Annotated in this window: 46 protein-coding genes; 24 read left to right on the top strand and 22 right to left on the bottom strand. The window is 65.3% G+C overall.

Annotated features, from left to right (window positions below; translation table 11 throughout):
* The 9 genes from QSV36_RS08505 to QSV36_RS08465 all read left to right on the top strand — a co-directional run.
* The coding region (locus tag QSV36_RS08505) for a thiamine pyrophosphate-dependent enzyme (protein WP_289131176.1) at positions 1-655 on the top strand (655 nt) is incomplete at its 5' end.
* A 143-nt stretch (positions 656-798) separates the two neighbouring features.
* Positions 799-2,745 carry a flavin monoamine oxidase family protein gene (locus QSV36_RS08500; RefSeq protein ID WP_289131175.1) on the top strand — a complete coding sequence of 649 codons (1,947 nt, stop codon included), beginning with the start codon at positions 799-801 and terminating at the stop codon, positions 2,743-2,745.
* Between the two features lie 137 nt (positions 2,746-2,882).
* Positions 2,883-3,779: a nitrilase family protein gene (locus QSV36_RS08495; protein WP_289131174.1), complete on the top strand. Its 897-nt coding sequence runs from the start codon at positions 2,883-2,885 to the stop codon at positions 3,777-3,779.
* Between the two features lie 11 nt (positions 3,780-3,790).
* Positions 3,791-4,945, top strand: coding sequence for a hypothetical protein (locus QSV36_RS08490; protein WP_289131173.1), 1,155 nt, complete (start codon positions 3,791-3,793; stop codon positions 4,943-4,945).
* A complete protein-coding gene (locus QSV36_RS08485; RefSeq protein WP_289131172.1) occupies positions 4,942-5,931 on the top strand; it encodes an asparaginase in 990 nt (329 codons plus the stop codon). Before QSV36_RS08490 ends, QSV36_RS08485 begins: the two co-directional genes overlap by 4 nt.
* 90 nt (positions 5,932-6,021) lie before the next feature.
* Positions 6,022-6,570 carry a UPF0149 family protein gene (locus tag QSV36_RS08480; RefSeq protein WP_289131171.1) on the top strand — a complete coding sequence of 183 codons (549 nt, stop codon included), beginning with the start codon at positions 6,022-6,024 and terminating at the stop codon, positions 6,568-6,570.
* Positions 6,571-6,743: 173 nt separating this feature from the next.
* Entirely contained in the window at positions 6,744-7,373 is a 630-nt protein-coding gene (locus tag QSV36_RS08475; RefSeq protein WP_289131170.1) for a glutathione S-transferase family protein, read from the top strand.
* Between the two features lie 27 nt (positions 7,374-7,400).
* Positions 7,401-9,437: a pyridoxamine 5'-phosphate oxidase family protein gene (locus QSV36_RS08470; protein WP_289131169.1), complete on the top strand. Its 2,037-nt coding sequence runs from the start codon at positions 7,401-7,403 to the stop codon at positions 9,435-9,437.
* A gap of 112 nt (positions 9,438-9,549) precedes the next feature.
* Entirely contained in the window at positions 9,550-10,446 is an 897-nt protein-coding gene (locus tag QSV36_RS08465) for a LysR family transcriptional regulator (protein ID WP_289131168.1), read from the top strand.
* A 13-nt stretch (positions 10,447-10,459) separates the two neighbouring features.
* On the opposite strand, the gene QSV36_RS08460 is transcribed toward QSV36_RS08465, so the two are convergent.
* From QSV36_RS08460 to tssA, 22 genes are all read right to left on the bottom strand, one after another.
* On the bottom strand, positions 10,460-11,329 hold the full coding sequence (locus tag QSV36_RS08460) for an aldose 1-epimerase (RefSeq protein ID WP_289131167.1): 870 nt from the start codon (positions 11,327-11,329) through the stop codon (positions 10,460-10,462).
* Between the two features lie 25 nt (positions 11,330-11,354).
* On the bottom strand, positions 11,355-12,635 hold the full coding sequence (locus QSV36_RS08455) for a TRAP transporter large permease (protein ID WP_289131166.1): 1,281 nt from the start codon (positions 12,633-12,635) through the stop codon (positions 11,355-11,357).
* Positions 12,636-13,163, bottom strand: coding sequence for a TRAP transporter small permease (locus tag QSV36_RS08450; protein ID WP_289131165.1), 528 nt, complete (start codon positions 13,161-13,163; stop codon positions 12,636-12,638).
* 64 nt (positions 13,164-13,227) lie between these two features.
* Positions 13,228-14,199, bottom strand: coding sequence for a TRAP transporter substrate-binding protein (locus tag QSV36_RS08445; protein WP_289131164.1), 972 nt, complete (start codon positions 14,197-14,199; stop codon positions 13,228-13,230).
* A gap of 63 nt (positions 14,200-14,262) precedes the next feature.
* The gene (locus QSV36_RS08440; RefSeq protein ID WP_289131163.1) at positions 14,263-15,144 is read right to left on the bottom strand and encodes a glucurono-1,5-lactonase; all 882 of its coding nucleotides are present in this window, start codon (positions 15,142-15,144) and stop codon (positions 14,263-14,265) included.
* Positions 15,145-15,168: 24 nt separating this feature from the next.
* On the bottom strand, positions 15,169-15,975 hold the full coding sequence (locus tag QSV36_RS08435; RefSeq protein WP_289131162.1) for an NAD-dependent epimerase/dehydratase family protein: 807 nt from the start codon (positions 15,973-15,975) through the stop codon (positions 15,169-15,171).
* An 82-nt stretch (positions 15,976-16,057) separates the two neighbouring features.
* Entirely contained in the window at positions 16,058-17,296 is a 1,239-nt protein-coding gene (locus QSV36_RS08430) for an OprD family porin (RefSeq protein ID WP_289131161.1), read from the bottom strand.
* A gap of 283 nt (positions 17,297-17,579) precedes the next feature.
* Complete coding sequence (locus QSV36_RS08425) at positions 17,580-18,182, bottom strand: hypothetical protein (RefSeq protein ID WP_289131160.1); 603 nt, start codon at positions 18,180-18,182, stop codon at positions 17,580-17,582.
* 56 nt (positions 18,183-18,238) lie between these two features.
* On the bottom strand, positions 18,239-18,901 hold the full coding sequence (locus tag QSV36_RS08420; RefSeq protein ID WP_289131159.1) for a hypothetical protein: 663 nt from the start codon (positions 18,899-18,901) through the stop codon (positions 18,239-18,241).
* Positions 18,902-18,903: 2 nt separating this feature from the next.
* The gene (locus QSV36_RS08415; protein ID WP_289131158.1) at positions 18,904-23,262 is read right to left on the bottom strand and encodes an RHS repeat-associated core domain-containing protein; all 4,359 of its coding nucleotides are present in this window, start codon (positions 23,260-23,262) and stop codon (positions 18,904-18,906) included.
* Positions 23,263-23,271: 9 nt separating this feature from the next.
* Positions 23,272-23,706, bottom strand: a complete 435-nt coding sequence (locus QSV36_RS08410) for a DcrB-related protein (protein ID WP_289131157.1) — start codon at positions 23,704-23,706, stop codon at positions 23,272-23,274.
* Between the two features lie 11 nt (positions 23,707-23,717).
* Positions 23,718-25,655, bottom strand: coding sequence for a type VI secretion system Vgr family protein (locus tag QSV36_RS08405; protein WP_289131156.1), 1,938 nt, complete (start codon positions 25,653-25,655; stop codon positions 23,718-23,720).
* A gap of 11 nt (positions 25,656-25,666) precedes the next feature.
* The gene (gene tssH / locus QSV36_RS08400) at positions 25,667-28,342 is read right to left on the bottom strand and encodes a type VI secretion system ATPase TssH (RefSeq protein ID WP_289131155.1); all 2,676 of its coding nucleotides are present in this window, start codon (positions 28,340-28,342) and stop codon (positions 25,667-25,669) included.
* The gene (gene tssG, locus QSV36_RS08395; protein WP_502945649.1) at positions 28,335-29,384 is read right to left on the bottom strand and encodes a type VI secretion system baseplate subunit TssG; all 1,050 of its coding nucleotides are present in this window, start codon (positions 29,382-29,384) and stop codon (positions 28,335-28,337) included. Before tssG ends, tssH begins: the two co-directional genes overlap by 8 nt.
* On the bottom strand, positions 29,348-31,210 hold the full coding sequence (gene tssF, locus QSV36_RS08390) for a type VI secretion system baseplate subunit TssF (protein WP_289131153.1): 1,863 nt from the start codon (positions 31,208-31,210) through the stop codon (positions 29,348-29,350). The genes tssG and tssF overlap by 37 nt, the downstream gene beginning before the upstream one ends.
* Entirely contained in the window at positions 31,207-31,722 is a 516-nt protein-coding gene (gene tssE / locus QSV36_RS08385; protein WP_170031699.1) for a type VI secretion system baseplate subunit TssE, read from the bottom strand. Before tssE ends, tssF begins: the two co-directional genes overlap by 4 nt.
* On the bottom strand, positions 31,716-32,156 hold the full coding sequence (locus QSV36_RS08380) for a hypothetical protein (protein ID WP_289131152.1): 441 nt from the start codon (positions 32,154-32,156) through the stop codon (positions 31,716-31,718). The genes tssE and QSV36_RS08380 overlap by 7 nt, the downstream gene beginning before the upstream one ends.
* Positions 32,153-32,593: a type VI secretion system amidase effector protein Tae4 gene (locus QSV36_RS08375; protein WP_170031693.1), complete on the bottom strand. Its 441-nt coding sequence runs from the start codon at positions 32,591-32,593 to the stop codon at positions 32,153-32,155. The genes QSV36_RS08380 and QSV36_RS08375 overlap by 4 nt, the downstream gene beginning before the upstream one ends.
* 71 nt (positions 32,594-32,664) lie before the next feature.
* Positions 32,665-33,153: an Hcp family type VI secretion system effector gene (locus QSV36_RS08370; protein ID WP_200627376.1), complete on the bottom strand. Its 489-nt coding sequence runs from the start codon at positions 33,151-33,153 to the stop codon at positions 32,665-32,667.
* Between the two features lie 71 nt (positions 33,154-33,224).
* Positions 33,225-34,721, bottom strand: coding sequence for a type VI secretion system contractile sheath large subunit (tssC, locus tag QSV36_RS08365; protein ID WP_170031687.1), 1,497 nt, complete (start codon positions 34,719-34,721; stop codon positions 33,225-33,227).
* Between the two features lie 11 nt (positions 34,722-34,732).
* A complete protein-coding gene (gene tssB, locus QSV36_RS08360) occupies positions 34,733-35,248 on the bottom strand; it encodes a type VI secretion system contractile sheath small subunit (protein WP_289131151.1) in 516 nt (171 codons plus the stop codon).
* Between the two features lie 72 nt (positions 35,249-35,320).
* Positions 35,321-36,358: a type VI secretion system protein TssA gene (gene tssA, locus QSV36_RS08355; RefSeq protein ID WP_289131150.1), complete on the bottom strand. Its 1,038-nt coding sequence runs from the start codon at positions 36,356-36,358 to the stop codon at positions 35,321-35,323.
* 395 nt (positions 36,359-36,753) lie between these two features.
* Between tssA and tagH the strand changes: the two genes are divergently transcribed.
* The 15 genes from tagH (at position 36,754) to QSV36_RS08280 (ending at position 55,862) form a co-directional block, all read left to right on the top strand.
* On the top strand, positions 36,754-38,151 hold the full coding sequence (gene tagH, locus QSV36_RS08350; RefSeq protein ID WP_289131149.1) for a type VI secretion system-associated FHA domain protein TagH: 1,398 nt from the start codon (positions 36,754-36,756) through the stop codon (positions 38,149-38,151).
* Between the two features lie 39 nt (positions 38,152-38,190).
* Positions 38,191-38,688: a type VI secretion system lipoprotein TssJ gene (gene tssJ / locus QSV36_RS08345; RefSeq protein WP_170031675.1), complete on the top strand. Its 498-nt coding sequence runs from the start codon at positions 38,191-38,193 to the stop codon at positions 38,686-38,688.
* Between the two features lie 15 nt (positions 38,689-38,703).
* Positions 38,704-40,038: a type VI secretion system baseplate subunit TssK gene (gene tssK / locus QSV36_RS08340; protein WP_289131148.1), complete on the top strand. Its 1,335-nt coding sequence runs from the start codon at positions 38,704-38,706 to the stop codon at positions 40,036-40,038.
* Between the two features lie 6 nt (positions 40,039-40,044).
* Positions 40,045-41,352, top strand: coding sequence for a DotU family type VI secretion system protein (locus QSV36_RS08335; protein ID WP_289131147.1), 1,308 nt, complete (start codon positions 40,045-40,047; stop codon positions 41,350-41,352).
* A complete protein-coding gene (gene tssM / locus QSV36_RS08330) occupies positions 41,349-44,858 on the top strand; it encodes a type VI secretion system membrane subunit TssM (RefSeq protein ID WP_289131146.1) in 3,510 nt (1,169 codons plus the stop codon). Before QSV36_RS08335 ends, tssM begins: the two co-directional genes overlap by 4 nt.
* Positions 44,855-45,511, top strand: a complete 657-nt coding sequence (gene tagF / locus QSV36_RS08325; protein ID WP_289131145.1) for a type VI secretion system-associated protein TagF — start codon at positions 44,855-44,857, stop codon at positions 45,509-45,511. Before tssM ends, tagF begins: the two co-directional genes overlap by 4 nt.
* Positions 45,508-46,227: a PP2C family protein-serine/threonine phosphatase gene (locus tag QSV36_RS08320; protein ID WP_289131144.1), complete on the top strand. Its 720-nt coding sequence runs from the start codon at positions 45,508-45,510 to the stop codon at positions 46,225-46,227. The genes tagF and QSV36_RS08320 overlap by 4 nt, the downstream gene beginning before the upstream one ends.
* Positions 46,228-46,235: 8 nt before the next feature.
* Positions 46,236-49,241: a serine/threonine-protein kinase gene (locus QSV36_RS08315; protein WP_289131190.1), complete on the top strand. Its 3,006-nt coding sequence runs from the start codon at positions 46,236-46,238 to the stop codon at positions 49,239-49,241.
* Positions 49,241-49,945: an ATP-binding cassette domain-containing protein gene (locus tag QSV36_RS08310; protein ID WP_289131143.1), complete on the top strand. Its 705-nt coding sequence runs from the start codon at positions 49,241-49,243 to the stop codon at positions 49,943-49,945. Before QSV36_RS08315 ends, QSV36_RS08310 begins: the two co-directional genes overlap by 1 nt.
* Positions 49,945-51,147, top strand: coding sequence for an ABC transporter permease family protein (locus QSV36_RS08305; RefSeq protein ID WP_289131142.1), 1,203 nt, complete (start codon positions 49,945-49,947; stop codon positions 51,145-51,147). Before QSV36_RS08310 ends, QSV36_RS08305 begins: the two co-directional genes overlap by 1 nt.
* Positions 51,140-52,936 carry a formylglycine-generating enzyme family protein gene (locus tag QSV36_RS08300; protein WP_289131141.1) on the top strand — a complete coding sequence of 599 codons (1,797 nt, stop codon included), beginning with the start codon at positions 51,140-51,142 and terminating at the stop codon, positions 52,934-52,936. Before QSV36_RS08305 ends, QSV36_RS08300 begins: the two co-directional genes overlap by 8 nt.
* A 71-nt stretch (positions 52,937-53,007) precedes the next feature.
* Positions 53,008-53,913, top strand: coding sequence for a type VI secretion system-associated lipoprotein TagQ (gene tagQ / locus QSV36_RS08295; RefSeq protein ID WP_186688038.1), 906 nt, complete (start codon positions 53,008-53,010; stop codon positions 53,911-53,913).
* A 125-nt stretch (positions 53,914-54,038) separates the two neighbouring features.
* The gene (gene ssp4, locus QSV36_RS08290; RefSeq protein WP_289131189.1) at positions 54,039-54,932 is read left to right on the top strand and encodes an Ssp4 family T6SS effector; all 894 of its coding nucleotides are present in this window, start codon (positions 54,039-54,041) and stop codon (positions 54,930-54,932) included.
* Complete coding sequence (locus QSV36_RS08285) at positions 54,929-55,369, top strand: hypothetical protein (protein ID WP_289131140.1); 441 nt, start codon at positions 54,929-54,931, stop codon at positions 55,367-55,369. The genes ssp4 and QSV36_RS08285 overlap by 4 nt, the downstream gene beginning before the upstream one ends.
* Positions 55,370-55,400: 31 nt before the next feature.
* Positions 55,401-55,862 (top strand): hypothetical protein, encoded by a 462-nt coding sequence (locus tag QSV36_RS08280; protein WP_289131139.1) that lies wholly within the window; start codon positions 55,401-55,403, stop codon positions 55,860-55,862.
* Positions 55,863-56,102: the final 240 nt, after the last annotated feature.

The raw sequence follows: 56,102 nt of genomic DNA, 5'->3' as shown, positions 1-56,102 counted from the left end.
GGACTTCACCCGGCTGATGACCATCCGTGAAGCCAACGAAGCGCAGATCGCCGAAGGCGCCGACGACAACCGCTTCCCGGTCTACCCGCAGCGCCTGGTGGCCGACATCCGTCGTGTGCTGCCGTCCGAAGGCATCGTCGCCCTGGACAACGGCATCTACAAGATCTGGTTCGCCCGCAACTACAAGGCGCACAAGCCCAACACCGTGCTGCTGGACAACGCCCTGGCGACCATGGGCGCCGGCCTGCCATCGGCGATGGCAGCGCACCTGGTGCACCCGGACCGCCCGGTGATTTCGGTGTGCGGCGACGGCGGCTTCATGATGAACAGCCAGGAGCTGGAAACGGCAGTGCGCCTGGGCATGCACATCACCGTGGTGATCCTGCGTGACGATGGCTACGGCATGATCCGCTGGAAGCAGGCCAACATGGGCTTCACCGATTTCGGCCTGGACTACGGCAACCCGGACTTCGTCAAGTACGCCGAAGCCTACGGTGCCAACGGCCACCGCGTGGAAAGCGCCGACGGCCTGCTGCCGCTGCTCGAGCACTGCATCAACACCCCAGGCGTGCACGTGATCGACTGCCCGGTCGACTACAGCGAGAACGACCGCATCCTCAACAGCGAGCTGCGTGAGCGCGCGCTGGCGGTGTAAAGCGTAACAGTCCAGTTGATGACGCTCCGGCAGCCACAGATACCTCCGATCCTGTGGCTGCCGGCTGGTGGTAAACAATAACCCCTTCGCCCGTTGGGTCATTATTCATGCTCGGTTCTTCAACCCATGAAGAGCACGCGAACATGACCATCGGTTCAACACACAACCATCCTGCAGACCTCGCCATCGAGCCCTCCCTGCCCATGCAACCGTGGGCCGCACGTTACCCCAACCCTCCTGATCTCTGCTTTGATTACCGCCGTCTGATCGAACAGGAAGGAGGCGTTGCACGAGCCACCCAGCCAGACCACCGAATCTGCATCGTCGGTGCTGGTATTACCGGGCTGACTGCGGCTCGAGAACTATTGCGCTGCGGCTTTACCCGGATCTCCTTGATCGAGCAGTCCCAGCGTGTGGGTGGGCGTCACCTGACCTTGTTGAATAACAGCGGAAATCACAAGCAGCCGGCAACCCCTTTCGAAATGGGGGCCATGCGCATGCCGTTTTTCAACAGGACTGGTGAATCACCAAAAGACGGGCGCTCGCTTATGGCCTACTACGCCAAGCTGTTCGACCTGCGCATTTCCGATTTTCCGAATCCGGGGACGCCGTGGGTCAACGCCACGGGGATATACCTTCGTGATGGCCAGTTGGAGGGTGGTGGTGATCCTGCGCTGCTGGTCTGGCGTAACCCAGAAGGCAACACACCTCCCCCCACCCTGATACTTCAGCAGGTCTATGACAAGTGGCACCATTTTGCGACACGCTTCGCCGAGCGTATCGCTACGGTTTATGGCACTACTGGCTGGGAGTCGATGTGGTCGGCCATCGTTGAACGCTATCACCGGTTATCGTTTAGAGAACTGGTGCATCTACCCGCCCTTGCGGCTTGGGATCCAGCAAAGCCTGGAGACTTTGGTGGGTTAGGCATGAGCAGCGACGAATCGGCGATCTTCTATGCGATCGGCATTGGAGATGGCAGTTGGGGAGCGTTCTATGACGTCTGTTGCCTGTATCCGCTGCGTACAGCAATCTTTGGCTTCAGTAGCCATTTGCAGTTGGTACATGGGCGTGTTGATCAAGAGGGTGTGCCCTATGCGGCACCGCACCTCGAAGCCAGCCGTGTCCCTGACAGCAAAGGGTTGATGTTTCAGGGGCCAGCGTATATCGGGCTCGCAGCGCTGGATGAAAGTCTTATGTTTCTAGGCATCGGACTGAGCGGCACCTCGCTGTACGACCACCTGTTGCAACGAGAGGATGGCCTACTCACCGACACCTCGGTCTGCTCATTACAGAAACTGGAGAATGGTCAGTTGCGGGTCGGTTATCGTTGGCATTGCAGCGATCCGGTTGAAGAAAGCCTCCACTACGAAGACTTCGACAGTGTGATCCTGACTACCCCGTCGTGGTTGATCGAAACCAACATCCGGCTTGACGGTTTCAATCGCCAGATGCTGCCGCAGACGATCGTGGATGCCTGGAAGCATGCTCATTGGGAGACCAGTTGCAAGGTTTATGCTCCGCTGAACAAGCGCTTCCTCGACCGTAAGTCGGCTTTGCCCCAGATCCTGGTAACCGACAGTTTTGTCCACGACGTGTATGCCTATCGATACAACGATAGTTATCCAGAGGACTGCATCCTGCTGAGTTATACCTGGGAGGACGATGCAACGAAGCTGGCCGCATTTTCCGACGCGCAGTTGGGGCAGAAATGCGTGAACGAGCTTGATCGAATTCTGCTGCGGTGTAGCAACATAGGCGAGGCCATATCCCCCTACATTGACACTCGCAACATCCGCATACAACGGTGGATGACAGATAAGAACGCCCTGGGATGTGCAAAGCTGTACCGGGCAGGCACTTATTACGATGCGGTAAACCTGATGAAATACAACCGCGATTTCAGCGCTCAGTCAGGCCTGTACCTGGCTGGAGAGTCCTTCTCTGTTGACGCCGGCTGGACCGAGCCGTGTTTACGAACGGCTGTGGATGTCGTGATCAACCTTTGTGATAGAACATCAGCACAGTTTCACGGTGGTTTCACCCTGGACCATTACCCGCATTATCAAGTCAGGATCCAAGGCTGTTAGCGTGTTGATTGTAGGGCCATTCCTACAATATCTCTTTTCCTTTCCTTCGAGCTGGTGGGAGTGTCCTGACTGTCACTCCCCAGCCCAGCCCCGTTTTACTGGCGTCCTTCCAAAACAACCACAAGAAGGAAGCTGCCATGTCTGCACACTGTCCCGCCGTCAGTCCAGTTCGCATCGCCGTCATCCAGTACGACCCGCAGGTCGGGCTTGAGCATTGCGACGGCAACCTGAGCAAAGGCCTGGCATTGGCCCGTCGCGCCGCGCTAGAAGGCGCCAACCTGATCGTGCTGCCTGAGCTGGCCAACACCGGTTACACCTTCCACACCCGCGCAGAAGCCTATGCCCACGCCGAGACGCTAGAGGCAGGTATCAGCCTGAAAGCCTGGGCGGATTTTGCCAGGGAATATCAGGTCTACCTGGCCGCAGGTTTTGCCGAACGCGACGGGCTGAAGCTCTACGACAGTGCCGTACTGTTCGGCCCTGAAGGCCTGCTAGGCCATTACCGCAAGGCCCACCTATGGAATCAGGAGAAGCTCTGGTTCACCCCTGGCAACCTGGGTTTCCCGGTATTCGAGACACCGATCGGGCGTATCAGCCTGCTGATCTGCTGGGACATCTGGTTCCCTGAAGTGCCACGGCTGATGGCAGCACAAGGTGCCGACATCATCTGCAGCCTGAACAACTGGGTGTGGACCCCACCACCGTTGTTCGATGACACGGGGCGCTGCATGGCTTCCTACCTGACCATGACCGCGGCACACGTCAACAACCTCTACATTGCCGCAGCCAACCGCATAGGCCATGAGCGGGGTGGGCGCTTCCTCGGTTGTTCGTTGATTGCCGGTAGCAATGGCTGGCCCATCGGCGAGGTGGCCAGTGCCGAAGAGGAGAGCATTGTCTTCGCCGATGTCGACCTCAGCAGTGCCCGCTCGGCACCGATCTGGAACAGCCTCAACGACCTGCCTCGGGACCGCCGTACCGATCTCTATGACGCGACCCTTGGTTACCGCCTGCATGCTGCGATGCCGCGTTGAGGAGGTGGCACATGAAAACCTTGCATGCTCTGGATCGGAAGCATTTGTCCCTGGTGCTGTTCGTCAGCCTGCTGGGGGCACTGGCTGCCAGCCTCGCCCACGGCCAATGGCCGGACTACACGCAACTGGCGGCGACACTCGATCAGCCACTGAGCCGGCTGCGCTGGATCGTCGGTGATATCAGTGAGGTGGCGTTCTACAAGCACGAACTGCCCGCCCTGGGCTTGCTGCTGGGGGCTTGCCTGGCGCACCTGGCCCATGTGCACGGCTATCGCTGGCAGGGTTTTGCCATCTGCTATGGCAGCGGACTATGGCCATGGGTGTTCACCAGCTCGCTGTTGGGCCTGTTGCTCAGCCACGCGTTCTGGGGCTGGACCTTGGCCAGTGGCACCTGGCAGCCGACCTTCGTTGCCTTCGTATCGTTGCCGGCAGCCATGGTGCTGCTGTACGGCGCGGGTTGGCGGGTCACGCTCAGCGGCGCACTGCTGGGAGCGTTGCTGGTCACCCCGGCCAGTCTGTTGATGGTCAACTACCTGTGTTATCCGCTGCAGCTGCCGGTGGTAATCGGCAACGTCAGTGGCATGGCGTTGGCAAGCCTGGTGGCGTTCATGCTGTGCCGGCGCTTTCCGTCATGGGTGCGGCCCAGCCACAAACCCGCGGTACGCGAACCCGTTGCTGCGCAACCCGATTACGGCGTTGTCTGGACCTTGCGACGGGTTTTGGCCGATTTCAGCGAAGCGCCATTCTTCGGTAATGAGCTGGCCAGCCTCGGGCTGCTGCTGGGCGTGCTTCTGGCTTACCTGCTGGCCCCGGCAGCGCCGGCCTACGGTTCGCTGCTGCTGATACCAATGGTTGCCGGCCAGGCATTGGCATCATTGGTCGGGGTTCTGCTCTGGCGTGGTCAATGGCAGGCGCGTGGTTGGTATCCCACTTACATACCCATCGTCTCGATCGTCCCGGCCGCAGTGCTCACCCATGGCGGTAGCTGGCAAGTGGTGGTGGGCAGCGCAGTGCTGGGCGCGCTGGTGGCTCCGCCATTGGCAGCGGCCATTACCCAGCGTTTGCCGGCCTACATGCATGGCTACATTGGAAATGTGCTGTCGATGGCCATCAGTACGCTGGGGATCGTGCCGCTGGTTGGCTGGTTTGCGGGAGGTGCAGCATGAGCGAGCAAACGCATCTGCCCAAGCTGTCGATTGCCAGCCTGGGGGGCACGGCAAGCATGCAGGCAAGCGCCCATGGCTGCGCGGTGGTGCCCAGGCTTGGTTGCGACGCATTGCTGGCAAGCGTGCCGCAACTGCGCAAGATGGCCCAGCTTGAAATGGCCACGCTGGGCCTGCTGCCCAGCGCCTCGCTGGGCTTTGCGACGCTGCTCGAAGTGTTGGCCTGGGCGCGTGCAGAAGTGGAGCGCGGAGCGCAGGCGGTAATCCTCACCCAAGGGACCGACAGCCTTGAAGAAACGGCGTATTTCCTCGATCTGCTGTGGCCGTTCGATGCACCAATCGTGATGACCGGTGCCATGCGCGCGGCCAGCCAGCCGGGCTGCGACGGCCCGGCCAACCTGCTGGGTGCGGCGCAGGTGGCCCTGGCGCCGGGCAGCCGTGGGCGCGGCGTATTGGTGCTGATGAACGATCAAGTCCATGGCGCCGCAAGGGTGCGCAAGGGCGCCAGCCTGGCGATGGCTGCATTCGAGTCGCCCGGTGGTGGCGCGCTGGGCGATGTCGTCGAGGGCGCGGTGGTCTATCGCCAACCGGCTATACGGCGGGAGGTGCTGCCGCTACCGCAACGCACCGAACATCGCGTTGCACTGCTGGAAGCCTGCCTGGACGCGGATACGGCGTTGTTACAGGCCGTTGCCACACTCGGTTACGAGGGGCTGGTCATTGCCGGATTTGGCGCGGGGCATGTTTCCGCGTGTTGGGCCCAGGTGCTGGATACGCTGGTGCCCGCCTTGCCGGTGATCGTCGCCACCCGCACGGGCAGTGGCCCTACAGCCCGCGCCACCTATGGCTTTGCCGGAGGCGAGATCGACCTGCAAGGCAAAGGTGTACACATGGCCGGGCAGCTTTGCCCGCGCAAGTGTCGCATTCTGTTGTGGTTGCTGATCGGTAGCGGCAGGCAGCACCTGCTGCAAAGCCTGTTGCCAGGCTGACCAAACTGCCCGCGGGTCGACAACCGCGGGCAGCCCTTGGGCGGTTCTGTGCTAGGGTGCACACACTTTTGCTTCTCAGGATGTCCACCCATGCTACCCGCCCTCAGCGAAAAAGAACTCGACCGCCTCGAAGACCTGCTGATCACCTACGGCAACGATTACTCGGTGCTGAACCTGGCCGAGCTCAATGGTTTTTTCACGGCCCTGGCCAGCTCGTCGGTCACCGTCACCCCGGAGCAATGGCTGCCCGTGGTAGCGGGTGGCAAGGTGCCGAAATTCAAGAAGCCGGCGCATGAAGAGGCCTATACGGCGTTGATGCTGCGCTACGCCAACCAGGTGGCGGAAGAACTGGGTGACGACATCGACCAGTTTGAGCCGCTGTTCGAGGAAAGCGAAGGCGAGCAGGGCACGGTGATCGTGATGGAGGAGTGGTGCTTTGGCTACATGCGCGCCACTCAGGTCGCTGGCTGGGAGCCGCTGCCTGCGGAGCAGGATCAGTTGCTCAAGGCCATTTCGCTGCATGGGCTGGAGGATAACTTCGAGCTGCTGGACCAGATGAGCGAAGAGGATATCCAGGCCTGCGTACCACAGGTGGTCGAGGCGGCACGTGGTCTATTCCGGTACTTCAAACTGCACTGAATCCAGCGTGTGCCTTTGAGGCGGGTGCTTGCGGGGGGTTAGTTGGTGCCTGCGTCAGCATTATTGCGCCGAGCGAAATTATGGTTTCCCCGGCGCACTGATTCTGTTGCCAGGCGAACCCGTGCAGCATGTGCTCCATCAGCCCACCCCGGAGCTGACCAGGAGCCAAGCCCATGTCGAACCCGATCAAGCTTTACAACTTCCCCAAGTCCGGCCACGCCCACCGCATCGAGCTGATGCTTTCGCTGCTGAACCTGCCTACCGAGCTGGTCTTCGTCGACCTGGCCAAAGGTGCGCACAAACAGCCCGACTTCCTGGCGCTGAACCCGTTCGGCCAGGTGCCGGTGATTGATGACAACGGCACGGTGATTGCCGATTCCAATGCCATCCTCGTCTACCTGGCAAAGAAGTATGACAACGGCACCTGGCTGCCCGAAGAACCAGCCGCTGCCGCCCGCGTGCAACGCTGGTTGTCGGTCGCTGCCGGCCCGCTGGCATTCGGCCCTGCCGCCGCCCGCCTGGTGACCGTATTCGGTGCATCGTTCAACACCGACGAAGTGATTGCCCGTGCCCACACCTTGCTCAAGGTGATCGACGCCGAACTGGCCAAGGCACCCTTCCTGGCGGCTGATACCCCGACCATTGCCGACATCGCCAACTACTCGTACATCGCCCACGCACCAGAAGGCAACGTGTCGCTGGAGCCCTATGCCAACGTACGCAACTGGTTGGTCAGGATCGAGGCGCTGCCGGGCTTCGTGCCGATGCCGCGCACCGTGATCGGCTTGCAGACCAGCGCCTGACACTTCGCCAGCACGAGGAACGCCGCCATGCAACAGAACCCGGAGCACCGCCCCTCGCCCTGGCATGCGGGCGAGAAAACCCTGCAGGAAAAGGTCGGTGTCGCGGAGCGCATGGAGGCGTTCGGGCAGAAGGTGATTCGCGACTACATGCCCGAGCAGCATCGTACCTTCTATCATCAGCTGCCGTTCATGATCGCCGCCAGCGTGGATGCCCAGGGGCGGCCCTGGGCGACCGTACTGGAAGGGCCGGAAGGCTTCGTCAGCTCGCCGGACCCTCGCCAGCTGACGATCGACACCCAACTGCCAGCAGACGACCCCGCTACCGTCGGGCTGAGCGCCGGGCAGGCGGTCGGCCTGCTGGGTATCGAACTGCACACGCGTCGGCGCAACCGCCTCAACGGGCAGATCCGCCACGGCGCCAACGGCCAACTGCAGGTCACGGTCGAGCAATCGTTCGGCAACTGCCCGCAGTACATCCAGCTGCGCGAGTACACGCGCGTCGCCGAACCCGCCCAGGGGCGTGTCGATGCGGCGACGCTGGGTGCAACGGCTGTCGACATGATCCGCGCAGCCGACACTTTTTTTGTCGCCAGCTATATCGAGCATGGCGATGGCCAGCGCTCGGTGGATGTCTCCCACCGTGGCGGCCGGCCCGGCTTCATCAAGGTCGAAGGCAACCGCCTGACCGTCCCCGACTATGCCGGCAACCTGCATTTCAACACCTTGGGCAACCTATTGGTGAACCCACGCGCAGGGTTGCTGTTCATCGACTTCGCCACGGGCAATGTGCTGCAGCTCTACGGGCGTACCGAAGTTCTGCTGGATAACCCGGCCAGCCAGGCCTTCGAGGGCGCCGAGCGCTTGTGGACGCTGGACGTCGAGCAGGTGGTGTGGCGCCCGGCGGCCGTGTCCCTGCGCTGGGCGTTCAAGGAATATGCGCCAACCAGCCTGGCGACCGGCACCTGGGAAGAAGCCGAAGCGCGCCTGCAGCGACGTCAGCAGCAGCGCCAATGGCAGCCGTGGCGTGTGCTGCGGGTAGAACAGGAAAGCCGCGATATCCGCTCGTTCTACCTTGAACCGCCTGCCGGCAGCAAGGTGACCTTTGCCGCGGGGCAGCATGTGCCGGTGCAAGTGCAGCTCGCTGGTGAGGCGGCGCTGATCCGCACCTACAGTTTGTCCAGCGCGCCTTCCGACCGCTACCTGCGCATCAGCGTCAAAGCCCAGGGCCCGGCGTCGCGGCACTTGCATGAGCGCATTGTGGCTGGCGATGTGCTGAATGTACGCGCGCCGATGGGCAGCTTCGTGCTGGACCCGCACAGCACCCGGCCGCTGGTGCTGATTGGCGCGGGGGTGGGAATCACGCCATTACTGGCCATGCTGCGCGAGCAGCTGAGCAAGGGGCAGGCACGGCCTGTTCACTTGTTCCATGGCGCGCGCAGCCTGGCTGACCTGCCGTTTGCTGAGGAACTGGCACGCTTGCGACAGCAAGCCGGCGGCCTGCTGCAGGTGCACCGCGCCCTTAGCCAGCCGGAAGAGCACGCGCTGATCGGCCGTGATTACCAGTTCGCTGGTCGGTTGGGGATCGAGCAGGTCAAGGCAACGCTGGCGCTGGGCGACTACGATTTCTACCTGTGCGGCCCGGGCAGTTTTACCCAGCAGTTGTATGAGGGGCTGCGCGGAGTGCATGTACCGGATGCGCGGATCCACGCCGAAGCCTTCGGCCCTTCGACGCTTCGGCGGCACACCGACGCGGGCCAGCCCAGCCTGCAGCAGCCGCCTGCGGCCAGCGAGCCGGTGCCAGTGTACTTTGCCGCTTCGGCCAAAGAGGCGCGCTGGGCGCCCGGTAGCGGCACGTTGCTGGAGCTGGCCGAGGCACGCGGATTGGCCCCGGAATTCAGTTGCCGAGGCGGATCGTGCGGTACCTGCAAGACCCGCCTGGTGAGTGGCCAGGTGCATTACCCGAACCCGCCGGCCGAATTGCCGGAAGCCGGTTCGGTGCTGATCTGTTGTGCCGTGCCGGCGAAGGTGGAAGAAGGCGGGCAAGCGTTGGTATTGGATGCCTGATTCGCCTGCCTCTTCCACGGGCTGTTGCAGGCGCGGCCCGTGGACGCAACAGGCAGCAGAAAACGCCCAGATGAAAGATAATCCCGGCACCTCATGCCCACCAGGAGCCCGCATGGACCAGATCCACCTGATGAAGGTGTTCGTCGCTACCGGCGAACTGGAAAGCTTCGCCGCCGCTGCTCGGCGCCTGGACATTTCTCCTGCGGCGGTTACCCGTGCCGTCAGCGCCCTGGAAGAACAGCTCGGGGTCAAGTTGCTGCTGCGCACCACCCGCAGCGTCCGCCTGACCGAAGCCGGTAACCGCTACCTGGAAGATACCCGGCATATCCTCGCCAGCATCCACGAAGCCAACGAAGCCGCCGCCGGCATCAACTCGACGCCCAAGGGCGACCTGGCCGTCACTGCGCCCATCCTGTTCGGCAAGAAGTTCGTCATGCCGTGCATCGTCCGCTACCTGCAACAGTACCCTGAAGTTGACGTTTCTGCCTACTTCCTCGACCGCATCGTCAACATGGTCGAAGAGGGCATGGACGTGGCCGTTCGCATCGGCCCCTTGCCCGACTCCGGTCTGAAAGCACTGCGCGTGGGCAGGGTCCGGCGCATGCTCTGTGCCTCCCCCGAATACCTGGCGCGCCATGGCGTGCCGAAGCACCCGTCCGACCTGGCCGGGCATGCGGTGATCGGCACCACCAACCTGTCGCCACGCGCCGGCTGGCGCTTCGGGGTGGCCGAGGAACCGACCCTGGTGCGCGTCAAACCCCGCTTGACCGTCACCAGCAATGACGGGGCAATCGCCGCCGCCAGTGGCGGGTTGGGCATTGCCCGCCTGCTGTCGTACCAGGTCGCGGATGAACTGGCCAGTGGGCAGTTGCAGGTGCTCCTGGCCGAGTACGAGGAGGCGCCCTGGCCGATCCATGTGCTGCACCGGGAGAGCAAGTACGGTTCGGCCAAGGTCCGGGCGTTCATTGACATGCTGGCGCAGGCGCTGAGGGCGCAGCAGCTGGATTGATACCCCAATACCCTTATAGCGCCTGGTACTGCATTGTGAACGACAGGCTCAGCGCGTCCCCCTGCTGTAACAAGCGCAACCCCGGGCGCCCCGGCAGGTGGTGCGCATTGACCGGGTGGCTGACCGGCTCGAAGCAGAAAAAGCCTTGCCCTTGCGGGCAGAACAACAAGAAGTGCTCCGCGCCGCTGGCACGGCATGCCAGTCGGTAGCCGGCGCCGGGCTGTTCGATCACGCATTCGCCCGGCCAGTCACTGAAGGCGTGGTCAACCAGTGTCTCCGGCAACACCCCCATCGTATTGAAACACCATTGATGAGGCACCGGCGCCTGATACGAAGGCAACCGCCCCATTTCCGCCAGCCACACCTTGTGCGCTGGCGCATACAGCCTGGTGTCGGGGTATCGGGGGAAGTAGGGGTGCAGCCCCAATCCATACCAGGTCGCCCGCGCATCGCGGTGGGTAACCTGCAGGCCCAGTACCAGTGCACCTTCATTCAGGTGAATATCCAGCGTTGCCTGGTAGGCGAAGGGGACTTCGCTGACCAGCGTCAGCCGTGCATGCCCTTCGCTGTGCCGGACGACCTGCCAGACCTGCTGCCAGGCACTGCCATGGATCGGGTAGGGATCATGCGTGGTGTTCGGCAACAGTGCCTGCCAGCCACCCGGGCGGGCAAAGCCCCCCTCGGCAATGCGGTTGGACCAAGGCACCAGTGGGTAGCAGGCCAGGCGGCGTGGCGAACCGCTGGCCAGCGCGTCGGCGCCGGAATGGCGCAGCAACGCCTGCCCGGTCGCCTTCACCTGCCAGTTGACCAGGCTGGCGCCCAGCTCCGGGGCCAGGCTCAGGCGGGTCAGACGGTCGTGCAGATGCAGTTCGGTCACGACCATGCCAGGCCCCTTGAGCGCTTCCCGGTCACAGCACCACGCCCGGCAGCCACAGCGAAATGGCCGGAATATAGGTCACGGCCATCAGCACCAGGAACAGCGCCAGGTAGAACGGCAGCAACGCTTTCACCGTCGACTCGATGCTCACCTTGCCGATGGCCGAGCCGACGAACAGCACCGCCCCTACCGGCGGCGTGATCAAGCCGATGCCCAGGTTGACCAGCATGATCATGCCGAAGTGCACCGGGTCCACGCCGATACCGGTGATCACTGGCAGCAAAATCGGCGTGAGGATCAGGATCAGCGGTGCCATGTCCATTACCGTGCCCAGCAGCAACAGCATGAAGTTGATGCACATGAGGATCACGTAACGGTTGTCCGACAGGGTCAGGAATGCCGTGGTGATCTTCGACGGGATCTGCATCAGCGTCATCACGTAGCCGAAGCTGGCGGCGAAGCCGATCAGGATCATCACGATGGAAATGGTCCGCACCGTGCGGTGCATCAGCTTGGGCAGGTCGCGCCACTTGTAGTCGCGGTAGATGAACATGGTCACGAAGAACGACCACACCACCGCCACGGCCGCCGACTCGGTCGCGGTGAACACCCCCGACAGGATACCGCCGAGGATGATCACCATGGCCATCAGCCCCCACAGTGCCTCACCGGCAATCTTCACTGCCTGGCGCAGCGGTATGACTTCACCCTTGGGGTAATTGCGTTTTTTCGCGAACAACAGGCACAGGCCCATCATCACCGCGCTCAGCAGCAGCCCCGGCATCACCCCGGCCATGAACAGCGAGGCGATCGACACCGAGCCGCCGGCAGCCAGCGAGTACAGCACCGAGTTGTGGCTGGGCGGTGTCAGCAGCGCCTGCACCGAGCCACTGACGGTGACCGCCGTGGAGAATTCGCGTGGGTAGCCCTTGCGCTCCATTTCTGGAATCAGCACCGAGCCCACCGACGCCGTGTCCGCTACCGACGAGCCGGAAATCGCCCCGAAGAAGGTCGAGGCCATGATGTTGACCAATGACAGCCCACCGCGCACGAAGCCCACCAGCACCCCGGCGAAGGCCACCAGTCGCCGGGACATGCCGCCTTCGGCCATGATCGCACCGGCCAGCACGAAGAACGGAATGGCCAGTAGCGAGAATTTGTTAACCCCGCTGGCCACCTGGATCATCATCGCCTGCAGCGGGATGTCGATCCACCAGGCGCCGATCAGTGCCGACAGGCCCAGGGCGTAGGCCACCGGCATGCCCAACAGAATGAGTGCAACGAAACTGCCCAACAGAATGAACGCATCCATCTATGCCGCTCCTTCGTTTTCTTCAAGCTGGTCGAAGCGCACCACCTTGCGATGGCTCTGGTCGCCCAGCAGCAGTTTTTCCACAACGAACACCAGGGTCAGCACCCCACCAATCGGGATCGGCGCGTAGGTCATGCCCACCCGCACACCCGGCAAGGACGCCAGAAACTGGTTCCAGGTGGTGATGCACAGCTTGGTGCCGTAGTACGCCATGAACACGCACACCAGGATCATCAGCACCTGCACCAGCAGCGCGACCAGGTGACGCGGCACTGGCGGCAGGCGCTCGGTGATCATGCCGACTGCCATGTGCGCCCCGGCCCGGTAGCTGGCGGCAGCCCCGACGAAGGTGAATACCACCATCAGCAGTATGGCCACCGGCTCCGGCCAACTCGAGCCGGTGCCCAGCACGTAACGGGCGAAGATGCCCCAGGGGATGATCAGCGACATGGCCAGGATCGACAGCCCGGCCACCCAGATGCAGCTGCGGTACAGCGTGTCGTTCACACGCAAGACAAGGTTTTTCATGGGCATCACCAAAGCGGCAGGGCGGGGGGCCCGCACTGCCGAAGTCGTTCGGGAAGGGCCGTGGTTACTGGACGGCGTCGATACGCTTCATCAGGTCGGCGTACTGCGCGCCGTATTTTTCGCGTACTGACGCGGTGGCGTCGTAGAACGGCTTCTTGTCCACGCTGATGAACTCGACACCGGCGGCCTTGAGCTTCTCTTCGCTGGCTGCGGACTTGGCGTCCCATAACACGCGCTCTTCCATCTGCGCCTCGCGCGCCACCTTCTTCACCAATGCCTGCTGCTCCGGGGTGAGCTTGTTCCAGGTGGTCTTCGACATCACCACCGGCTCCGGCAGGATCAGGTGGCCGGTCAGGGTGTAGTACTTGGCGTTCTGGTAATGGTTGTGTTCGAGCAGGGTCGGCGGGTTGTTCTCGGCGCCGTCGATCACCCCGGTCTGCAGCGCGCTGAAGATTTCGCCGGTGTCCATGGCGATGCCGTTGCCACCCATGGCGTTCATCATGTCGATGAACAGCGGGTTGCCCTGCACGCGAATCTTCATGCCCTTGAGGTCTTCCAGGCTGCGCACCGGTTTTTTCGTGTAGATGCTGCGCGATCCGCCGTCCATCCAGGCCAGGGCCACCAGGTTGAAGTCGGAGTTGGTGATCTTGTCGAGGATTTCCTGGCCGATCTCACCGTCGATGACCTTGCGCATGTGCTCATGGTCACGGAACACGAACGGCATGTTGAACACGTTCACGTCCGGTACCACCGGGCCGACGATCCCCAGGCTGACGCGGGTCATCTGCACGGCGCCGATCTGCGCCTGTTCGATGACCTCTTTTTCCGAACCCAGCACACCACCGGCGAACATCTTGAAGGTGATTTCGCCATTGCTGGCCTGCTCGAGCTTCTTGCCCATGTTCTGCTCGGCGACCACGGTCGGGTACCCGGCCGGGTGGATCTCGGCGAACTTGATGTCCAGTGCCAAGGCCGACAGGGGCAGGCTGAAGGCGAGGGGGAGTAGCGCGACAAGCAGTTTGCGTTTGAACGTCATGATGAAACTCCGTGGTTTTTATTATCCGGTTTCGAGCGTGCAAGTGAGGGGGCGGCGTAGGGCTCAGCCGCGGTAGGCAGGTTCCTCCAGGCCCTTCGTGCCAGGGCTGAGGGCAAACACCCCACCAGCCAGGGGCTGGTCGCTGAGGTCGATGCCGGTGGGGCGGATCGAGGTGACATACAGGGTGTCCAGGTTGGCGCCGCCAAAGGCGCACATCGAAGGCTTTTTCACCGGTACGCTGAGTGAGCGGTCGAGGCGGCCGTCGGGGGTGAAACGGTGGATCTGGCCGGCGTCATTGCCGCAGATCCAGTAGCACCCGTCCTGGTCGATCGCGGCGCCATCAGGGCGGCCGGGGTAGCCGCGCATGTCGACGAACAGCCGTTTGCCATGTGGCGTGCCGCTGTCGATGTCGTAGTCGAACACCCAGATCTTCTGCACGTTGGGGTGCGAGTCGGACAGGTACATGCGCCGGCCATCAGGGCTGAACGCCAGGCCATTGGGCACGATCATGCCGTCCTGCTGCAGGTGTAGCCGACCTTCGCCGTCAAGCCGGTACAAGGCGCCGACATGCGCGCCTTGCTGCATGTCCAGCAGCATGCTGCCGGCCCAGAAGCGGCCCTGGCGGTCACAGCGGCCGTCGTTGAAGCGCATCCCGGCCTGGGCGTGCTGCACGCCGCCGAGCAGGCGCTTGTCCAGGCTGCCGTCAGCCTTCGCCCGCAGCGCAAAGATGCCGCTTTCCATGCCGGCCACCCAGCCTTGGCCGCTGCGGGCGATGCAGGCAAGCATCTCATCGGCGTGCCAGACCTGATGCACGCCATCGGCAGCCTGCCAGCGGTGCAACTGGCGTGCAGGGATATCGACCCAGTACAGGGCCTGTTCGTCGGGGTGCCACACGGGGCTTTCGCCGGTGCCATTGCGGGCGTCGACGATCAGTTCGCAGTTCATGGCCTTGCCTCCAGGCATGGTAGGTCAGTCGAACGGGCCTGCCGCGGTGAAGGCACCGCCCTGATAGACCATGCTCGGGTCATCGGCGGCTGGTGCCGGCTGGGCTTCCACGACGCTGCGGAAGGTTTCGGAACTGTCCTTGGGCCGGTAGCCCAGGTGCGCGGCATGGCGGTTGTCCCACCACACGGTGCGGTTGGCGGACGCGCCGTAGACGATGGTGTGGCCGACATCGGGCGTGAACAGCCCGCGCTCGATCAGTTGCACCAGGTCGTCGTAGCTCAGCCAGGTGCAGAGCATGCGCGGGTTCTGTGGCTGCGGAAACGAAGAGCCGATGCGGATGCTCACCGTCTCGATGCCATAGCGGTCGAAATAGAAGCTGGCCAGGTCTTCGCCGTAGCACTTGGACAGCCCGTAGTAGCTGTCGGGACGGCGCGGCGAATGAGCGTCGATGCGCTGGTCCTGGCGGTAGAAGCCAATGGTGTGGTTGGAGCTGGCGAAGATGATGCGCCTGACGCCGTGCTTGCGTGCTGCCTCGTATACGTGGAACACACCGCAGATGTTCGGGCCGAGGATGTCTTCGAATGCATGCTCGGTGGAAACGCCGCCAAAGTGCAGGATGGCATCCACGCCCTCGACCAGGTCATGCACTGCCGCTTTGTCGGCCAGGTCACAGACGATGACTTCTTCATGCGGGCCCGCAGCAGGTGCCATGGGCTTGATATCGGAAAGGCGCAGGACCTCGGCGTAGCCTTGCAGGCGTTCGCGAAGGACCTTGCCCAGGCCGCCTGCCGCTCCAGTGAGCAGCAGGCGATTGAGGGGAGTGGTGGTCATGGCCGGCTCTTTTTGTGATTGTTGTAAGTTGTCGTATGACTGCGTTGATTATTGTGGTTGCTTCTGGTGGTTGTCAATCACATCACAGCAGCGACAACGGGTAGTTGAAGATCAACCGGTTCTCATCGAATTCGTTGTTGCTGTAATCCCGCCGAATCGACGAGTTTCGCCACTTCACGCTCAGATCCTTGAACGCCCCGCTCTGGATCACATACGCCAGCTCGGTTTCGCGTACCCACTCCTTGCCGTCGGTCACGCCACCGCTGTGCACATCGCGCCCGCTGATATAGCGGTTCATCAAGGTCAGCCCCGGTACCCCCACGGTGACGAAGTTGAAGTCATGGCGTACCTGCCATGAACGCTCGTTGGCATTGTCGAAGCTGGAGTTGTAGCTGTCGTTGGCCAGGGTCCCGCCACTGGTGCCGTTGACCCGCATCCAGGTATCGCCGTCGACTTTCTGCAGGCCGACCCAGAAGGTGTTGCCGGCGTACTTCGCCGAAAACATGCCTGAGTAAGTCTTGTTGTCCAGTTCGCCGGCCCGTTCGGACCCGTCCTCGTTGCCATGGAAGTAGCCCAGGTTGGCGCCCAGGGTCCAGGCACCAAGCGGCTGGCTGTGGCTCAGTTGCAGGTACTGCTGCTGGTAGACGTCCTTGAGTACCGCGTTCCACACCCCCACCAGGGTACGGTCCTGGTTGAACTTGTATTCGCCGCCGGCAAAGTTGAAGCGGTCCGACACGCCACCGCCGTAGCTCATGTCGTCCATGCTGGCGTCGTTGCGTGGGCTGTTGCCGCGAAATTGCCCGCCGTACAGGGTCAGCCCGGCGATCTCGTTGGAGGTGACCTGCCCGCCACGGAAGGTCTGCGGCAACGAGCGCCCGTCATCGGAGCGCAGGATCGGCAGCACCGGCATCCATTCACCGACCTTCAGTTCGGTCTTCGAGACCCGCAGCTTGCCCGCCACCGCCAGGCGGCCGTAGTCATCCGCCGGCTTGCCATCGTCATGGCGCGGCAGCAGCGCCGTACCGTAGGTACCACCACCGCCGTCGAGCTTGACCGACCACAGCCCCAGCACATCCACACCGAACCCGACCGGCCCTTCGGTAAACCCCGAGCGGGCATCGAGGATGAAGCTCTGCGTCCATTCCTCGGCCTTGCCCTGGGGGTTGCCAGGGTTGGTGAAGTTGCGGTTGATATAGAAGTTGCGCAGCCCCAGCGTGGCCTTGGCATCGTCGACAAAACCGGCAGCGAAGCTGGTGCCCGGCAGGCTGGCGATGGCCCCGGCACCCAGCAGGGCGAAGGGCAGGGTTTGGCAGATTTTCATTATTGTTGTGCTCCCTAAGGGTGTGGCAACCCGGCCACCGGGCACGCGCAGGCGGCCTGCAGCGGGGCGGGTAGGTAAAGGGCCGGTCAGGGCCAGGGTGGAAGTGCAGTAACCGGGCGCTAGCTGCTCAGCGGCGTAAGCCCGCTGGCCGGGGAAAGAGGAGGGTGTAACAGGCGGGGATGCAGCGGGGTAAGTGCCGACATGGGTTCGTCCACGGATTGTTATTTTTGTTATGTGTTGTCGTACAACTGTGGGCGATTATTAGCAAGCGGCAGCGGGGCTGTCAACGCTCCGCGTAGTGCAGCAGGGTGAATCTAAAGCAGCCAGGGCATTGCTGTTCCAGCCACGCTTTGGCTCTTTCACTGAGGAAGTACCCGCGATAGACATCCCCTTTGAAGAAATCGGCTTTTTCGTCGGCCTTGAGCACCTGGAGATACTGGCCGAGGTCGGCAGGTTCGTGCCGTGGGTCCTTGAGCAGGTTGAGCTTGCCCACGACGAATGCCTGCCAATACGCCGGCATGCGTGCGGCAAGCGCAGGGTCATGCGGCAGGCAGTCGATGATCGAGGTCGGCCCACCTTCCAGCTCGAGGTAATCGGTGATGGGCTTGCGGGTATCCCAGTGCAGCCAGTCAAGCTGCACGATGTGGGTTTTTTCCAGGTGCTCATACCGACTGATGCCTTTCAGGCCGCTTCGTTCCAGGGCTTCCTTGACCGGCTGGGTGAGCACCAGCGAGCCCGAGCGGATATACGCAGGCGGCGTGTACGGCCCGGCGCGCCTGATGCTGTCCACATCGGTATCTTCATCCCAGGCGATCATGCCCTGAAGCAGTACCGCGCCCCAGTCTCCCCAAGGAGACGGCGAGTTGTCGAAATGGTAGATGTTCACGTGAATCTTCTCGGCCCTTGCTGCTTATGGACGGTCGTCTGGAGTCGGCAGCCCATTCAGGTGAACTGAATGAAGAAGAAACCGGCGTCGTCGCCTTCCTTGCCACGGCGCGCCTGCATGTCCACGAACAGATAACCGATGCCTTCGCCGAACAGCCCAGCATGCTGCGGGCTGGCTTCGGCCACGTCGGCGTCCACCAGTTGCATCATGAACATGTAGCGCGGTGGTTCGTAGATCGGGTCCTGCAGCCAGCAGGGGCGGCCGCTGGGTTTGCTCAGGCCGATCCCGCTGTCCTCGTCCTCATGCTCCTCGTCATGCTCCTCGTCAGTCATTTCTTCAAAGTCGATGAACGCTCGTTCCAGCAGCAAGGGGGGATTGCTGGGCTCCAGTGGCTGGCTGGCAAGCTCATGCAGGATGACCCGGGCAAAGCCGGCGTTGATGACGTTCTGCAGTTCCGACTGCTGATTGACTGTATAGCGACGCTGGAGCGGGCGGCTGAAGCCACCGTCCTGCTGTTGCTCGACGGCGAGGAAAACCGTGATAGCCATGCCTGGCGGGACGAACCGGGCCGGTTGGAACTGTTCGGTCAGGGTCAGGATGGGCGTCATCAACCCACCGGTTTGCGGGTTGGCCGGCCACAAGGAATGGTCCTTGAGCAAAGGCGCACCACCGATCTGGCCGAAGCCGCGGTCTTGTTGGGACAACACGATTTTCTTCATGGCTAGTAACACCCTTTGCTTTTGGCGAACGACTTGGCGTAGCGCCGGGCCGTTCTGAGTTGTTGGATTGTGACATCTCCCTGAGTCACCAGCGATTGGTAGATGGCCTTGGACATCAGGCGGATCTCAAGCTTGCCGCTTTTGAGCATCTGGTTAGGCTTGAGGCCCATTGCCTTGCGCAACCGGTTCTCTGCGGCATGCACCTGGTCATGATGCTTGGGCGTCAGGGCAATCGAAGGGTTGCCGCGCATCCGGCGTCCTTTCGGTGCCAGGCCGGCATCCTGCAAGAACTTGTTACGCAGAATTTCATGGGCTTCAAGGCCATCGCCACGGTGCGCCTTGGCACCATAACCTGCGGTTTCGCCTTCCTTGAGCAGCCCCCATGGGTCAATCCACGTGAATGGGTTCGGCGCATACTCGTAAAGGTTCAAACCACCGGCCAAACCGATTGGGTCTGGCTGGGTAAAGCGGCCTATCTCCGGGTCGTAGAAGCGGAACAGGTTGTAGTGCAGGCCGGTTTCGCGGTCCAGGTACTGGCCCTGGAAGCGCAGGTTCTGATCTTCCGGCAGACGGCTGGCCCGCTGTTCATCCCAGCTTGCACCCCAGCTCAGGTAGCGCGCCGACCACACGACCTCGCCGGTGTCATCGGTCAACTGTTCCGGCAGGCCATTGATGTCATTGTGGTAATGCAGCACCTGCTGATGAGCGCCCTGGCCATCCACCCGCGCCAGTGGTTCATGGCCATCGTCTTCGTACAGGTACAACGCCTGCCGGCCATTGTGCTGCTCGCCGAGCAGGCGCAGGCCACTCCAGCTGAAGCGGGTGCGGCCAACCACTTGGCCGTCGAGCGTCGATTCGATCTTCTCGGTGCGCCGGCCCATCGGGTCGTAGCGCATGTCGATGATGCGTTCCCGCCCAGGTTGCAGGTTGCGCACCTGGACCAGCCGGTGCTCGGCGTCGTAGCGAAAATGCTGGGTACCGCGTCGGCGGCTGCGTTTTTCCACCAGGCGACCGAAGCCATCGTAGCGATAGCGCTTGTCCTCGAAGGTGAGCACGCGGTTGTGCCGGACCAGCCCGGCGCCTGCCGCCAGCGGGTCGAGCAGGTTCCCGGCCGGGTCGTAGCGGAACGCTTCGCGCTGGCCGATGGGGCTGTCCTGACGGCCCAGGACATGGCCGCAGCCATCATGCTGATAAACCTGCAGATACCCGTTGCCGGGGTGCTGCACCTCGCGTACGGCCAGCTGGTCGGCGGCGTCGAACTGGTACCGCTGCTGGTCTGGCGCCGGCAGCCGGCTGGGCTGCGCTGCCGGGCGACGGAGCAGGGTGCGCAGGCGTCCGCCACGGTCGTACTGGCGTTGAATCGCCAGGTTGCCCTGCAGGCGCAGCGTCTCCCGGTGAACACGGTCACGCTCGAAATCGCACACCGCCTGGCCATCGAGGTTGATCTGGTGCAGGTGCCCGCTGCCGTAGTACAGGCGGTTGATCCAGCGGCCGTCGGGTACTCGCGTGCGGGTGAGATTGCCGAGCGGGTCATACTGGTACTGCACGCTGCCCTGCGCGCTGTGTTCCTCGAGCAACTGGCCCAGCGCATCGAAGGCGAAGCCCAGTTCCTCGACCTGGCCATCCACACGGGTACGACGGATCGCAACCACGTTGTCCAGTGGGTCGTTGCAGTAGTCGGTGCGTCCCTCATCGGTATGGCGGGTCAGCAGGCGGCCACCTGCGTCATAGGCCATGCGGTGAATGATGGGTGCCTCGTCGCTGCCCGGCGCAGGCAGGAAGGTGACCTGGACCAGATTGTCCAGCGGGTCGTACTGGTAGCGCCGCAGGCCACCGTCCAGATCGCGCTCGGCGATCAGCCGGTCGCCTGCATCCCATTCGAAACCGTAGGCCTCGCCATTTTCGTTGTACAGCGCGAGCAGGCGCCCATAGTCGTCATGGTGGTAGCGGACTTGTCGACCGAGCGCATCGATGCGCAGTTGCAACTGGCCGCGGTGGTTACGCCGGTATTGGGTCACGTGGCCTGCCGTGTCGATGTGCTGGGCCAATAGGCCGCTGGCATCGAGGGCAAATGCTTCGCTGCGGCCATCAGGCAAGGTCACGCTGCGCAAGCGACCTTTGTCGTCATGCCGGTAGTCGGTGCGCTCGCCCTGGGCGTCGGTAATCGATTGCAGATGGCCCAAGGGGTCGTAGGCGAGGCGGGTCAGGTAGCCGGAGCAGTCCCGCTGTTCGACCAGCAGGCCCCGTTCGTTCCAGCGCAGGTGGCGGCTGGAACCGTTGGCATCGATGATTTCGACAGGGTTGCCCTGGCTGTCATGGCGATAGTGGGTGTGCTGGCCCAACGGGTCGGTCTGGCGCGTGCAGTTGCCCCGTTGGTCATAGGCGAAGGTCCAGCGCTGCCCTGCCGGGTCCGTCTGGCTGCGCGGCAGCGACCAGTGTTCGAGCCATTCGGTCGACTCGCTACGCCCCAGCGGGTCGACGGTCTCGGCAAGGTTGCCCGACTCATCGTAGAAGAACTGCCAGCGTCCATCCATGGGATCGCTGGCCGCGAGCAGCTGGCGCTCGTCATTCCATTCGAAGCGCCAGGTGCGCTCAAGGGCATCGGTATAAGCGGTGATCTGGTACTGCTGGTTCCAGTGGCGCACGGCAACGCGGCCAAGGCTGTCGGTCACCCGGGTGATGCCGGCGGCGACGTCGTATTCGAAGGCGTAGCTGTCGCCGCCGTTGGTCCAGTGCCGCGCCACCCGCCAGCCGTCCTCATGCTGCGCCCACGCGTAGTAGCAACACAGGCCGCCGCCAGTACGGTGTTCGATCATGCGTCGGGCAGCGTCGTAGGCGAAGCTGCGCAGCGGCTGGCCTGCGCCATCCTGTACCTGAGCGAGGTCACCGTTGGCGTCGTAGCCATAGCTGGCCAGCCGTTGCGATTCGCCGCTCGCCGCGTGGAAGTCGATGTGGCTCACCCGCTGCGGCCATTGCTCGCTGTAGCCGAGGCTGACACGTACCTGGTCGAAGGTGTCGCGCAACTGGCAGAGGCGGCCCTGCTGGTCGTAGTCCAGGTAGATCCGGTTGTCATTGCGATCACCGATCTGGCTCAGGCGCAGTCGATCGGGCCGCCCCGGGGTTGGCTGGAACAGCCGATACTCGCCTTCGCGGCTTTCAGTCAGCAGTTCGCCGTTGTGCGCCCGGCGTACGCTCAGCCCTTCACCGACGCTGAACACCGCATCGCCCAGGGTAATGATGCCCATGTCCACCCGGCGCGCCTGCTCGTCGACCAATACCAGGCGGTCGTCTGCATCGACCTGCACCGAAACTTCATAGGGCAGGCTCCAACCCGCGCCGAACAGGCCATCGACACGCTCGTCGTGGCTGTTGTAGAAGCGTTGCCAGGCGATCGGCAGGGTGGCTTGCACGGTGAAGTCGAGGTCTTCCTCGCCACACAGGACCTTGCCGCCGGTAGCCGCGTGTACCGGGTTGGGCGAACCGGCCATGGCCTGGGTGAGGGCGCTGGTCACCTGGCCGGTAACCACGCTGCTCACGCCGCCCACCAACATGCAGCCGAACTTGCTGTAGAACTTGCCGCCACGCCCGCGCAGCAGCATCAATGCGGTCACCGCCAGGCCGATGCCGGGCGTCTTGCCGCTGCGAATCTCGCGCACCACGATCGGCTCGCCGCCGATGCGCACGTTGTTCGACACCAGGCCGCCATCGACGATCACCGCTTCGCAGGTGCTGCGGTCACCGCTGCGGCAGGCCGGGTGGCCGTTGATCAGCACCTTGCTGGAACCCTCGGCCAGGTACTGCGGCGGCATCGGCGGGTGCTTGCTGCACAGGACCTTGTCGTCCGGTACCGGCAAGGTATTGGCGGCGGGCGTGGCCACGGTCGGCCGCCACATCTGCGAGAAGAAGCCCTTGGCCATGTCCAGGAAGCTTTCCTCCTGGGCCTCGGCGCCTTGCGCGCCGGCCTGCTCCAGCGCTGCCGGCGGGCCCGTGACGATGCCGGCAGCGCGCGCCGCGCGCTTGCCATTGGTGCGGGTGTCCGACGAGCCACTGATGATGGTGGCCTGTACCGACGGCGGGAACAGGAAGTTGCCGATGCCCTCGCATAATCGGCTCAAACCCGTATCGGCACCGGTCTTGGCCATGACCACGCCGACCACCAGGCCGACCACTGCGCCCAGCACGAAGCAGCCCAGGCCGCCGGTGGCCACGGTCAGGCCGAATGCCGCTGCCACGGCGGCGGTGGCCAGGGCACCGATGGCCACGGTGGCGGCGATTTCCAGCACCCCGCCGACGATGTCGGCCAATATCGAGGTGTGCATCAGCGCGTCGCCTTCGCGGGCGGCCCACAAAGCGTCGGACATGGCTCAGGCTCAGCCCAGGTTGTCGAAGTCGAGCGACTGCTTGATGGCTGCCCAGTGAGCCGCTTCGGCCGCGCCCAGCGGGCTGGCCTTGACGTAGCTCAGGGCAAACATCCTGCGCGTGCCGGGCAGCACCAGGGCCAGCTGGTACTGGTAGACCTTTTCCTGGCCCTTGCTGAACTGGCTGCTCAGTTCGATGGCGGCGATCGCCTGGTCGGCACCCACCTGCACGGCCTGGGCGGGCTGCATGCGCAGGTCCTTGACCTGTTGCTGCAGGCGCTGCAACTGGCCGTCGAAATTGCTCTGCAGGGTCTCGCCCTCGGCCAGCAGGCTGCGGCTGATGATCAGCGAGGTGGCCAGGGCCTCGAAGCGCAGGATGTTGATGCTGCTGTCCTGCACGGCGGCATCGGGCAGGGCCAGGCGGAATTCGTTGACGCGATAACTCATGACAGGTCTCGTTACTGGTCGGAGCCGGAGAAGATCGCCTTCACCGAGTCGTCGATGGTCTTTTTCACACCCTGGTTGTCGGGTGCGGTCTGCGCACCGCTGCCGACGTTCAGGTCGAGGGTGCCGTCGGTATTGATCTCGCCGTTCTGCTTGGCATGGAAGCTGAACTGCTCGCAGCTGATGTTGATCTGGCCGCTGGCGTTGAGCTCGATCACGCTCTTGCCACAGACCAGCCGCAGATTCTCCCCGACCTCGATCAGGTAGCTGGTGCTGACGCTGTCGGTCTTGCTGGCACCGACCAGCAACATGTCGTCGCGGCGCACGGCACGGATGCGGTCCTGGCCGATGGTGATGGTTTCCAGCATGCCCACCGTCTGCGTGCGGTTGATGCCGACCGCCAGCGTCTCGCACTGCTCGACCACGGTGTCCATGTTGCGCTCGGCATGGATGTACAACTGCTCGGCGCCTTTCTTGTCTTCCATGCGGATTTCATTGAAGTTGGCCGGGCTGCCGCCCTTGCTCGAACGGCTCTTCATGCCGCTTTGCGTGGCGTTGGCGGGCAAGTCGTAGGGCACGCTCTGTTCGGCGTTGTACACGCGGCCAGTGATGATCGGCCGGTCGGGGTCGCCTTCGAGGAAGCTGACGATCACTTCCTGGCCAATGCGCGGGATCTGCATCGAGCCCCAGTTCTTGCCGGCCCAGGCCTGCGATACGCGGATCCAGCACGAGCTGTTCTCGTTGGACTGGTCGTGGCGGTCCCAGTGGAAGTGCACCTTCACCCGGCCATACTGGTCGGTCCAGATCTCCTCGCCAGCGGGGCCGACCACCACGGCAGTCTGCGGGCCCTTGACGATCGGCCGCACGGTACTGCCCTGCGGGCGGAAACTCTGCTGGGCGTCGATGCAGCTGAGGTTGCTCTCGAACTGCGCGGCGCCGCTGCCGGTGCCGCTTTCCAGGCGCTCCTGATGCACGTAGTAGCGTGCGCCGACGATCAGGTATTCACGGTTCTGGTCCTGGCGGGTGAAACCGCTGAGGCTGAACAGGTGGCCGCTGCCCAGGCCGCGGGCATTGCCGCGCAGCTCGACCCGCTCGTGCAGGCTCTGCAGCGACTCGAGGCGCGTGCGCGCGTAGTGCTCGCCGTCCTGGCTTTGCTGGTAGGCGCCGGGGTAGTCGTACAACGGGTAATCACCGGCCTGGTGCGGGCGCGGCATGGCCGAGCGCACGTCGATGCGCGCGCTGGGGCGCTGGAAGTCGTAGTCGTTGAGCTCCAGCGACCCTGGCTGCACTTCCTGGGCCAGGTGCCAGTCGTTGATGTGGTCACGCTCGCGGTGCTGCCCGTCCGGCGGGTAGTAGGGCACGCTTTCGTAGCCAGGCATCTGCGGGTGCGCGCTGTAGGCATCGGCCAGCACCAGCACGTGGCGCTGCGCTTCATGGCGGAAGAAGTAGTAGATGCCTTCCTCTTCCATCAGCCGGCTGACGAAGTCGAAGCTGGTCTCGCGGTACTGCACGCAGTATTCGCGTTCGCGGTAGCTACGGCTGAGGGCATCCTCGAAGTCGGAAAAGCCCAGGTCGCGGAACACCTGCTTGATGATCTGCGGCGCGCTCAGGTGCTGGAAAATGCGGCAGTCGCTGGTGCGGGTCAGCAGCCACAGCCACGGCCGCAGGGTGACCCGGTAGCTGGCGAACTGGCCCTGGTCCACCGACTGGCTGCAGCGGGCGACGATGCCGTGGAAGTAGCGTGACGTGCCGAGGCTCAGCTGCACGCTCAGGCTCATCGGCTTGCCCAGCAGGGCATTGAGGTCGATGGCCGGGTCGTCGCTGGTCAGCTGCAGCTCATAGTCGAACAGGCGGCCGAGCTCGTCGCTGCCACCCATTTCGGCCAGGATCAGCTTGTCCGGCCCCAACGGGCTGTTGATCTGCGCCAGGCGCGTGAACTGCGTGAACAGCATGGTCGGTCCTGTCAGTCGGCTGCGCCGAAGTCATAGTGCAAGTCATTGTCGCGGCGGCTGATGCGCACACTGGCCAGCGGCTTGCCTTCGAGCATGCGGGTGAGGAACTCGCGGCTCATGTCCGGCAGCAGGCCGTTGGTGAGGATGGCGTCGATCATGCGGCCACCGCTTTCGGTTTCGCTACAGCGCGAGACGATCAGCTCCACCACCTCGTCGTCGTAGGCAAAGCCGACCTTGTGCGTGCCTTCCACGCGCTTGCGGATGCGCTCCAGCTGCAGGCGGGTGATGGCCTTGAGCATGGCGTCGCTGAGCGGGTAGTAGGGGATGGTCACCAGGCGCCCGAGCAGCGCCGGCGGGAAGATCTCCAGCAGCGGCTGGCGCAGCTGGCTGGCCACCGCCTCCGGGTCGGGCAGGGCCTGCGGGTCGCTGCAGGTGCGCGCGATCAGCTCGGTGCCGGCGTTGGTGGTGAGCAGGATGAGGGTATTGCGGAAGTCGATCTGACGGCCTTCGCCATCCTCCATCACGCCTTTGTCGAACACCTGGAAGAAGATCTCGTGCACGTCCGGGTGGGCCTTTTCCACCTCGTCCAGCAGCACCACGCTGTACGGCCGGCGGCGCACGGCCTCGGTCAGCACGCCGCCCTCGCCGTAACCGACGTAGCCGGGCGGGGCGCCCTTGAGGGTCGAGACGGTATGCGCCTCCTGGAACTCGCTCATGTTGATGGTGATCAGGTTCTGCTCACCGCCGTACAACGCCTCGGCCAGGGCCAGCGCGGTTTCGGTCTTGCCCACCCCGGAGGTGCCGGCGAGCATGAACACGCCAATCGGTTTGTTCGGGTTGTCGAGGCCGGCGCGGGAGGTCTGGATGCGCTTGGCGATCATGCTCAGCGCATGGTCCTGGCCGATGATGCGCTTGGCCAGCAGGCTGTCGAGGTTGAGCACGGTCTCGATCTCGTTGCGCGCCATGCGCCCCACCGGAATGCCGGTCCAGTCGGCCACCACCGAGGCGACTGCCTGGTAGTCCACGGTCGGCAGGATCAACGGGCTCTCGCCTTGCAGGGCGCTCAGGCGCTGTTGCAGGTCGGCCAACGTTTCGCGCAGCTCAGGGTTGCCTGGCAGCGCAGCGTCCTGGTCGACCACCCCGGCTTGCTCGCGCAGTTGGGCGCGGGTGGCCAGCAGTTGGTCGACCAGGGCCTTTTCCTCGGCCCAGCGGCTTTCCAGGGCGGCCAGGCGTTGGCGCTCCTCGGCCAGCAGGCTGTCGGCCTGGGCCTGGCGCTGCCCGGTGGGCACGCCAATGGCAGCTTCACGGGCGATGATCGCCTGCTCGACCTCCAGCGCCTCGATACGGCGGCGGCTGTCGTCGACCTCGGCCGGCACCGCATGCAGGCTGATGGCCACGCGTGCGCAGGCGGTATCCAGCAGGCTCACCGATTTGTCCGGCAGCTGGCGCGCCGGGATGTAACGGTGCGACAGCTTGACCGCGGCCTCGAGGGCTTCGTCGAGGATCTGCACCTGATGGTGCTGTTCCATGGTCGAGGCCACCCCGCGCATCATCAGCAGGGCCTTGGCTTCGCTCGGCTCGTCCACTTGCACCACCTGGAAGCGGCGGGTCAGGGCCGGGTCTTTCTCGATGTGCTTCTTGTACTCGGCCCAGGTGGTCGCCGCCACTGTGCGCAGGCTGCCCCGGGCGAGTGCCGGCTTGAGCAGGTTGGCCGCATCGCCGGTGCCGGCGGCGCCACCGGCACCAACCAAGGTATGGGCTTCATCGATGAACAGGATGATCGGCTTGGGCGAGGCCTGCACATCCTCGATTACCTGGCGCAGACGCTGTTCGAACTCGCCTTTCATGCTGGCGCCGGCCTGCAGCAGGCCGACGTCCAGGCTGCGCAGCTCGACATCCTTGAGCGCCGGCGGCACGTCGCCAGCGACGATGCGCAAGGCGAAGCCTTCGACCACGGCGGTCTTGCCGACACCGGCCTCACCGGTGAGGATCGGGTTGTTCTGCCGGCGGCGCATGAGGATATCGACCAGTTGGCGGATCTCCTCGTCGCGGCCGACGATCGGGTCGAGCTTGCCGCTGCGGGCCTGTTCGGTCAGGTCGACGGTAAAGCGCTTGAGCGCTTCCTGCTTGCCCATCGCCGCCGGCGCCACGGCGCCGCTGGCTTCGCCAGGCTGCGCAGCACTGAAGCCGTCGGTGGCGCCCAGATGGTTCTCCGGCGAGTCGCCGACGTATTCGTTGAAGCGTTCGCTCAACGCCTCGACCTTGAGCTTGGCGAACTCGCTCGACAGCCCCAGCAAGGCATGGCGCAGGCTCGCTGTCTTGAGGATGCCGACCAGCAGGTAGCCGCTGCGCACCTGGCTTTCACCGAACATCAGGCTGCCGTATACCCAGCCACGTTCGACCGCCTCTTCTACCTGCGAGGACAGGTCGGTGATCGAGGTCGAACCGCGTGGCAGCCGGTCCAGGGCGTCGGTCAGGTCGCGCGCCAGGCGCGCCGGCTCGACATCGAACTGGCGCACGATACGGTGCAGGTCGCTGTCCTGCAGTTGCAGCAACTGGTGCAACCAGTGCACCAGTTCGACATAGGGGTTGCCCCGCAGCTTGCAGAACACCGTGGCGGCCTCGATGGCCTTGTAGGCAATGCTGTTGAGTTTGCCGAACAGCGCGGCGCGGCTGATTTCACCCATGGTCCTGGTTCCTTGTATGGGGGGCGGCGGCCGGCTGGTCGGCATAGTAGCGGGCCAGCTTCAGGTCGCGTGCATCGTGCGGAGGGTGGCCGAGCCAGGTATCGAAACCCAGGCGTTGGCCGGCATTGAGTTGCAGCGCAGGTACCTGGTCCTGCGCGAGGATCAGGTTGAGATCCCAGTCCAGTTCCTGGCCCAGATATTCGGCGACCCATGCCGCCAGTTCGACGAAGGCCTGCCCGCCAGGCAGCAGGGCGTGGTACTGGTCGAGGCTGAGCGGGCCGAGGCACAGCCGGAACTTGTGCTGGCGGTCCCAGACGTAGCGGCCCAGGCACAGGTCCACGCCCAGGCGATTGGCACGCACGCCGAGCTGGCTGCGTTCGGGCAGTTCAAGCCACTGGCCGACGTATTCTTCCAGGCTTACCGGCACGCCGAAATACCCGGCCAGGATGCTGCACAAGCCGTCCGGGTAGCGGGTTTGCGCGCTCAGGTGGCCGGACCAGTGCAGTTTGGCGGTGTCGGCCAACGCGCCCTGGCCCTGCAGTTCCGGCTGGCCACGGCCACTGAGCGCGGCCAGGCGCGCGGCCCAATAGTCGTCGCCCGGGCGGTCGTGGCTGACCGTCGGGCGCGCTTCGGCCCAGGCGCGGTAGAACAGGCTCAGCAGGCGGTGATGGAACACATCGAGGAACGCCTTGCTGGTCGCGTCGGCATGGTTGCGCTGGCGCTCGCGCATGTATTCGGTGAGGTGCAGCGGCAACGGCCCGTTGGGGCCACCGAGGCCGAAGAAGAACTGCTCCAGGCGCGCCGGCTGCTCGCCGTCGGCGCTGACCGAGGCCAGGGTCGCCGGGGCGAACCCGCAGTCCAGGCGCTGGCCCAGGCGCACCGGCTCGTCGGCCAGGCGCAGCGAATGGCCGAAGCGTGGCAGCTCGGGGTACTGCGCCTCGAGGCGGCGCAGCGCCTGGAAGAAGTCGTACGCCCAGGGCTCGTCCTGCATGGCCTGCAAGGTATTCATAAGGTCGGCCTGCGCCCCGGTTTGGCCGCCCAGCGCATGATCTCGCCACGTTCACTGGTGCGCAGTACCGTTTCGGTGAAGCTGTTGATCGACACATAGCGGGTCAGGAAGCGTTCGAACACCGCGCCGAGCAGGAACACGCCAGTGCCGCGGAAGGCGTTTTCGTCGAAGGTCAGGGTGATCTCCAGGCCACGCCCGAACACGATCGGCCCGGGCATCGGCAGGCGTCGGGTGCAGGGTTTGCTGCTGACCTCGCGCAGGCCGTCGATCTGCAGGTTCAGCGCGCTGTCCTGTGGGTCGCCATACAGGCGCAGCAGTTCGCGCAGGGCGGCGGCACCCTGGCCGTGCTCGGCCAGCGACAGGTAGTTCAGCGACAGCTGGCTGATCAGGCGCCAGGCCCGGTTGTCGTGGGCATGGCTGGCCTTGGGCCGGCTAGGGCCGGCCAGGCAACGTATGCCGGCGACCGGTGCGCTGTCGGCCAGGCTGAAGTCGCTACGCCCGTCGCCAACGTTCATGAACAGGGGCAGGTCGCGGTTGCTGCACAAGGCGCTGATACCCAGCTGGCGCAGGTCGTGGCGGTAGGGCGCCTGCTGGCCGTCGACCAGGCTGATGAACGTCTCGCTGCCCATGTAGCTGGAGCGCGTGCCGTTTCGGCGCTGGTCGCTGGACAGCACGCGCGGTTCGCGGCGCACGATGTAGTAGGCTTGGTCGCGGCCATAGCGCGACGGGTCGCGCACGGCGTAGAACGGCAGGAATTCCTGGTCGGGGCCGGTGCCGTGGCCGGTAACCCGCTGCAGCGAATGGATCTCGAAATCGGTGGGCCGGGTGCGGTCGGCGATCACGTGGTGTTCATGCACCCGATCGGTCAGGTGCAGGCGGTCGACCCGGCGTGGGAACAGGTTGATCGCCGGGGTGCAAAACGGCACGAACTGGCCGGCACCGACGCTGCTCTCCAGGCTCTGCTCGAAACGCTCGAACAACACCAGCACTTCCAGGGTCTGCCCGCTGCAGCGTTGTACCGCCCGCTCCAGCCCGGCGAAATCGACGAACAAAAAGCGCTGCGGCAGGGCGAAGTATTCCTGCAGCAGGCGGTAGCCCTGGAAGGCCTGGGGCACCACCGGCAACGCCGCTTCGCGGTCGTCGAAGCCACACGGGCGCAGCGCCTGTTCGACTGGAATGCGCTCTACCCAGTCGGCGCCGGGTTGGCGCACGAACACTGCGCAGGCGCTGCCCAGCAGTTGCTCGTAGAGGCGGAACGGCGTCTCGTCGGCGCCGTTGAGGTACAGCGGCAAATGGCTGAGCGGCAAGCTGCAGAACGGCACCTCGGCGCCACTGCGCAGGGTCAGGCGCAGGCCGGCGCGGGCCTGTGGCACGCTGCCGGCCAGGCGCCCGAGCACCGCGCCAGGGTTGCCGAAGTACTCGGCGCGGGCCACCTGCAAGGGCCACAGGGTAACGTCCTGGGTGCTGCGGAACTCGCACGGGGTTTGCGAGTTGCGCCCCAGGTTGGCGCGCAGCACGCTGTCCCGCGGCAGGCGGAAACCGGCGGCCAGGGAGCCCTCGTCGGGGTCGGCCTGCAGTTGCACCACGGTCATCGACGGGGTCGGCGCCAGGTAGTGCGGGTAGGCGATTTCCAGCAGGTTGTGGGTGAAGGTCGGGTACTCGGCGTCCAGCTTCAGCTGCACCCGCGCGGTAAGGTAGGCAAAGCCTTCGAGCAGGCGCTCGACGTACGGGTCGGCACACTCGATCCCCGACAGCGTCAGGCGCCCGGCGATCTTCGGGTACTCCCTGGCGAACTCCGCGGCACTTTCGCGAATGTGCTGCAACTCCTGGTTGTACAGCTCCAGCAGGCGCGGGTTCATGCGCGCCTCCGGCGTTCGGCCGGGGCCACGCGTACATGGCCGGACTCAAGGTCCACCTCGGTCTGCAGCAGCAACGGCAAGGCCGCCGGCTGGGCCCACAGGTCGCCCTCGATTTCGAAACTCAGGGCGTTGGCATTCATCTCGCCGGGGGCGGCCTGGGCACGCACCTTGAGGGTATGGGCGAGAATGCGTGGCTCGTAGGTGGCGATGGCCTGGTGGATGATGCGCTCCAGGGCGGCCAGGTCGATGTTCGAGGCGCTGTTGCCGGCCAGGGCCGGCAGGCCGTAGTTGATCACCGACGCACCGGCCGGGGTGCCCAGGGTGGCGGCGCTGTCCAGCAGTGAGGTGGTGTTGAGCAACCAGGCAAGGTCGCGCAGCACCGAGGCCTTGAGCTGGTGCAGGCTGAGCACGCGCTTGTCCGGGGCTTCCTGCGGGTTGCCCGGGTCGTCGTCGGTCAGGCGGTCCAGCAGCGAGGGCTGCAGACGGTCGCGGGCGGCAATATCGGCTACCACTCGAACAGCCCCACGAAGTTCTTCTGGTCTACCGGGCCGTGCGAGCAGCTGCCGCCATGGGCCACGATGGAAGGCTCCAGGCGCTCGCCCAGCTGGCGCACGGCCTGGTACTGGCTAGCGCAACGGCCGGGCTGCGACGGGTCTGGCTGGACATGGCTGACAATGATGATCTGCGCGCCATTGAACTGCTCCACGCGAGGCTTGCCGCCGTCGCGCTCGGGGCTGAGCTGGCAGGGCCAGGGCATGTCCAGCTGCAGCAGCGAAGCATCGGCCTGGCGCAGCGCGCAGCGGCCCTGGTGGCTTACCAGCGCCAGCTGTTTGCCGCCAAGGGTGACTTCAGGCGCCGCACTCGACGACGGAGCAGGGGCCTGCGCACAGGCATTCAGGGCGAACGCGACCAGCAGGGCCGGCAGGGCTTTGCACGCACGGTTCATTTCAGCTCCCAGAACCAGACGGCCTTGGACCGATGGGCCTGGTCGGCGAAATAGCCCGTGACCCGGCCTCTGTCCCACAGGTCGATGTGATCGCCGGTACGGTTGTCGAATGCCTGCCCGGCACGGGCAAAACAATCCTTGAAGAAGATGATGCCGCGCTTGTCGCTGAGCTTGAGGCGGTCGCTTGCGCTGCCACTCAGTTGCAGCGGGGCACCGAGATGGTGCTTCCACAGCCAGTTGGCCAGCGACTCGGCGCCCCGGGCATGGCCATGGGCACAGCGCGGTTCGCTGTAGGTACCGGCATTCACCTTGATGGTATGTTCGCCATTGAGCGCGATGCTCATGCGAATGGCGCACTGGTTGTCCCAGCCGCCGTCGCAAGGCGAGGAATCGGTTGGGTAGGCATTCCAGAGGTTGATGAAAGAAGGCTTGGCCATGGGTTTCACCGTGAGCGGGTGAGGGTAGGGAAGGGCGCCCGCGCCAGCCAAGGCTGCGCAGGCGCGCTCGGTCAGATCTTGACGTTGGAACGGATGTTCCAGCCGTACTTGATCGGGCCGCCTTCCTTGGTGCCGTCGGCTTTCTGCGGCTGATAGTCGACGGTGACCTTGGCGAAGTTCAGGGTCACGTTCTCGGTCAGGCGGTCGTCACTGCCCGAGCCACCGGTGCTCAGCGAGCTGATGATGACCTCTTCGAGGTTGATGATCAGGTATTCGACCTGGCTCTCGCCGCCGGCCTTGCGCACGGTCAGCTTGACCTTGTCGATGTGCTTGCCGCTGGAGCAGTGGGCCATCAGGTTGGGGGTCGACTTGTCGATGTACTTGGTGATCGACAGGTCCTGGATGTTGACCTTGCCCGAACCGCCACCGCTACCCATGTGCATGTTGCCGGACTGGGACATGCCCCAGCTCCAGTTGAGCACGTCGATTTCGTCCTTGTGGCCCTTGTCGTGGGACTCGCCCTTGATGTCGCCGATCTTGATGAAAATATCTACAGCCATGATGTCCTCGGTATTACGCGTCAGGTTGGCGGTTTGCTGCAGTTGGGGCTGTCAGGCAGCCCCTGGGGCGGTTACGCCCCTTTGGCCGAAGGCAGCTTCGATACCAGGCGCAGCGACACGGTCAGCCCTTCGAGCTGGTAGTGCGGGCGCAGGTAGAAGCGCGAGTTGTAGTAACCCGGGTTGCCTTCGACGTCCTCGACCACGACTTCGGCCGCGGCCAGCGGGTGCTGGGCCTTGGTGGTCTCGGTGGAGTGCGCCGGGTCGCCGTCGACGTAGTTGAGGATCCAGTCCTGCAGCCAACGCTGCATCTCGTCCTTTTCCTTGAACGAGCCGATCTTGTCGCGAACGATGCACTTCAGGTAGTGCGCGAAGCGGCAGGTGGCGAACAGGTACGGCAGGCGCGCGGCCAGGTTGGCGTTGGCGGTGGCGTCCGGGTCGTCGTACTCGGCCGGCTTCTGCAGCGACTGGGCGCCAATGAAGGCCGCGAAGTCGGTGTTCTTCTTGTGCAGCAGCGGCATGAAGCCATTCTTGGCCAGCTCCGCTTCGCGGCGGTCGGAAATGGCGATTTCGGTCGGGCACTTCATGTCCACACCACCGTCGTCGGTGGGGAAGGTGTGCGCCGGCAGGCCCTGCACCTCGCCACCCGACTCCACGCCACGAATGCGCGAGCACCAGCCGTAGTACTTGAACGAGCGGTTGATGTTCACGGCCATGGCGTAGGCGGCGTTGGCCCAGGTGTACTTGCTGCTGTCGGCGCCATCGGTGTCTTCTTCGAAGGCGAACGCCTCGACCGGGTCGGTCTTGGCGCCGTACGGCAGCCGTGCCAGGAAGCGCGGCATGGTCAGGCCGATGTAGCGCGAGTCTTCGGACTCACGCAGCGAGCGCCAGCCAGCGTATTCCGGGGTAGTGAAGATCTTGGTCAGGTCGCGCGGGTTGCTCAGCTCCTGCCACGAGCCCATGCCCATCACGGTCGGCGAGGCAGCGGCAATGAACGGCGCATGCATCGAGGCGCAGATCTTCGACATTTCGCCCAGCAGCTCGACGTCGGGCGGCGACTGGTCGAAGTAGTAGTCGCCGACCAGGCAGCCGTAGGGTTCGCCGCCGAACTGGCCGTATTCTTCCTCGTACAGCTTCTTGAAGATCGGGCTCTGGTCCCAGGCGGTACCCTTGAATTTCTTCAAGGTCTTGTGCAGGTCGGTCTTCGAGACGTTGAGCACACGGATCTTCAGCTGCTCGTCGCTCTCGGTGTTGTTGACCAGGTAATGCAGGCCGCGCCAGGCGCTTTCCAGCTGCTGGAAGTCGTTGTGATGGATGATCTGGTTGACCTGGGCGGTCAGCTTGGCGTCGATGGCGGCAATGATCTGCTCGATCGAGCCGATGGCATCGTTGGACACCAGGTTGGTCTGCGCCAGGGCCTGCTCGGCCAGGGTGCGCACGGCACTTTCGACCGCTTCCTTGGCACGTTCGGTCTTGGGTTTGAATTCCTGCAGCAGCAGGTTGGCGAACTCGCTTGGGTCCTGGGTGGCTGCGGCCGGCTGGGCCTGGGCGTCGCGCAGTGGATCGTTCATGGGCTGCCTCCTCAGGCCTTGGGCTCGTTGTCGACGGGTTTCGGCGCGCTGGCCAGGGCCTGCAGCAGGGTCGGATCCTTGATTGCCTTGAGGATGATGTCCTCGGCGCCGGTCTTGCCGTCCATGTAGGTCAGCAGGTTGGCCAGCTGGGTGCGGGCCTCCAGCAGCTGGTTCAGGGCATCGACCTTGCGTGCCACGGCGGCCGGGCTGAAGTCGTCCATGCTCTCGAAGGTGATGTCCAGGTTCAGGTTGCCTTCGCCGGTCAGTTCGTTGGGCACGTTGAAGGCCACGCGGGGCTTCATCGCCTTCAGGCGCGAATCGAAGTTGTCGACGTCGATTTCCAGGAACTTGCGCTCGGCCACTGCTGGCAGCGGTTCGGCCGGCTTGCCGGCCAGGTCCGAAAGCACGCCCATGACGAACGGCAACTGGACTTTCTTCTCGGCGCCGTAGAGTTCGACGTCATATTCGATCTGCACCCGTGGCGCACGGTTGCGCGCGATGAATTTCTGGGAGCTGTCTTTCGCCACGTTGTTCCTCCTGGTCGCCGGTGTGGCGGCGCTGTTCGTTGCGGGCGTCGGTGTTGATGCGGGCCGAGGACGTCAGTTGTCCTCGGGGCCGCGCAGGTTCTCGAATTGCGACCAGCCATCGGGGATCAGGTCGCGAACAATGGTTGCGAAATCGGCATTGACCAGTTTCTTCGCCCGGTGCAGCAGCACCGGCAGCGGGCTCGATGGCTCGTGGCGGGCGTAGTACTGCAGCAGGCGGTCAAGGCTCTGCTGCACGTCTTCGCGGCTGTTGACTTCGCCAGGGCGGGCAGCGGGCCGTGCGGCCGGGGTGGCGCTGGCGATCAGCGGCTGCGGGTCAGCGTGCTCGGCGGGCAGCGCGTCAACGGCTTGCGGGGCCGGGCCGGCGCCGTCGGGGCAGTAATCAGCCAGCACCTGCTGTACCTGGCGCAGCGGCTGGCGCAGGGCCGACAGGTCGATGCCGCGGTCCGAGCCGACCTGGTCGTTGACCCGGCTTTCGATGGCGTCCACCGCCTCGCGGGCCAGCCGCAGCGCCTCCTGGCACTGTTGCAGCTGCTCGGCGTCGGCGTCACGCAGGGCGGCGGCCAGTTCCTCGGCGCTGAGCTGCTCGCTGGCGAAATGCTGTACGCCTGCGGCGTGCAGGGCCGCGCGCAGGGTGACCGGGCCGAAGGCGCGCGAACGCACCAGCACGGCATCGCGCAGCAGCGCGATATTGGTGTCGCAGGTGAGGCCGGCCAGCGCATTGACCCGTACCGTGGGGTCGTTGTCGTCAGCGGCGTCCAGTTGCGGGTGCAGGTGCAGCCAATACTCGCCGAGCAGGTCGCGGATCAGCTCCAGGCTGGCAGCCAGCCCCGGGAGGCCGTGCAGGGCCAGGTTGGCCTGCAGCAGGAAATGGGTAATGCGCAGGTCCTTGCTGCGTTGCAGCAAGGCCGTGCTGGCTTGCTCGATATCGCGCCACTGCGGCGGTTCGGCAGGCTGGATGGCGTCGCCCATGACGCGCTCGGGGCGGCCCTGGGCGTCACGCTCCAGTTGCAGGAAATCGGCGTCATATTCGAGGTCATCGCCGCAGGGGAAGTCAGCGGAAACAGCGGCGAGCAACGGCGATGCGTTCACCAGAATTCGATCTCCCTATCGGCCCTTGGTGAGGGCGTGTTGTTGTGCGAAGTTGCAAGTGTGAACTGACGCACAAACTTTCCAAAGAGTGCCGGCGTGATATCACAATGATATTGTTTTGGCACTTCGAAGTTGCGCATTTATGGTTTATTTATTCGCGAGTGTCAAGGTAAGCTACGCGCCCCCGAGTGTCACTTGTGACTTCGTTGGCAGTAACCGAGCACCGCTCATCCGGTTCCTTTCGGCTGGCCTCGGCAGTGGCGTTGCATACCCGTCGTATTGTCGGTGCTTTGCGCGAAACCCCCGGTAATCAAGGGGTGCAGCAATATTCGAGTGGCTGCGGTAAACAATCGAATGGATGGATCGACGTTTTAAAACGGATGCAAGGAGGCATGATGGCACTTTGCCTAACTATCACCAGTTACCACAAGATTACCCCGGGGCAATGCCCGGAAATGCGGCTGGAAACCGGTGCCATCACGCTTGGCCGTTCGGCGGACAACGACTGGGTACTTCCCGACCCGGAGCGGTTGGTATCGGCCAGGCATTGTGTGATCCAGTTCAAGGATGGGCGATATTATTTAACTGATGACAGTACCAACGGTGTGGAATTAGTTCGCGCCGGTATTCGCTTGCGTCGCGGTAACAGTGAACCGCTGCTGGATGGCGAAGTGATCCGCATCGGTGAGTACGAGATTCAGGCGCGCATCGACGCGAGTTTGCCGGGCACCCACGACAGCGAGCCCCAGGCGCACAGTTTCGAAGCGCTGATGGCCAACCAGGTAGCGGTCCCGGTCGTCCCCGCCCCGTCGATTTCCGGTGCGCCGGCAGCGTTCCTGCAAGGCGCGTCGAACCACGACACGCTGCCTGACCTGTTCGACTTCCTCGGCCCCGCGAGCGTGCCGCCAGTCAGCCAGCCCGACCATGTACCGGCCCAGCAACACGACTTCCGCCCGCCAACCCCGGTGATCCCGCCTGCGCCAGCCGCCGCGGCAGCGCCGGGGATGATCCCGGAAGACTGGGACCTGCTCGGCTCGACGCCGACACAGGCGCCAGCCGTGGCGCCTGTGTCGGCGCCAGCATCGACCTTGCCACCGATACCGACAGCGCCACCGCTGCCAGTGGCACCGGCAGCTCCTGCACAGCCGGTGGCGGGCGCAGCGGTCGCGCCAACGCCCGTTGCGCCTGTAGCGGCCGCGACCAGCGACGCGTTGCTGCAGGCGTTCCTGCGTGGCGCTGGTATCGAGCACCTGCGCATCGACGCCGGCGATGCCGCCGCACAAATGGAGGCCATCGGCCGCAGCTACCGCTTGATGGTCGAGGGCCTGATCGACGTGTTGCGTGCGCGCAGCAGCCTGAAGGGCGAGTTTCGCATGCAGCAGACGACCATTGCCCCGGTGCAGAACAACCCGTTGAAATTCGCCCCCAATGCCGACGAGGCCTTGCTGCTGTTGCTGCGTCACGGCAACCAGGCGTTCCTGGCGCCGGACCAGGCCGTGCGCGAGAGCTTCGATGACTTGCGCGCCCACCAGCTGGCAGTGATGGCGGGCGTGCAGGCGGCGATCAAGCACCTGCTGGCCTGTTTCCAGCCGGCACGCCTGGAGCAGCGCCTGGCACCTGCGGCCGGGCTGGCCAAGCTGTTCGGCGGCTCGCGCCAGGCGCACTGCTGGCAGCAGTTCACCGAGCTTTACGGGCAAATCTCCCGCGAAGCCGAAGATGATTTCCAGGAGCTGTTCGGCCGCGAATTCGCCCGCGCCTACGAGGCCCACAGCAGCGGTTTGCAACGTAGCTGAGCACGCCCAGGAAGACCCCGGTACGTCATGAGGACAAGGATGAAAGCAATACGACTGGTCGCGGCCCTGAGCCTGGTGCTGCTCGGTGCCTGCAGCAAGGACGAGGCCGTTGCCCCCGTTGCCGACAAGGCGCCGGCCAGCCCGGCCGTGACCCTCTATTTCAGTGCCGCCGCCGGGCTCAACCCGGGCCCTGGCGGCGCGCCTGCGCCGGTACGGGTGCGCCTGTACGAGCTGAAGAACAGCGCGGCCTTCGCCCGTGCCGATTACTTCGCATTGGCCGAGCGCGCCCAGGCCACCCTCGGCGCCGACCTGATCGACCAGGACGAAGTGCTGTTGCAGCCGGGCGGGCAATTGCGCCTCGAACGCCCGCTCGACCCCGCCACTCGCCAGGTCGGCCTGGTGGTCGGCTATCGCGAGATCGACCAGGCCCAGTGGCGCAGCGTGCTGCCAGTGCCTCCGCGCGACTATCAGATCAGCCTCGATGTGCGCGCCGTGCGCAGCGCCGTGGCCACCCCACAACCTGAACCTGCCCGCTAGGCAATCGGAGTCCCCATGTCCTGGAACAATCGCGTGGTCTGGTCGGAAGGCATGTTCATCACGACCCAGCACTTCCAACAGCATGATCGCTACCTCGAACACTTGGTCGATACCCGTAGCCGCCCGTTGAACGTAGCCGCCTGGGGCTTCTCCGAGCTGTTGCTCGACCAAGGCCTGCTGGCCCAGGGCAAGGTGGCGATTCTCAGCGCTCGCGGCTTGCTGCCGGACGGCACGCCGTTCGACATCCCCCGCGACGACCTGCCGCCGGCACCGCTGGAAGTGCCCGACGATCTGCGCGACGGCGTGCTTTACCTGGGGCTGCCGCTCAAGCGGGCCGGTGCCCGCGATACCGTCGATGAAGGCGAAGCCGTGGCTGGCGCCCGCTACATCAGCCGGGTCAGCGAAGTGCGTGACGACAACGCGCCGTTCGAGAACCGTGCCCCGCTGGCCCTCGGCAGCCGCGCCCTGCGCCTGTTGCGCAGCGAGGACGGCCTGAGCGACTACGCCGCCCTGGGCATGCTGCGCATCCGCGAAAAACGCGCCGACCGCGCGCTGGTGGTGGATGACAGCTACATCCCGCCGGTACTCGACGTGGCGGCCAGCCAGCAGCTGTCCGCTTTCTGCGGCGAGTTGCTGGGCCTGTTGCACCAGCGTGGCGAAGCACTGGCTGGCAGGGTGGTCGCCTCGGCCAATGGCGGCGCGTCGGAGATTGCCGACTTCATGCTGCTGCAATTGGTCAACCGCGCCCAGCCGCTGGTGGAACACCTCAACCAGCTCAGCCCGCTGCACCCCGAGCGGCTGTACAGCGAGCTGGTGGCGCTGGCCGGCGAGTTCGCCACCTTCACCCGCGATGTCCGGCGCCCGCACAGCTTCCCGGTCTATCAGCACGACGACCTGGCGGCGACCTTCGCGCCGGTGATGGCCGCCTTGCGCGAAGCCTTGTCGACGCTGATCGACAGCAAGGCGGTGGCCATTCCCATTGTCGAGAAGGCCTACGGCATCCACGTCGGCATGCTCGCCGACCGCAGCCTGCTCGACAGCGCCAGCTTCATCCTGGTGGTGCGCGCCGACGTCCCCAGCGAGACCCTGCGCAGCCGCTTTGGCCAACAGAGCAAGATCGGTTCGGTGGAGCACATCCGCGACCTGGTCAACCTGCAGCTGCCAGGCATCGGCCTGCTGCCGTTGCCAGTGGCGCCACGGCAGATCCCGTTCCATGCCGGTTCCACCTACTTCGAACTCGACCGGGGCAGCGAGCACTGGAAGCAGTTGCAGCACTCGGGTGGCTTTGCCTTCTACGTCGCCGGTGAGTTCCCCGGCCTGAGCCTGGCCTTCTGGGCCATTCGAGGATAACCCGCGATGCACCCGGACGATCCGCAGGCCAACGACCGTACCCAGTTCATGCCGCGCCCCGGTGGCCGCGCGGCCCCGCAGCCTGCCGCGGCAGCGCCGCAGCCGCCGCCATTGCAGGTGCCCGCCGAGCCCCTGGCGCCTGGCCAGGGCGTCGGCCTCAACCCGCTGGAGCAGGCGGCCGGGCCGTTGCTGGCCTTGCTTACCCGCCTGCGCAACACCATCGCGCACTCGGCGCCGGCCAGCCTGCGCGCGCAGTTGCTGGCCTATCTGCGCCAGTTCGAAACCCGCGCCGAAGCCGCCGGGGTGGTGCGCAACGAGGTACTGCTGGCGCGCTATGCGCTGTGTACCGCGCTGGACGAGGCGGTGCTCAGCACGCCGTGGGGCAGTGCCAGCGACTGGAGCCGGCAGAGCTTGCTGATCACCGTGCACAACGAGGCCTGGGGCGGTGAGAAGGTGTTCCAGCTGATGGAGCACTGCCTGCAAAGCCCGCGCGAACGCCTCAACCTGCTGGAGCTGTTGTACCTGTGCACCAGCCTCGGCTTTGAAGGCCGCTACCGGGTCATGAACGATGGCCGCGCCCAGCTCGAAGCGCTGCGTGAGCGCACTGCGGCGGCGATCCGCAGCGCCCGTGGCGAGCGTGAGCGCGAGCTCTCGCCGCACTGGCGCGGGGTGGCGGTCAGCCGTGACCGCCTGGCCCAGTTCGTGCCGCCCTGGGTGGGCCTGGCGGTGGCCGTGGCCCTGCTGTTGCTGTTGTTGTTCGGCCTGCGCCTGAAGCTGGCCGCCGATGCCGAGCCGGTGTTCCGCGGTATCCACGCGCTGGGCGAAATCCCGGTGCAAGCCATGGACCGCCCGGTGCTGCAGCCCAAGCCAGTGGAGCGCCCGCGCCTGGCCGGGTTCCTCGCCGAGGACATCAAGGCTGGCCGGGTGGCCGTCGAAGACGCGGTCGACCGTTCGGTGGTGACCATCCGCGGCGATGAACTGTTCGCCAGCGCCAGCGCCAGCATCAAGGGCGATTTCCAGCCGCTGATGCTGCGCATTGCCGAGGCGCTGGCCAAGGTCAAGGGTAACGTCCGGGTCACCGGGCACAGCGACAACCAGCGCATCGCCACGCTGCGCTTCCCGTCCAACTGGGCGTTGTCACAGGCGCGCGCCGAAGAGGTCAAGGGCATCCTCGCCGCGCGCACCGGGCAACCCGAACGCTTCAGTGCCCAAGGGTTGAGCGACACCGAGCCGCTGGCGTCGAACGACACCGCGCAGGGCCGGGCGAAGAATCGCCGGGTTGAAATCACCGTTCTGGCGGAGGGCGTCGAGTGAAGGCGTTTTTCAGTTTTGTCATTCGCTGGGTAATCCCGCTGCTGGGCCTGCTTGCCCTCAGCCTGATCATCTGGTTCGTCGGGCCGTTGCTGGAAATGCTGGCGCCGCCCACGCCACGCTGGTTGCTGATCATCCTGCTGTTCGCCCTGTGGGGCGGCTACCGCGCCTGGCGCATCGTGCAGGCACGCCGACAGGCGGCCAAGGTCATGCAGAGCCTGGCCGCAGAGACCGCCCCGGACCCTGCCAGCGTGGCCACCAGCGAAGAGCTGGCGGCGCTGCGCCAGCGCATGGACGAGGCCCTGGCCCTGCTGAAGAAAGCCCGCCTGGGCGGTGACGAACGGCGCAACCTGTACGAGCTGCCGTGGTACGTGATCATCGGCCCGCCCGGCTCGGGCAAGACCACCGCGCTGGTCAATTCCGGCCTGCACTTCCCGCTGGCCGCGCAACTGGGCGAGGGCGCCATCCGTGGTGTCGGCGGCACGCGCAACTGCGACTGGTGGTTCACCGACCAGGCCGTGCTGCTCGACACCGCCGGCCGCTACACCACCCAGGACAGCCACGCCCAGGTCGACAAGGCGGCCTGGCTGGGCTTTCTCGACCTGCTCAAGACCCAGCGCTCGCGCCGCCCGATCGATGGCGCGTTCATCGCCATCAGCCTGTCCGACCTGCTGCTGGGCAGCGACGCCGAGCGCGCCGCCCATGCCGCGGCGATCCGTGCGCGCATCCAGGAACTGTACAGCCAGCTGGGCGTGCGCTTCCCCGTGTACCTGATGCTGACCAAGCTCGACCTGGTGCCGGGCTTCATGGAATTCTTCGACAACCTGGGCAAGGACGAGCGTGCCCAGGTGTGGGGCATGACGTTCCCGCTGGACACCCTCGAACAGGGTGGTGACGGCCCGCTGGCACAGTTCGACAACGAGTTCGGGTTACTCGAACAGCGCCTCGGCGAGCGCCTGGTCGAACGCCTGCAACAGGAACGCGACCCGGCCCGGCGCGACCTGATCTACGGCTTCGTGCAGCAGTTCGCTGCCCTGCGTGGCAACCTCAAGCTGTTCCTCGACGGCATCTTCAAGCCCAACGCCTTCGAGGCGCGGGCGTTGCTGCGCGGTGTGTATTTCACCAGCGGCACCCAGGAAGGCAGCCCCATTGACCGGCTGATCGGCAGCATGGCCCAGAGCATGGGCCTGGACCGTGCGCACCTGGCACGCCAGAGCGCTAGCGGGCGCAGCTATTTCATCGAGCGGCTGTTTACCGCAGTGGCCTTTGCCGAGCGCGGCCTGGTTGGCAGCAACCCCAAGGTGGAGCAGCGGCGCCGGTGGATCGCCCGCGGGGCGCTGGCCCTGAGCGTGGCGCTGGTGCTGTTGGTCGGCACCTTGTGGACCCTCAGTTACCGCGCCAACCAGCAATACATCGCCGAGGTCGACAGCCGCCTGCAGCCGCTGGGCAAAAGCGTGCAAGACCTGAGCCCCGCGCAGCGCAACGTGGTCGACGTGCTGCCGCTGCTCAACGCCGTGCGCCACCTGGCCGACGACCCACCCAGCTGGGCCGAGGGCCTGGGCCTGTACCAGGGCGACATGCTTGAAAGCGAATCGCAGAGCCTGTACCGCAAGCTGCTGATCGCCATCTTCGCCCCGCGCCTGGTCACCCGCATCGAGGAGCAGCTGTATGCCGGCGGGCCATCCGATTACCTTTACGAAGGCCTCAAGGCCTACCTGATGCTGGCCGATGCCGAGCACTACGACCCGGACTTCATCAAGGCCTGGATCACCCTCGACTGGGAACGCCAGTTGCCTCGCGACCTGGCGCCTGACCTGCGTCAGGCCCTGGAGCAGCACCTGGCGGCGCTGTTCGAGAAACGCCCGCCGAATGCCCGCCTGGACCAGCGCCTGATCGACGATACCCGTCGCCAGTTGCAGCAACTGCCGGTAGCCCAGCGGGTGTACGACCGGGTCAAGCGCCAGAGGCTGCCCAACGGGGTAGACGACTTCCGCGTCAGCGACGCTGCCGGGCGCGATGCCGCCCTGGTGTTTCGTTTCAAGAGCGGCAAGCCGCTGAGCGAGCCGCTGCCGGGGCTGTTCACCGTGCAGGGCTACCGCCAGGTATTCCTCGCCGCCAGCCTGGCACAGAGCACCACCCTGGCCGAGGAGCGCTGGGTACTGGGCCGCGCGTCGGGCGAGGCGGGCGATGCCCGGCGCCTGGCCGACGATGTGCAGCAGCTCTACTACCAGGATTACATCCGTCACTGGGATGCCTTGCTCGACGACCTGGACTTCGTGCCGATCACCAGTGTCGGCCAGGCCGCCGACGTGTTGCGCGTGCTGTCCGGGCCGACCTCGCCGATGAAGCAGCTGCTGCAGGCGGCGGCCCGTGAAACCAACCTGGCACAGCCGACTACCCTCGACAAAGCCCAGGACAAGGCCCAGCAGGCCGGTGTCGACCAACTGCGCCAGCGCCTTGGCGGGCTGCTCGGTGACACGCCGCTGCCGGTCGACAGCCCCGCTGCACGCACGCTGGACCCGGTGACCGCGCACTTCGCCGAGCTGGCCACGCTGGTCGGCAGTGGCGAAGGCCAGCCCGCTGCCATCGACGGCTTGCTCACCGACCTCAATGCGCTCTACGTGCAGGTCAGCGCCATGGTCGGTGCCAGCGGTGACGCCTTGCTCGGCGAGGCCAAGAACCAGGCCCAGGCCGCGGCGCAACGGGTGGCCCTGAGCGCGGCACGCCAGCCCAAGGTGGTACAGAACCTGGTCAGCTCGGTACTCGGCTCGACCCACGGCATCGTCATGGGCGGGGTGCGCAACCAGCTCAATGCCGCCTGGGCCAGCGAAGTGCTGAATGTCTACCGCCAGTCGCTCAGTGGCCGCTACCCGCTGGTGGCCGGCAGTTCGCGTGACGCCACGCTGGAAGACTTCGGCCAGTTCTTCGGCGTCGGCGGGGTGATGGACAACTACTTCCGCAAGTACCTGCAACCCTACGTCAATACCTCCAGCACACCGTGGAGCTGGCAGCCGGGCGCGGCGCAGAAGCTGGGCATCGGCAGCAACGTGCTGTACACCTTCCAGCGCGCGGCGACCATCCGCGATGCCTTCTTCCGCAGCGGCAACGGCCTGCAGCCAAGCGTGCGTTTCGAACTCAAGCCGGTGGCGATGGACGCCAGCATCACCCAGTTCCTGCTCGACCTCGACGGCCAGCAAGTCAGTTACGACCACGGCCCGAGCCGCCCGGTGGCGCTGCAGTGGCCCAACCCCAACAGCATCGGCGTGGTCCGCCTGTCGATCGCGCCGCCCGCGGCCAGCGGCCGTTCGGGGCTGACGGTGGAAGGCCCTTGGGCGTGGTTCCGCCTGCTCGACCAGTCCGACCTGGTGGCCGGCAACTCGCCAGAGCGCTTCAACCTGCGCTTGCGCGTGGATGGTGCCAGCGTGTCCTACGAGCTGCGCGCCAGCAGTGCCTTCAACCCGTTCCGCAGCCGAGTGGTCAGCGGTTTCAGCCTGCCGGAGCATCTGTGAACGACGTCGGTTTCTACGGAAAACTGGCCTGCCGCGGCGATTTCGTCAGCCGCGGCTTGCCGCAGACCTTCCTCCAGCCCTGGGACCAGTGGCTGGCCGCCGGTATCCAGGCCAGCCAGCAGGCGCTTGGCGAGGGCTGGCTACAGGCCTACCTGGTCAGCCCGTTGTGGCGCTTTGCCCTGGCACCCGGGGTGTGTGGCCCGGATGCGGTGGTCGGCGTACTGATGCCGAGCATCGACCGGGTCGGGCGGTATTTTCCGCTGAGCGTGGCGCAGGTACTGGAACCCGGCGTGGCGATCGCCGGCATCGTCGGCGGTGCCGATGAGTGGTTCGAAGCGGTCGAAGCGGCGTTGCTGGGCACGCTGGAAGCGGGTGCGTCGTTCGAGCGTTTCGAGGCGGCCTTGCAGCCGTTCAGCCAGGCCAGGCCGCTGCTGCAGGGGCCACGTGCGACCGTGGGCGGGTTGCAGCGGCTGGATGGCGTTACCCCGCAGGCCCGGGCATTGGCCCTGGCCGAATGCGCCTGCCAGGGCATGAGCCTGTGGTGGGGGCAGGGCAGCGAGCGAATCGCCCCTGGCCTGCTGCGTAGCCAGGGCCTGCCGCGCAGCGACCAGTTCGCCGCGTTCCTGCTCGGCAGCGAGGCGCAACCCGCATGAACCGTGTGCACTACAGCGCGGCCAGCTACAGCCATGTGGGCATGGTCCGCAAGATCAACGAAGACGCCTGCCTGGAGCTGACCTGGGATGGCCTGTGGGCCGTTGCCGACGGCATGGGCGGGCATGCCGCCGGTGACTACGTGAGCAGCCTGGCGGTGGACAGCCTGCGCCAGTTGCCGCTCATCGATGGGCTGGAGGATTTCGCCCAGGCCTTGCGCGACACCCTGGCATGGGTCAACCGCGTGGTGCGTGAGGAAACCCTGCGCCGGGGCGTGGCGATGATGGGCAGCACGGTGGTGCTGCTGGCCGCACGCGGCGACCGGGCCGTGGGCTTGTGGGCCGGTGACAGCCGCCTGTATCGCCTGCGCGATGGCCGCATCGAGCGCCTGTCGCATGACCACAGTTATGTCCAGGAATTGCAGGACAGCGGCCTGCTCAACGAGGCCGAAGCGCGCGTGCACCCGCGCGGCAACATCGTCACCCGCGCCATTGGCGTGGAAGACCAGCTTGAACTGCAGGCGGTGAACCTGCAGGTACAGCCCGGCGATACCTACCTGCTGTGCAGCGACGGCTTGAACAAGACTGCCGAAGACCACGAGATCGCCGACGTACTCGGCCACGCCGACCCCTACCAGGTGGTCCGCAGCCTGGTGCACCTGGGGCTGACCCGTGGCGCCCCCGACAACATTACCGCCGTGGTGGTGAAGGCGAATTGAAGAGCACCCTGAACATGCAGATACCCGGATTCGACATCGACAGCGAGATTGGCCAGGGCGCCATGGCCAGTGTCTACCTGGCGACCCAGCGCTCGCTGCAGCGCAAGGTGGCGCTGAAGGTGATGGCCGCGAGCCTTGCCGCCGACCCTACCTTCTGCGAGCGCTTCCTGCGCGAAGGGCGCACCCTGGCGCGGTTGGCGCATCCGCACATTGCCACCATCCACGACATCGGCAATGTCGGCGAGCTGTACTACATGGCCATGGAGTACCTGCCCAGCGGGACCCTCAAGGAGCGCATCGCTGCCGGGCTTACCCCTGAGCAGGGCTTGCTGTACGTGCGGCAGATCGCCCAGGCGCTGGGTTATGCGCACGCCCAGGGGCTGGTGCACCGCGACGTGAAACCGGCCAACATCCTGTTCCGTGCCGACGGCACGGCGGTGCTCTCCGATTTCGGCATCGCCAAGTCGCTGGATGACCGCACCCAGTTCACCCAGGCCGGTTTCGCTGTCGGCACCCCGAGCTACATGAGCCCGGAGCAGGCGCGGGGCATGGACATCGACGGCCGCGCCGACCTGTATGCGCTTGGGGTGGTGCTGTATGAGATCCTCGTCGGCGAGCTGCCCTACCGGGGCACCGATGCCTTGTCGACGGCGCTGGCCCACCTGACCGAGCCGTTGCCGGAACTGCCCATCGAGCATGGGCGCTACCAAGACATCCTGCGCGGGCTGCTGGCCAAGGACCCTGCGCAACGCTTCACCGATGCCGCGGCGTTGCTGGCCGCACTCGACCGCCTGCCAGCCGCCAGCGCGGACAGCACGGTGATCCGGCCGTTGCCGGTCGCGCTGGCGGGCAAGGCCGAGCTGGGTGGGCTGACACCGGTGTCCATCGATATCCCGCAGGCCACGGCAAAGCCGGTCGTTGCACCTGAACCTGCGCCAAAGCCGGAGCCGAACCGGCCCGCCGTGCCGGCGCAACCCGCCTCGGGCAAACCGGCCAAGGCCATACTGGCCGTGGCCATCGCCGCGGCGCTGGGGCTGGGTGCGACCGTCTTCTGGTTGCGCTCTGACAATGAGCAACCGGTTGCGCAACCGCCGCTGGCGCAAACCGCGAGCGACCGGCTGGCGCCAACCGCGCCGCCGCCAGCTGCCAGCGAAGACGGCCGGCCATTGTTGATGCCAGGCAAGAAAACCCTGTTCCAACGCGTGCTGAGCAAGCCCGAAGCGCAATTGCTGGCCCGCCCCGGCGACAGCGCGGGCGAGCCGCTGCCGGCGTTCTCGGTGCTGTACGTGTACCAGCGCAAGGACATCGACGGCCAGCCATGGCTGGAAGTGGGCGCCTCCAGCAGCGGCCAGCGCGACGGCTGGTTGCCGGCGGCACAAACCAGCGACTGGAAGCAAAGCCTGGTGCTGAAATTCACCGAGCGTTCCGGCCGTTCGCCGGTGATGTTCATGCGCCAGGTCGATGACCTGCAGCAACTGCTCGACGACACCGGCAAGGCCCGCGCCGACCTGCTCAAGGCGCAGAACCAGCCCGACCAGGTACCCCAGGTGCTGGCCCTGGAGCCGGCCGCCAGCGCGGTGCCACAGAACCAGTTCTACCTGATGCCGATCTTCGACTACCGGGAAAGCTTCGGCGCCGACGGCCAGCCGGTGCAGCTGCTCAACGTCGCCTCCATCGACCCTGGCAGCAGCGCCCGCAGCCAGGCGGCCACGGCTGCCGGCGCAGCGCTGGCGACGGACAACCGCTTCCGTACCGGCATCGTCCTGGTGGTCGACACCTCGGTGTCGATGCAACCCTACATCGACCGCGTGCGCCAAGTGGTCAGCGAACTGCAGGCGCAACTGGCCGCACGCGGCGAACTGGACAACGTCAGCTTCGGCCTGGTGGGCTTTCGCAACAGCGTCAAGCGCACACCGGGCCTGGACTACCTGAGCAAGACCCTGGTCAGCCTGGAGGAGGGCCGCGACCCGGCGCGCTTCCTCAAGGCCGCGTCGCAGGTCAAGGCCACCAGCGTTTCCAGCCACTCGTTCAATGAGGATGCCTTTGCCGGGGTGATGCAGGCCGTGGAAGGCATGGACTGGTCGGGCTATGGCGGGCGCATCGTCCTGCTGGTCAGCGATGCTGGCGCCTTGCGCAAGAACGACCCGTACAGCAGCACCCAGATGAACGAGGCCGAGGTTCGCCAGGCCGCGCTGAGCAAGCAGATCAAGATCTACGCCTTGCACCTGCGCACCCCGGCCGGGGTGAACAACCATGGCTCCGCCGAAAGCCAGTACCGCGTACTCACCGCCGACAGCAACCCGCAAATTGGCGACCTGTACGTGGGCGTGCCGGGCGGCGATGTAGGCGCCTTTGGCGAGCGCGTGCGCGAGATCGGCTCGACCTTCGCCGAGCTGGCGCACCAGGTGCGTGAGCAGCAGCCACAGCCGGTACCGCAGTTGGCCACGGGCGCCAGCCTGGCGGCCAAGTCGCAGGCGATCGGTTACGCCATGCACATGGACTTCCTCGGCCGGCACGCTGCCAGCCAGGCGCCGCAGCTGGTCAGCGCCTGGGCCGCCGACCGCGACCTGACCAACCCGGCACTGCCGAGCCTGCAGGTGTGCGTGATGCTGACCAAGTTGCAGCTCAATGACCTGCAGCAGTCGCTGAAGCTGATCGTCGACGCCGCGCGCAAGACCCGCAGTTCGCCCGCTGATTTCTTCAACGAGATCGCCAGCGCCAGTGCCTACATGAGCCGTGATCCGGGTGCCCTGCGCAAAGGCGCCAACCTGGCCCAGGGCGGGGTGCTGGGTGAATACCTCGAAGGCCTGCCATACCGCAGCAAGTCGCTGAGCATGACCGAAGACCTGTGGTTGTCGCTGTCGGTGGCCGAACAAGAGGATTTCATCGACGAACTGGACTCGAAGATCCGCCTGTACGAAACCTTCCACAACGACATGGCCAACTGGGTGCGCTTCGGCAAGGCCGAGCCGGGCGATGCCCTGTACCGTGTACCCCTGTCGACGCTGCCGTGATGATCAACCTGCATGGGGTGCGCAAGACGCGCGGGCAGGGGGCCCAGCGCTACAGCCTGGAGATCGATCGGCTGCAGCTGGCGGCTGGCGCACGGGTGGCACTGGTCGGCCCCAGCGGCTGCGGCAAGAGTACCTTGCTCGACCTGCTGGCGCTGGTGCTGGCGCCGGATGCCGCCGACGGCTTCGTCTTTGCTGGTGCCGATGTGGCTGGCCTGTGGCGCCAGCGCCGTCTCGACCAGCTGGCGGCGCTGCGCAGCCGCCAGCTGGGCTATGTCTTGCAGGCCGGCGGCTTGCTCGGTTTCCTCGATGTGCGTGGCAATATCCGCCTGCCTCGGCAGCTGTTGGGGCTGGGCGAGGACGGCAGCGTCGAACGCCTGGCCGAGGCGCTGGATGTGCATGACCAGCTGGCCAAGAAGCCTGCCGCGTTGTCGCTGGGGCAACGCCAGCGGGTCAGCTGTGCCCGGGCCCTGGCGCATGCGCCGGCGTTGTTGCTGGCCGACGAGCCTACCGCGGCGCTGGACCCGGTGAACGCCGAGCGGGTCATGCAGTTGCTGCTGCGCGAGGCCCAGGCGCGCCAGGTAACCTGCGTGCTCGCCACCCATGACGAAGCGCTGGCGCGCCGGGCCGGGCTGAACGTGCTGCGCATGGCCTGCCGGCGCGATGCCGACGGCGGCGTCACCGCCAGCCTGGCGCAGGCCGTCTGATGCGCCCGTGGCTGATCGCCGGCCTGGCCTGGCAGGACTACCGCAACGATGCGCGGCTGTCGGCGTGCAGCGTGCTGGCGCTGGTTGCGGTGATCGCCCCCTTGCTGGTGCTGTTCGGGCTCAAGTTCGGCCTGGTTGGCAGCCTGACCGAGCGGCTGCAACGCGACCCGAGTGTGCGCGAAATCATCCCCCTGGGCGGTGGCCGTTTCCAGGCCGATTTCATCCAGGCCCTGGCACAGCGGCCGGACGTTGCCTTCGCCATTGCGCGGACCCGGCAGATCGCTGCCACTGCCGAGCTGTTGCTGCCTGCCCAAGGGCGCGCGGTGACTGTCGAGATGCTGCCAACCGCTGCCGGTGACCCCTTGCTGCAACAGGTGCCGCCACCGCAGGGCCTGCAGCAGGTGGTCTTGAGTTTTACCGCTGCCGAGAAGCTCGGAGCCGCTGCCGGTGATGAGTTGCTGGCCAGCTTCAGCCGCCAGCAAGCCGGCCAGGTGCAGTGGCGCCAGACGCGCCTGCAGGTGGCCGCGGTGCTGCCGCTGGCGGCGTTCGAGCGCGATGGCCTGTTCGCTTCGCTGGCCCTGCTCGAAGCGGTCGAGGACTACCGCGATGGGCGCGGTGTGCCAGCGCTGGGCTGGCCGGGCGAGGCTGCAGGCAACGATGCCGGGCGAATCTACCCGGCGTTTCGCCTGTATGCCCGGGGGCTGGCCGATGTCGAGCCGCTGCGCGCCTATTTTGCCGAACGCAAATGGCTGGTATCGACCCAGGCGGCGCAGATCGCCCAGGTCCAAGCCCTCAGCCGCAACCTCGACCTGGTGTTCTGGATCATCACCAGCCTCGCCGTGGCCGGCGCCGTGGCCGCCATCGCCGCAGGCGCAGTGGCGGCAGTGCAGCGCAAGCAGCGCGAGCTGGCGGTGCTGCGCCTGCTGGGGTTCGGTACCGCCGCGCTGCTGCTGTTCGTGGTGTTGCAGGCGCTGTACAGCGGCGTGCTGGCGGCGGCGATTGCCGGCGGCCTGTACCTGCTGGCCGAGCAGGGCCTCAACCGGATCTTCACCCAGGTGCCCGGCGAGTACGCCAGCCACCTGTTGCCGATGCATTACTTCGTTGCGTTGTCTGCGGTGCTGCTGGCCAGCGCCGCCGCTGCTGCCGTGGGCGGCTGGCGGGTGACGCGCATCGATGCCAGTCAAGGAATTCGTGATGTCTGAACTTCGCCTTGGGGCTGCGGCCCTGCTGCTGACCACGCTGGGCCTGGCGGCCTGTTCGCCGGGCGCCGAGGAACTGCCGGCCAAGCCGGCCAAGCCAGTCGACACCGCTGCAGCCAGCGCCCCGGCAGCGGCGGTCGATACCAGCAAGCTGGACAACCCCAAGCCCTTGCCCGGTGACGTCAGCCTGCCGCTGCCGTGTGGCGGCGAGCTGGTGCTGCGCAGCGTCTACGTACTGGCCCAGGGCAGCCTGGACGACCGCGAGGTCAACCTTGGCTACCCGTTCAGCGAAGGTGAGGCCGGCTACCAGCAGTCGTTCATTTCCGGCTACCGGCGTGACTTCATCAATGGCCAGTTCAGCCTCCAGGACCTGTCACCCGAGTGGCAGAAGGCGGTCGCCCCCGGCTTGCCCAAGCTCGACCAGGCCGGCCCGCTCAAGCCGATGATGTATTTCATTGGCAAGTACGAGGTCAGCGCCCGCCAGTATGCCCAGGTAATGGCCCAGGCCCAGTCGCTGGCCAGCGGCGAGGCGGCGCCGGCCTGCCAGCCCGACACCACGGCGGCCGGGCGCCTGCCCAAGGTCAAGCTGTCGCGCTTCGAGGCCGAACGCTTTGTCGCGGTCTACAGCGCCTGGCTGCTCAAGTATCACCGCGACCTGCTGCCGGTCAGTGGCCGGGGCAGCAAGGCCGAGGACGGCGGGATCGGTTTCGTGCGCCTGCCCACTGAAGTGGAGTGGGAGTTCGCTGCCCGTGGTGGTTCTGCGGTAAGCCGCCAGGAACTGGAAGGGCGGTTGTTCCCGCGCAAGGTCCAGGGCAGTGACAGCGATGGGCCGCTCAGCGACTGGGCGGTGTACAACCAGGTGGCTGGCGGCACCGGGCAGGCGGCACGGTTGATGCCGATCGGCACCCGGCTGCCGAACCCGCTGGGGCTGTTCGATGTGATCGGCAATGCTGCGGAAATGGTCCAGGAGTCGTTCCAGCTGGTGCACGCTGGCCGTCTGCAGGGCGCTTATGGCGGCTTCGTGGTCAAGGGCGGCAACTACCTGGAAGGCGAGGGCACGCTGTTCACCGGCATGCGCCGCGAGTACCCGCTGTTTGGTGCTGACGGTACCGAGCAGCGCAACGAGACCACTGGCTTCCGGGTGGCCATCGGGGCGCTGTCGGCGCCCCGTTCGCGTTACCAGGAACTGTTCGAGCAGTGGCAGAAGCAAGGGCGCCTGGCCAGCCTGACCGACGACATCGATGCCGCCGAGGACCCGACCAAGCGCCTGGACAGCATCATCGCCGCCACCACCGACCCGCGCCAGCAGGCCGAGCTGGGGCTGGTCAACGAAGAGCTCAAGCGCAGCGTGTCGCTGATCGGCCGCCAGCGCGAAGAGGCGGCCGGCAACCTGATCCAGTCTGCCGCCTTGGTGGCCGAGACCATCAACAACTACAACATCCGCCTGACCAACCTGCGCAACACCCAGGCCGAGGCCCAGGCGCGTGGCGACCAGACCAGCGTGCGCATGTATGCCGCGGCCATCAACAACGGCCGCGCTGCGCTCGATGGCGCGGTGGCGATCTACATCGACAACCTGGCCAGCGGCACGCGCTACACCGATGCGGTGATCCAGGCGCAGTTCCAGCGGGTCAAGGAAGAACTCAATCGCAAGCCGGTCCTGGGCCAGAGCCTGGTGAGCCGCGCGACCCTGTTCGTTCGCCACGTTGGGGAGTACCGCCAGAACCGGCGGGCCGACCCGGCGACGATCCTCAAGGAGCTCCTGGCATCGGCCGCGGCGCGGCCTTCGTAGTGGCTTCTGCCTGACGCAAGCGCGGGGTGGCATGAGGCCCCCCGTTTTAACCACCCACGTGAGAGAGTGACATGTTCAAGACCATCTTCACGGCTTCCCATGCCCGTTCCGCCCTGCTGCTCGCCGCAGGTTTCAGCACTGTCCTGATGGCGGGCTGCTCCAGCTCACCCGTGTCCAAGGTGGGTGCCACGACCAAGGTCGAGTACTACCCGAGCTGCTACGAGCCTGTGCAGCACCTGCGCGCCACTGACGGCGACATGACCCGCTCGGTAGCGACCGGCGCCGTCATCGGTGCCCTCGGCGGTGCCCTGACCGGTGCCTTGGTCGACGGCGACAATCGCGGCCGCAACGCCGCCATCGGTGCGGCGGGCGGTGCCCTGGTGGGCGGCGCGGCCGGTTACTACACCGAGCGCCAGAAGCAGATCAGCGACGACAAGCAGCGCATTGCCTCGTACGCCACTGACATCGACAAGAGCGCCGCCGACCTGGACCGCACCACGGCCTATGCCAAGGCGTCGCAGAGCTGCTACCAGCGTGAATTCACCAGCCTGATCGAAGGCCGCAAGGCCAACCGCATCAACGACACCGAAGGGCGCAAGCGCCTGGCCGAGATCGTCTCCGGCCTGCAGGAGTCGAACAAGCTGCTGGCCACCGTCAACGGCCGCGTCGCGGAAAACCTCGACAACTACACCCAGGCCTACGAGCAGGACCTCAAGCAGGTGGGTGTGGCGCGTACCGACGTAGCGACCGTGGCTGAACCGCCAAAGACCACCACTGGCAAGAAGAAGACCCAGGCCGTCAAGGTGAACAAGAACGTGCCGCAAGAAGCGGTCGCCACCGAGAAGACCCTGCAGAAGGCCACGACCAAGAAAGCCGAGGCCCAGCAGGTAGCCAATGCTGGCGTCGACCAGGTCAACAAGATGTGCCGCAGCCCCGACATGGGTGACTGGGCGCCGGTGCCTTGCCCGAACGTGTAAACCACGCTCCGTTGCGCTTGCGCCGGTGCACGTGCCGCCCCAGGCAGGTCGCCTGACCTGCACGGGGCGTGCGTGGGCCGGCGCAGCGGCTTTTCGAATCAAGGAGAGTTGTCGTGACCGACCTGATGTCCGGCGTGCTCGGCGGCTACCAGCAGCAAATGGCCCGCCAGCGGCTGCTGTTGACCGTCGACCAGCAGAAGTTGTTCAGGGCCATCGATTCCGACCCGGGTATCGTTGGCGCGGGTGTTGTCTACATCGATGCCCAATACAACGTGATCGTCCTGCGCGAATTCAAGCCGATCTGCAGCATCGCGCCCAAGCGTGTGATCCTGCAGGAGGCGCCACCTTACAAGTCACCTGAACAGTTCATGACCCAGCTGCAGACCGGCGCACGTGAGCGCAAGGTGATGGCAGAGGCCGTGAACGCCAGTTTGAGTTGCCTGTCGGCCTACCTGGGTTGGGTCGTCATGTTCAGCGGTACCATTGCCGTGCCCTTTACTGCCGGCGCCAGCATGGTGTTGACGGCAGTCGGTTATGCCGCCGCAGCGGCCGGGACCGGGCAGTGCATGATGGGCGGGTACCGGGTGTTCAACGAAGTGTTCGACCCTGGGCAGAACGACTGGCTCGACAGTAATGACACGGTCCAGACGGTAATGAGCATACTCGACGGCGTAGCGCTGGCCGGTGTGGGCGCATCGAGCCTGAACACCGTGCGTTTCCTGCAGGCACGCAAAGCGGCGACCGGCAAGGGCTGGAGAGAGCTGTTCCAGAGCCTGTCGCGGCAGCAGCGCAAGGCCCTGGCCGAGGAACTGCTGCAGATCAAGCACCCGTCGCTCACCGCCAAGCAGCTCAAGCTGAAGCAGGCGGCGGGTACCGCGATCAAGCGTTTCACCCCTACCCAAATCCAGCACGCCACGCGTACCTTGATCAAGGACTCGATTGGCGGCTTGTCGGGTTTTGCCAGCAGTAGCTTCGTGCAGTCGGTTGCCGTGGGGCTTTATGAGGAAATTGACGAATGACCCATGGCCAGGAACTGCAAGCATTCCTTTCCCGTTATTTCGGCGTGTTCATTGCCGAGTTCATGCTGTCCTGCTTTGCCATTGGCGGCTGTGTTTCACTGGTGTTCTCCACCTGGCTGCGCAGCCCGGACCGGTCGTTGTCGGTGCTGGCCCTGGCGCTGGCAGGGGTGCTGAGCGCCGCTTCGCATATCGCCATGGTGCGGGGCTATGGCTGGGGCGTACGCGGGCTGGTCGGCCTGAACGCGCTGGCCGTGTTGGCTGCGTTGCCCAGCTACGCTTACCGGCCGCACATGGGCGGCTACGTTGCGGTTTTGCTGTTCGGGCTGCTGGCCTTGCTGGTGATCAATAGCCAGCGCTACCGGGAAATGCGCGTGCGCCTGGTGGGCTACCGGGAAACCCGCAGGGCCAACCGCCAGGCGGCGAAAGCTGGCAAATGATGGCTCAACGCTGCTGTAGCGAGGCTTGTGAATGAATGTGCGTCGAATACGTAGTGGGTTCGCTGCTTTGCTGTTGCCCTTGCTCTTTGCCTGCAACGGGCACAAGGTCGAGCGCGTCGTGGTTTATGAGAACAACGTCCATCACTGGCGTATCGAGCACGTGGTGGAGCAGAACTGGCCGGTGGGGCCTCGCCAGTATTACCAGGTGTTTCTCAAGGACCGCTTGCTGATCCTGCCTGCCAATGTGTTCAACGACGAGCGCGACATTAGTGAGTTCGTTGCTGCGGGCGGTTTCGACATCAGCAACTGGCGCAATGACACGATTATCGTGGCGTTCGAGAACGTGCAGAAGCGCGAGGGCGGCAACGAGCATTTTATCCGCTCGCTGATGATCACCCCGGAGTACAAGGAGGGGGAGGTGATACTGACTGACATGGCGACCCATATGCAGATCGTGGTGCAGCGGGTGGAGCCGGTTGGGGAGGGGAAGTAGCGGGTCGGCGGTGGTTGTAGGCGGACAACTGTATTGTAATGGCGGACATCTTGGCAGGGAGGGCTGGGCCATGGTCTCGATCAACAACCGCTTGGACGATGAACTCAAGGCCCGCGCTTGCAAAGAGCTTGGACGCTCCGAGAGCAAGTCTTCCGATGAGGACGATCAAGTGCTTGCGGCCGCAGTTAAAAAGCGCCTCGCTTCCCCGCAGCGTGTGAAGGTTCGGCTGGACGACTTGTA

The sequence above is a fragment of the Pseudomonas sp. BCRC 81390 genome (assembly GCF_030341915.1).
GTDB lineage: Bacteria > Pseudomonadota > Gammaproteobacteria > Pseudomonadales > Pseudomonadaceae > Aquipseudomonas.
Note: the sequence above shows the minus strand (reverse complement) of the source record. Positions and strands in the feature narration are given on the sequence as shown.

Coding starts and splice junctions, on each gene's coding strand:
- QSV36_RS08285 (WP_289131140.1), top strand. CDS start 54,929: ATGACCCATGGCCAGGAACTGCAAGCATTCCTTTCCCGTTATTTCGGC.
- QSV36_RS08435 (WP_289131162.1), bottom strand. CDS start 15,975: ATGACCACCACTCCCCTCAATCGCCTGCTGCTCACTGGAGCGGCAGGC.
- ssp4 (WP_289131189.1), top strand. CDS start 54,039: ATGTCCGGCGTGCTCGGCGGCTACCAGCAGCAAATGGCCCGCCAGCGG.
- tssC (WP_170031687.1), bottom strand. CDS start 34,721: ATGAACGATCCACTGCGCGACGCCCAGGCCCAGCCGGCCGCAGCCACC.
- QSV36_RS08440 (WP_289131163.1), bottom strand. CDS start 15,144: ATGAACTGCGAACTGATCGTCGACGCCCGCAATGGCACCGGCGAAAGC.
- QSV36_RS08370 (WP_200627376.1), bottom strand. CDS start 33,153: ATGGCTGTAGATATTTTCATCAAGATCGGCGACATCAAGGGCGAGTCC.
- QSV36_RS08335 (WP_289131147.1), top strand. CDS start 40,045: ATGCACCCGGACGATCCGCAGGCCAACGACCGTACCCAGTTCATGCCG.
- QSV36_RS08405 (WP_289131156.1), bottom strand. CDS start 25,655: ATGCTGTTCACGCAGTTCACGCGCCTGGCGCAGATCAACAGCCCGTTG.
- QSV36_RS08470 (WP_289131169.1), top strand. CDS start 7,401: ATGCAACAGAACCCGGAGCACCGCCCCTCGCCCTGGCATGCGGGCGAG.
- QSV36_RS08280 (WP_289131139.1), top strand. CDS start 55,401: ATGAATGTGCGTCGAATACGTAGTGGGTTCGCTGCTTTGCTGTTGCCC.
- QSV36_RS08380 (WP_289131152.1), bottom strand. CDS start 32,156: ATGAACCGTGCGTGCAAAGCCCTGCCGGCCCTGCTGGTCGCGTTCGCC.
- QSV36_RS08310 (WP_289131143.1), top strand. CDS start 49,241: ATGATCAACCTGCATGGGGTGCGCAAGACGCGCGGGCAGGGGGCCCAG.
- QSV36_RS08495 (WP_289131174.1), top strand. CDS start 2,883: ATGTCTGCACACTGTCCCGCCGTCAGTCCAGTTCGCATCGCCGTCATC.
- QSV36_RS08410 (WP_289131157.1), bottom strand. CDS start 23,706: ATGAGTTATCGCGTCAACGAATTCCGCCTGGCCCTGCCCGATGCCGCC.
- QSV36_RS08320 (WP_289131144.1), top strand. CDS start 45,508: ATGAACCGTGTGCACTACAGCGCGGCCAGCTACAGCCATGTGGGCATG.
- tssF (WP_289131153.1), bottom strand. CDS start 31,210: ATGAACCCGCGCCTGCTGGAGCTGTACAACCAGGAGTTGCAGCACATT.
- QSV36_RS08450 (WP_289131165.1), bottom strand. CDS start 13,163: ATGAAAAACCTTGTCTTGCGTGTGAACGACACGCTGTACCGCAGCTGC.
- tagQ (WP_186688038.1), top strand. CDS start 53,008: ATGTTCAAGACCATCTTCACGGCTTCCCATGCCCGTTCCGCCCTGCTG.
- QSV36_RS08445 (WP_289131164.1), bottom strand. CDS start 14,199: ATGACGTTCAAACGCAAACTGCTTGTCGCGCTACTCCCCCTCGCCTTC.
- tssK (WP_289131148.1), top strand. CDS start 38,704: ATGTCCTGGAACAATCGCGTGGTCTGGTCGGAAGGCATGTTCATCACG.
- QSV36_RS08500 (WP_289131175.1), top strand. CDS start 799: ATGACCATCGGTTCAACACACAACCATCCTGCAGACCTCGCCATCGAG.
- QSV36_RS08460 (WP_289131167.1), bottom strand. CDS start 11,329: ATGGTCGTGACCGAACTGCATCTGCACGACCGTCTGACCCGCCTGAGC.
- tagH (WP_289131149.1), top strand. CDS start 36,754: ATGGCACTTTGCCTAACTATCACCAGTTACCACAAGATTACCCCGGGG.
- QSV36_RS08415 (WP_289131158.1), bottom strand. CDS start 23,262: ATGTCCGACGCTTTGTGGGCCGCCCGCGAAGGCGACGCGCTGATGCAC.
- QSV36_RS08485 (WP_289131172.1), top strand. CDS start 4,942: ATGAGCGAGCAAACGCATCTGCCCAAGCTGTCGATTGCCAGCCTGGGG.
- QSV36_RS08490 (WP_289131173.1), top strand. CDS start 3,791: ATGAAAACCTTGCATGCTCTGGATCGGAAGCATTTGTCCCTGGTGCTG.
- QSV36_RS08305 (WP_289131142.1), top strand. CDS start 49,945: ATGCGCCCGTGGCTGATCGCCGGCCTGGCCTGGCAGGACTACCGCAAC.
- QSV36_RS08420 (WP_289131159.1), bottom strand. CDS start 18,901: ATGAAGAAAATCGTGTTGTCCCAACAAGACCGCGGCTTCGGCCAGATC.
- QSV36_RS08475 (WP_289131170.1), top strand. CDS start 6,744: ATGTCGAACCCGATCAAGCTTTACAACTTCCCCAAGTCCGGCCACGCC.
- tssJ (WP_170031675.1), top strand. CDS start 38,191: ATGAAAGCAATACGACTGGTCGCGGCCCTGAGCCTGGTGCTGCTCGGT.
- tssH (WP_289131155.1), bottom strand. CDS start 28,342: ATGGGTGAAATCAGCCGCGCCGCGCTGTTCGGCAAACTCAACAGCATT.
- QSV36_RS08375 (WP_170031693.1), bottom strand. CDS start 32,593: ATGGCCAAGCCTTCTTTCATCAACCTCTGGAATGCCTACCCAACCGAT.
- QSV36_RS08455 (WP_289131166.1), bottom strand. CDS start 12,635: ATGGATGCGTTCATTCTGTTGGGCAGTTTCGTTGCACTCATTCTGTTG.
- QSV36_RS08300 (WP_289131141.1), top strand. CDS start 51,140: ATGTCTGAACTTCGCCTTGGGGCTGCGGCCCTGCTGCTGACCACGCTG.
- QSV36_RS08480 (WP_289131171.1), top strand. CDS start 6,022: ATGCTACCCGCCCTCAGCGAAAAAGAACTCGACCGCCTCGAAGACCTG.
- QSV36_RS08465 (WP_289131168.1), top strand. CDS start 9,550: ATGGACCAGATCCACCTGATGAAGGTGTTCGTCGCTACCGGCGAACTG.
- QSV36_RS08430 (WP_289131161.1), bottom strand. CDS start 17,296: ATGAAAATCTGCCAAACCCTGCCCTTCGCCCTGCTGGGTGCCGGGGCC.